A 57671-nucleotide genomic window follows, 5' to 3' on the forward strand; every position below is an offset into this window, starting at 1 on the left:
ACCTTGAGACGTCGGAGTTCCCCCGTCGGCTGCGGGAGATGCTGAGCGGTCGTCTCGAGCAGTACACCCAGATCCGTTTCCCGAAGAACGCTCACGTGTACAACTGCGGTGCCCGTGACGACTACATATACCTGGTCGAGAGCGGGCAGGTGAAGACTGTCACCTATTCGCGTGACGGCAAGAAGTGCCTGTTGTCCATCTATGCCGCCGGCGACGTGTTCGGCGAGCTGTGCCTGCTCTCGGCCGGCCGGGTCGAGACCGCCACGACGATGCGCACCGCGATGCTGCGGCGCATCCCGCTCGCCTCCTTCCGGGCCGCCCTGGGCGACCAGGAGCTGCTGGACACCTTCCTGCGATACCTCACCCTGCGGCTCGCCGAGCAGCAGCAGATCATCACCAATCTGGTCACGATGGACAGTGAGCGCCGGCTGGCGGCCGCGCTGCTGATCCTCGCCAACAAGCTCGGCAAGAGGCAGGCCCGCGGCATCCGCATCGAGCAGCGGATCACGCAGGAGGAACTGTCCGGAATGGTCGGCACGACCCGGTCGCGGGTGGGCTACTTCCTCAAGCGGTTCTGCGAGGCGGGCCTGGTCTACCGAACCCCGGACTCGTTCCTCGTGGTCGTCGAGCGCAACGTCGTCAACTATCTCGAAGCCACCCTCTGAGAGGCGCACCGTGGACGAGGACCTGAACGGCGAGCTCGTCCGCGAGCTTCGCGACACGCTCGGAACCATCCTGCGCCGGGACGTCGGCGACGACCGGACACCCCTGCGTGACCTGGGCCTGGACTCGCTGTCGGCGGCCCGGTTCATCCTCGAGATCCAGCTCGCCTACGGCGTCGAGCTGACCATGGTGGAGCTCGCCGACTGCGGCGGCGTCGCCGACCTGGCCGGCCGGGTGGGCCGGAACCGCGGCGCCGGGGGTGGCGGGCCGGCCGCCGACCCGGCCGCGGCCGAGCAGCCTTTTCCGCTGACCCCGCTGCAACGGGCCTACCTGGCCGGCAAGCACCCCGAGCTGAGCGACGACCCGGTCGGCTGCCATCTGTACCGGGAGTTCGAGGTGGCCGGGCTCGACGTCGACCGGCTGCGCGAGGCCTGGCGGGCGGTGCTCCGCCGGCACGCGATGCTGCGCGCCGGCGTCGAGGGGAACAGCCAGCGGATCCGGCCCGAGCTGCCGGAGTGGACCACACCTGTGCACGAGACCGGCGACTACGAGCGGGACGTCCGGTCGGCCCGCGAGCGGCTGTCGCATCGCGGGTTCACGGCCGGCGAGTGGCCGCTCTACGCCATCGAGGTCACCCGGGGACCCGAGCGGTCCACAGTCCACCTGTGCCTCGACGCGCTGCTGACCGACGGGCACGGGCTCGACCTGTTGCTCGAGCACTGGTGGCGGGCGTACACCGAGCCGGGAACGCCGCTGCCGGACCCCGGCCTGACCGCACGGGACTGCCTGGTCTGGCTGCACGAGCAGAGCGCCGGCCCCGCGTACGAGCGGGACCGGCGCTACTGGGCCGACCGCCTGGCCGGCCTGCCCGCCGCACCCCGCCTCGGCGATCCGGACCCGGCCGCCGCGGTCCCGGCCGGCCGGTGCCGGCCCCGGCGTTCGCTGGGCGCGCGCCTGAGCGCCGGTGAGTGGTCCGCGCTGCGGGAGCGCGCCGGCCGTCTCGGTGTCTCGCCGACCGCCCTGGTCCTGGCCGTGTTCGCCGAGGCGCTGGACCGGCAGGGGGCCGACGAGCCGTACTCGCTGGTGCTCACCACGAACCGCCGCAGCCGCCTGCCGGCCGCGGCCGAGGGCGTGATCGCGCCGTTCACCTCGACCAGCGTCCTGATCGTCGGCGACCTCGCCGCGACCGGCCTCGACGACGCCGCCCGCGCGGTGCACCGGCGACTGTGGGAGGACCTCGACCACGCCGGCGTCTCCGGCATCGAGGCGGTCCAGGCCGCCCGGCGCGGCCCCGGCCCGGCCCTGCCGGTGGTGTTCACGAGCCTGCTCGACGCCACCCGCACGGCGCCCGGCGGCGGCTTCGCCGACGCCGTCACGTTCGCGACCAGTCAGACCTCCGGGGTGGCGGTGGACTGCCAGGTCGAGGAGCGCGGTGGCGAGCTGGCGCTGCGCTGGGACATCACCGACGCGCTGCTGCCGGCCGGCGGCGGCGACGTCCTGTTCGCCACCTTCGTCAACCTGCTGGCCGCGGCGGCGGTCGACGATCCCGCGGCCGAGACCACGTGGCCGCTCAACGAGCTGCAGCAGGCGTACTTCGTGGCCCGGGTCCAGGGGCGCCACGAGTGGGACGGCTGCCAGGTCTACCACTCGTTCACGGTCGACGATCTGGACGTACGGCGGCTGGCGGCGGCCTGGACGGCCATGATCCACGCGTACGAGGCCCTGCGGTCGTCGGTCACCCCCGACGGCCGCCTGGTGGTGCGGGCGACCGCCCCGGCGAGCTGGCGTGTGCCCGTCCTCGACGATCCGGGCGCGGTCCGGGTCGAGCCGCTGGTGTCCCGGGCGTTCCCGCTGGGCCGCTGGCCGCAGTTCGACCTGCGGGTCACCCGCGGCGAGGGCGGCTCCGCCGTCGTCCACCTCACCATCGACCTCACCGTCTGCGACGGCCGCAGCGTGCACTTCCTGCTGCGCGAGCTGTTCCGCCTCTACGCCGACCCCGCCGCGCGACCGCTGCCCGCGGCGTCCTTCGCGCAGTACGCGGCCGAGCGTCCCGAGCCCGGGACGGCGGCCGAGCACTGGCGCGAGGTGGCCGCCGCCCTGCCGCCCGGTCCGCCGCTGCCGATGCCGGGCGCGGCGGGCGGCGACCCCCGCCGGGTCCGGCACGCCGGCGCCGTGCCCGGCTGGCGCGGGTTGCGCGAGCGCGGCGCGGCGGCCGGGATCGGGCCGGACGCGCTGCTGCTGGCCGCGCTCACCGGCGCGCTCGGCGAGGTCTTCGACGCGCCGTTCGCGGTGTCCCTGGTGCGCTGGACCGAGCCGACCCGGCGGTTCCGGCCGGCCGAGCGCACCGCGCTGAGCTGGATCGCCCACGCGCCCGAGCGGTCGCCGTGGGAACGCGCCGCGCACTATCAGAAGCAGCTCGACGCGGACGCGGCCGCGGACGCGGTGAGCGGGCTGGCCGCGCTGCGGCGGCTGGTGCTGCGCCGGCGCGGTGACGGCACGTTCGCCTTCCCGGTCGTGCACACCGGGCTCCTCGACCTGGCCGAGCAGCCGCTGCCGGCCGGTGTGACCGCCGGCCCGTGGCTGACCTGCACCCCGGACGTGTCGCTGGACTGCATCGCGATGGACGACGGCGACGGCGAGCTGAAGTGCTTCTGGGACGCCACGGCCGCCGACTTCGCCCCGGGCGTGGTCGATCGGGTGTTCGAGGCCTATCTGCGGCAGCTCCGCGAGCTGGCGGCGGCCGACGCGCCGCCGGACGAGCCGGACCCGCGCCGGCAGCTGATCCGGTGGAACGACACGGCCCGGCCGTTCACCGCCGACGGGCCGGTGCACCGGCGCTTCGAGGAGCAGGCCCGGCGGGACCCGGACGCGGTCGCGGTGCGCTGGCGGCACGGCACGATGACGTACGGGGAACTCAACCGGCGTGCCAACGCCGTCGCCCGGCAGCTCCGGCACGACGGCGTGCGGCCGGGCGCGGTGGTGGCGGTCAGCGTGCCCCGGGGGCCGGATCTCGCGGTCGCCGTCTACGGCATCCTCAAGGCCGGGGGCGCCTACCTGCCGGTCGAGCCCTACCTGCCGGCCGAACGGGTCGGCGCGATGCTCGGCGACGCCGCGGCGGTCGCGCTCCTCATCTCGGGCGACGGTCCAGCGTGGAGCCCGCCGCCCGGGTTGACGGTGCGCACGCTGCCGGACACCGACCCGGTGTCCGACGACGGCGATCCGCCGCCGCTGGCCGGGCCGGACGACATGGCGTACGTCATCTACACCTCCGGCAGCACCGGGCGGCCCAAGGGGGTGGTGGTCACTCACCGGCCGTTGCACAACCTGTTCGCCTGGTGCCGGCGCCGGTACGGGTTCGGCCCGGGCGACCTGGGCCTGTGCGTCACCTCGCTGGGTTTCGACCTCTCCGTGTTCGACCTGCTCGGGTTGCTCGGCGACGGCGCGGCCGTCTACGTCGCCGACGAGACCGAGCAGCGCGACCCGCAGCTGCTGGTGGACGCGATGCTGCGGGAGGGGGTCACCTTCTGGAACTCCGCGCCGACCTCGCTCGACCAGTTGGCGCCGCTGTTCCCGGCCCCCGGCACGGCCGGCGCCGACGCGCTGCGGCTGGTCTTCCTCAGCGGCGACTACACCCCGCTGAGTCTGCCGGACCGGGTGCGCGCCGCCTTTCCGCGGGCCCGGCTGGTCAGCCTGGGCGGGGCCACCGAGGCGACGGTGTGGAGCAACTACTTCGAGGTCGAGGAGGTCGACCCCGGCTGGCGGAGCATTCCGTACGGGCATCCCATCGACAACAGTCGCTACTACGTGCTCGACGAGCGGGGTGAGCCCTGCCCGCCGGGGGAGGCGGGCGACCTCTACATCGCGGGCGCGTGCCTGAGTCAGGGCTACGCCAACCGGCCCGACCTCACCGCGGAACGGTTCCCGCCGGATCCGTTCGCCGGGTTGTTCGGCGCCGCTGACGACGAGCGGATGTACCGCACGGGCGACCGAGCCGAGCGTCTCCCGGACGGGACCATCATCTTCCTGGGCCGGCTCGACAACCAGGTGAAGATCCGTGGCTTCCGGGTCGAGCTGGGCGAGATCGAGCACCGGCTGCGCGCGCACCCCGGCGTCGCCGACGTCGTGGTGACCGCCCGGCCCGACCACACCGGGGACCGCAAACTCGTCGCCTACGTCGTGCCGGCGGCCCGGCCCGCGCCCGGCGTGCCGGAGTTGCGCAAGCACGCCGCCGCGGCGCTGCCGGACTACATGGTGCCGAATTTCGTGGCGTTCGTGGACACCTTCCCGGCCACCGCGAACGGCAAGCTCGACCGCGCCGCCCTGCCCTGGCCGCTGCCGGCCGAGCCGGGGCCCGGCGAGGCGAGTGCCGACGGCCTGCGCGACGACCTGGTGGCGATCTTCGCCGAGCTGGTGGGTGCGGGGGCGATCGACCCGGACGCCGACCTGTGGGATCAGGGCGTCACGTCGTTCACGATGGTGCAGGTGTCGGCGGCGCTGCAGTCGCGCCACGGCCGGCGGGTGCCGGTCTCGGCGCTGCTGGCCGAACCCACGATCACCGGCCTGGCCCGCAGCCTGGCCGCTCCGCCGCCGGCCGCTCAGCCCGAGCCTGCGGCGTCGCCCGGGCCCGGGGTGGACTTCTTCGACCAGGCCGACCGGGATCGGTTCAAGGAGCGCGAACCGGGCCGGCGGGCACCGGCGCCGGCCGAGAACTCGCTCGCGCTGCCGGGCGAGCCGGCCGCCGCCGAGCTCTACCGGGAGCGGACCAGCCATCGGCAGTTCACCGGCGAGGCGGTGGAGCTCGCCGAGCTGGCCACGCTGCTCGGCCTGCTCCGCCCGATCCCCGACGGCGATCGGCTCCGATACCGCTATCCGTCGGCCGGCGACACCTACGCCGTGCAGGTCTATGTGCACGCCCGCTCGGTGACCGGGCTGGAACCGGGGGTCTATTACTACGACCCGCCCGAGCACACCCTGCGGCGGATCGGCGACGGGGCCGAGCTGAGCCGGTCGGCGCACTTCTTCTACAACCGGCCGCTGTTCGACGCCGCGGCCTTCGAGCTGCACCTGGTCGGACAGCGCCGCGGCATCGAGCCGCTCTACGGCGCCGACAGCGACCGTTTCCTGACGCTGGAGGCCGGCTACATCGGACAGCTGCTGATGGGCGAGCAGGCCTCGGCCGGCCTCGGCCTGTGCCCGATCGGCGCGATCGCCGAGGACCGGCTGCGCCCGGCGCTGCGGCTCGACGACGACCACCGGTTCCTCCAGGCGTTCTTCGGTGGCCGCCCGATCGCGGCCGTACGCGCCACGCCGGCCCCCGCCCAGCCGGCCCCGGCCGCGCCCGCCGCCCTCGACCTGGCCGTCGTCGGGCTGGCCGGCCGCTACCCCGGCGCCGACGACCTCGCCCAGCTCTGGGCCGGCCTGCTGGCCGGGCGGTCGGCGGCCGGGCCGATGCCCGGCGATCGCGCCGGCGCGCTCGGGCTCACCGGATCGCTGTCCCGCATCACCGGCGGTTTCCTGTCCGACATCGACACGTTCGACAGCCTGCGGTTCCGCGTCTCCCCGCTGGAGGCCGCCACCCTGGATCCGCAGGCCCGCCTCGTGCTCGAGACGGTGTGGCGATGTCTCGAGGACGCCGGGCACACCCCGGCCGGCCTGGCCGCACAGGGCCGGGTCGGTGTCTTCGTGGCCGGCATGTGGCCCGACCATCAGGTGGCCGCCGCGGAACGGTGGCGGGCCGGTGAACCGGCCACGACCTCCGGTATCGCCGCCGACCTGCCCAACCGGGTGTCGCACGCGTTCGGCTTCCGCGGCCCCAGCATCGCGGTGAACACCTCCTGCTCCTCGTCGCTGACCGCGCTGCACCTGGCGGCGCAGAGCCTCGCCCGCGGCGAGTGCGTGGCCGCGGTCGTCGCCGGCGTCAACCTGATCACCCACCCCTTCCACCTGGCCCTGCTGCGCGGGCTCGATCTGGTCGCCGCCGACGGCGCGACCGGCGAGGCGTACGACGCGGACACGACCGGCTGGCTGCCGGGCGAGGGGTGCGGGGCGCTGCTGCTGCGACCCGCCGGGCCGGCCGCCGCCGACGGCGACCCGGTGCGCGGCATCGTCGAGGCCACCTGGACCGGGCACGCCGGGCGGACCAGCCGCTTCGGCGCCCCGGACGCGGCCGAGCTCGCCGGCTCGCTGGCCCAGGCGCTGCGGTCGGCCGGGCTCACCGCGGCCGACCTGGACTACGTGGAGACGGCCGCGGCCGGGGCCGCCCTGGCCGACGCGGCCGAACTGGAGGCCCTCGGCCAGGTCGCCGCCGGCCGGGACCGGCCGCTGCCGATCGGCACGATCAAGCCCAACCTCGGCCACCTGGAGGCCGCCTCGGGACTGTCCCAGCTGACCAAGGTTCTCCTGCAGTTCGAGCACGGCGAGATCGCGCCGACCCGGCTCGCCCGGCGGCGCGGCCCGCTGGCCGACTGGGATCCGGCCGTGCTGACCGTGCCGGAGCGGCCGACGCCGTGGCCCCGGCGCGACTCCGGCGGGCCGCCCCGCGCGCTGGTGAACGCGCTCGGCGCGACCGGGTCGTATGGGCATGTCGTGCTGCGCGCGCCCGGAGGCGGGCGGTGACGGCCTGGCTCAGCGTCCCGCCGAGCGCCGCGGACGCGCCGGTGCGCCTGCTCTGCTTCGCCCACGCGGGCGGCGGCGCCGGATTCTTCCAGCCGTGGCGGCCGGTGCTCGCCCCGGAGGTGGCGGTCTGCCCGGTGGTGCTGCCGGGACGCGAGACCCGGGTGCGGGAGGAACCGTACCGGCGGGTCGAGGATCTCCTCGGCCCGCTCGTCGACGGTCTCGGCGGCCACCTCGACCGGCCGTACGCGATCCTCGGCCACAGCATGGGCGCCGTGCTCGCGTACGAGGTCGCCCGTCGCCTCACCGGGGCCGGCGCCGCGCCGCTCTGCCTGTTCGTCTCCGGCCGGCGCGCCCCGCGGACGCCCACCCGGCGCCCGGCCCTGCACCGCCTGCCGGAGGACGAGTTCCTGCGCGCGGTCGGCCTGCTCAACGGCACCCCACCCGAGGTGCTGGCGCAGGGCGACGTCATCAAGCTGTTCCTGCCGTCGTTGCGGGCCGACTTCGAGCTCAACGAGGTCTACGCGCCGCTGCCCGGCCCGCCGCTGGACTGTCCGGTGTCGGCGCTGACCGGTGACGCCGACCCCGAGGTGAACCTCGACGAGATCGCCGCCTGGCGGGAGACCACCCGCGGCGCGTTCACCCTGCGGGTGTTCCGCGGCGACCACTTCTATCTCAAGGGCGCGCCGCCCGAGGTGCTCGCCGCGATCCGCGCCGACCTGCGCCGGCTCGGGGCGGCCACCGCTCAAACCTGCGCAGACAGCGGGGCCCTACCGCCCGTACAAACGAATCGCGAGATCGCCCGACTGGAAGGGACCGTCCGATGACAGCGACGACCGCGGCCGCCACGCCCCGCGCCCAGGACCAGACTTCGCTGGCGCCGGAGAAGCTCCTGCATTCCGGCAACAGCGGGATGGTCATCTACCGGGTGGGGCAGCTGAACTACGAATTCGCCCGGGAGGGCCGCGGGTTCAGCGTCGACCTGCTGGGCTACATCAACGACAAGCAGCAGGGCGTGGCCACGACGTTCTGCTACGAGGAGGTCTTCGGCGTCAAGGACCGGCTGCACTGGCTGATCCACATGCGCTCGCCGAACGAGTACCAGAAGCTGCTCGAGATGGTCGACCACGACGAGGAGTTCCAGGGCATCTCGGTCGTCGACCGGCTTCCCGAGAAGGGGCACGGCAACTGGGAGAAGATCTTTCTCGAGAGCAGCATGTACGAGCGGATCCTCTGCCCCCAGCACGGTTTGCAGCACCATCACGACGAGCCGGACGATCCGCAGGAGGCGGCGAACTTCGTCACCTCGGCGCGGCACCAGACCGCGCAGCCGTTCGGCGACCAGCTCAACTCGTCGAACGCCGGTGCCATCGTGGTCCGTACGGCGACCGTGAAGTACGAGTTCCGCAAGGAGGGCCGGCTCTTCGCCTTCGACTGGCAGGAGCACGTCAACCGCGAGCTCGCCGGCGACGTCACGGTCCTGCTCTACGAGGAGACCTTCGGTCAGCAGGACCGGATCTACTCGCTGATCCACCTGCGCGACCTCGACGCCTACGGCGCGCTGGCCGAACTCGACCGCAGCCCGGCCACCGACGAGCGGATCTACCGCAAGCCGCGGGTGCACGAGTCGAAGGGCGGCGGCACATGGGAACGGCTGTTCGTGCCGGCCACCATCCACGACACCCTGCTCCTGCCGCAGCGGCCGTCAACGCCCGCCCGCGCCTGAGACGGCACCGGTGAGCACCGGCATCGAGGCCATCAACGCCTACGTGGGGCGGGCCTTCGTCGACGTCCGCGACCTGTTCACGGACCGGGGGCTGAGCATGTCCCGGTTCGACAACCTGATGATGACGCAGAAGTCGGTGAACCTGCCGTGCGAGGACCCGGTCACCAACGCGGTGAACGCGGCCCGCCCCCTGGTGGCCGGCCTCTCGCCGGCCGAGCTGGCCGGCATCGAGCTGCTCGTCGTCGGCACCGAGAGCGGGCTCGACTTCGGCAAGCCGATCAGCACATACGTGCACCATCACCTCGGTCTGCCCAGCCGGTGCCGCTCGTTCGAGGTGAAACACGCCTGCTACGGCGGCACCGCGGCCCTGCAGACGGCGGCGGCGCTGGTCGAGACCAGCCCGTCACCGTCGGCCCGGGCCCTGGTGGTGGCGGCCGACGCGCCCAGCAACGGTGCCCGGGGCACCTATTGGGAGCCGTCGGAGGGCGCCGGAGCGGTGGCCATGCTGGTCGGCCGCGACGCGCGGGTGCTGGCGCTGGACCCGGGCGCGAGCGGCTGGCACACGTACGAGGTGATGGACACCGCCCGGCCCGCCGTCGAGACCGACGTGGTCGACTCGGACCTGTCGCTGCTGGCCTACCTGAGCTGCCTGGAGAACTGCTTCGCGGCCTACTGCGACCGGGTGCCGGGCACGGACGTCGTCGGCACCTTCGACCATCTGGTGTTCCACACGCCGTTCGCCGGCATGGTCAAGGGCGCGCACCGGACGCTGCTGCGCAAGCTGCGCCGGCTGGACGCGGCCGGCATCGAGCGGGACTTCGCCGCGCGCATGGCCGCCTCCCTGCACTACGCGGCGCGGGTCGGCAACCTCTTCTCGGCCGCGATCTATCTCGCGCTCTGCTCGCTGCTCGAACAGGCCCCGAGCGACCGCACGCGGCGGATCGGCCTCTTCTCGTACGGATCGGGCTGCGCCTCGGAGTTCTTCAGCGGGGTCGTCCCGGCCGGCGCCCGCCCCGGACTGGACATCGGCGCCCAGCTCGACGACCGCCGGCGGCTGACCGTCGGCGAGTACGACAAGCTCACCGCCGGCAGCGACCAGCGCGCGTTCGGTGTGCGGGAGGCGGTCTTCGACGCGGCCGGCTACGGACCGGTCTTCGACTCGCACGTCGCCGGTCGCGGCCTGCTGGTGCTCGACCGGATTCGCGACTACCACAGGGAGTACCGGTGGGCCTGACCGAGCGGACGGCCACGCTGCGGACGGTCAGCATCGACCGCGGCGACGGCGCGAACAGCGTCGACGAGGCCATGGTGGCCCGCCTGCACGAGGCGCTCGACCGGGCGGAGGCCGACCCGGACTGCCGGATGCTGCTGATCACCTCGGGCGACGGGGTGTTCAGCACCGGCATGAACCTCGCCGCGGCCGCCTCGGGCGAGGCGCCGGAAGCGGCCGGCCGGGCGTTCTTCGACCTGATGCGGCGCTTCACCGGCGTGCCGCTGATGGTGGCCGCGCACGTCGACGGGCAGGTGGCCGGCGGCGGGGTCGGCCTGGTCGCGGCGTGCGACCTCGTCCTCGCCAGCGAACGCAGCACCTTCGCGCTGCCCGAGGCGCTGTGGGGGTTGCTGCCGTGCTGCGTGCTGCCGTTCCTCGTGCGCCGGATCGGCTTCCAGCGGGCGTACGCCATGACGCTGACCACGCGCCCGGTCCCGGCCGCCGACGCCGCGCGGTCCGGTCTGGCCGACGAGGTCGCGGCCGACCTGACCGGCCCGGTGCGCCGGCTCGCCTACCGCGCGGGCAAGCTGGACACCGCCACCGTGGCCGCCCTCAAGCGGTACGCCGGCGCCCTGTGGCCGGTCACCGCCGAGACGCGCGAGCTGGCCGTCGGCGAGCTGGGCCGGCTCATGGCCACGCCGGCCGTGCACGAGCGCCTCACCGCGTTCGCCGAGTCCGGCCGCCTGCCGTGGGACCGGTAGCCCGATGAGCCGCGCGTTCCTCTTCCCTGGCCAGGGCTCGCAGACGCCCGGGATGGGCGGCGACCTGTTCGCCGCGTACCCCGATCTGACCGGCGCCGCCGACGAGATCCTCGGCTACTCCGTGCGCGAGCTGTGCCGGGGCGAGGACGGCCGGCTGCACCGCACCGAGTTCGCCCAGCCGGCCCTGTTCGTGGTGAACGCCCTGGCCTATCGGCAGCGCCGGGAGCGCGGCGGCCCCGCGCCGGACGTGCTGGCCGGGCACAGCCTGGGCGAGTGGAGCGCGCTGTACGCGGCCGGCTGCGTCGACTTCGCCACCGGGCTGCGGCTGGTGCGCCGGCGCGGCGAGTTGATGGGCGCGGTCACCGGCGGCGGCATGCTGGCCGTGCTCGGTGTGCCCCGCGACCGGCTCCTCGCCGTCCTGGCCGAGGCCGGCCTCGACGACATCGACCTGGCCAACGACAACGTGCCCGGTCAGCTGGTGCTGGCCGGCCCCAAGGAGTCCACCCGGGCGGTCGTCGCGGCGCTCGCCGCGGCCGGCGCCGGAGGGCGGTGCGTGCCGCTCAACGTCAGCGTGGCCGCGCACTCCCGCTCTCTGGCCGGGCCGGCCGCGGAGTTCGCCGCGCTGTTGCGCGAGGTCGCGTTCGCCGAGCCGGCGCTGCCGGTGATCGCGAACGTGACCGCGCGGCCGCACCGTGTCGAGGAGCTTCCCGACCTGCTGAGCCGGCATCTGGTGAGCCCGGTGCGGTGGTGGGACACGCTGTGCCGGCTGGCCCGCGACGGGGTGGACGCGGTGGAGGAGATCGGGCCCGGCGAGGTGCTGACGAAGATGTGGAAGCGCGCCCGCGCCGACCTGCCCCCGCCCGATCCCGCCGCCCCGGCCCCGGCCACGCCCGCCCCCGGTTCGATCGCGCTGGGTAGCTCGTCGTTCCGGCAGGCCTACGGGGTGCGGCAGGCCTACGTGGCCGGTGGGCTCGGCTACGGGGTGACCGGGCCCGAGCTGGTACGCCGGATGACCGGCGCCGGCTGTCTCGCGTTCCTCGGCGCCGGCGGGCGCCGGCTCGACGAGGTCGAGGCCGACCTGTCCGAGCTGTCCGGCCTGGACGGACGGTGGGGAATCACCCTCCCCGCCGGTCCGGGCCAGGCCGGCCTGGTCGAGCTGGCGCTGCGGCACGGCGTACGGCACGCGGAGGCCGACGCGTACGCCGGAGTGACCGGCCCGCTGGTGCGGTGGCGGTTCGCCGGGCCGGACCGGCACCTGATGGTTCGGGTGTCCCGCGCCCGGCAGGCCGCCGACTTCCTCCGCCCACCGGCGCCCGGCCCGGCCGGCGACCCGGTGGGAGCGCCCGTGGCCACCGACCTGTGCGGGCCGATCACCCTGCTGACGGAGCTGCTGGCGATGCGGGACGAGGCCGCCGCCCGGCACGGCGGCGCCGAGCCCGTGCGCGTCGGGGTGACCGGCGGCATGGGCGATCCGCGCGCGGTCGCGGCCGCGTTCCTGATGGGCGCCGACTTCGTCGTCACCGGGCCGGTCAACCAATGCTGCCCGCAGGCCCGCACCTCGGACGTGGTCAAGGACATGCTGACCCGGGCCGGCGCCGACGACGCCCGGGACGCGCCCGCCGAGGAGCTCTTCGAGGTCGGCGGGCGGGCGACCGTGCTGGCCACCGGAACCCTGTTCCCGGCCCGGGCCGAGGCGCTCTACCGGGCCTACCGCGACCACCCCGGACTGGACCGGCTCGGCCCGGACGTGCGGCGCCGGTTCGAACGCGACCTGCTGGGACGGTCGCTGGACGCGGTGTGGGCCGAGGTGGCGCCGGCCGCGGACGGCGGGGACGACCCGCGCCGGCGGATGGCCGCGGTGTTCCGCTGGTACTTCGCCCGGGCCGCGCGACTCGCCGTGACCGGCGATCCCGGCGGGCGGATGAACTACCTCGTGCCCTTCGACGCCGAGGTGGCCGCGTTCAACCGGTCGGTGCGCGGCACCAGGCTGGAGCACTGGGCGGCGCGGACCCCGGACGCGATCGCCGAGCATCTTCTGGCCGGCGCGGGCCGCCTGCTCGGCCGTGCTCATTCCTGAGCAGGCAAGCGGCGCGGACGTCCCTAGCCTTCTGGCGAGAGCCGCTGAAACGGGGTGGAGTGCCGTGACCAGCATCGAACATGTTCTGTTGTCCGCCGCCAGCCGGGCGCGCCTGCACACGTACGCCGGCCGGCTGCGCGACCACCTGTCGGGCCCGGCCGCTCCGGCCTCGCTCGCGGACGTGGCGCACACCCTGCAGACCGGGCGTACGCCGATGGCCCACCGTCTCGCGGTGTCCGCCGCGGAGACGGCCGTGGTGGTCGAGGGACTCGACGCGTTCCTCGCCGGGCGGCCGCACCCGGCGGTGCGCACCGGGGTCGCGGAGGAGCCGGTGGCCGGCCCGGACCCGGCGAGCGCCGAGGGCGCGGTGACGGCCTGGCTGGGCGGGCAGGACGTGGACTGGCGGCAGTACCGCACGGAGCCGGCCCGGCGGGTGTCGCTGCCGACGTACCCGTGGTCGGACGCCGAGCCGCCCGCCCCGCGCCCTTCGGCACCCTCGGCATCCTCGGTCGCCGAGCGGTACCTCGTCGGCCTGTACGCCGAGGTCTCCGGAATCCCGGTCGCGCAGCTCACCCCGCACACGCCGTTGACCGATCTGGGGCTGAGCTCGTTCCTCGTCACCCGGCTCAACGCCCGGCTCGAACAGGATCTGGGCGAGACAGATCGGACGCTGTTCTTCGCGCACAGCGACCTCGCGGGAGTGGCCGCCGTGCTGGCCGGGCGATGGTCCTTCCCGGCGGCCGACGCGAACCCGGCGGAGGTTCTTTCGCCCGCTCCTATCGCCGCGCCCGCGCCCGCTCCTTCCGCCGGGCCGGACGACGGCGCCGTGGCGGTGATCGGGCTGGCCGGGCGCTACCCGCGGGCGGCCGGCCTCGACGAGTTCTGGGCCAACCTGGTCGCCGGGCGCGACTGCGTGTCCCGCATCCCGGCCGCCCGCACCCGGCCGGGCTGGCCCGCGGACGACATGTGGGGCGGCTTCCTCGACGAGGTCGATCGCTTCGACCCGCTGCTGTTCGGCATCACGCCGCGCGACGCCGACCTGATGGACCCGCAGGAACGGCTCTTCCTGGAGGTGGTCTGGGAAGCGATGGAGGACGCCGGTTACACCCGGGCCCGGCTGCGCGACCGGCACGGCTCGCGGGTGGCCGTCTACGCGGGCGCCATGCACAACGAATACCCGTACTTCGGCGTGGAGAGCTCCCGGCCCGGCCACCGCGTCGACTCCGGGGCCACACTCGGCGGCATCGCCAACCGGGTCTCCTTCTTCCTCGACCTGCACGGGCCGTCGCTGTCCGTCGACACCATGTGCTCGTCCTCGCTCACCGCCCTGCACCTCGCCGTCCGGGCGCTGCGCGCCGGCGAGTCCGAGGTGGCCATCGCCGGCGGGGTGAACCTGTCGCTGCACCCCAACAAGTTCGTGCAACAGCGGCGGATGCGGCTGGTCGCCTCCGACCACCGATGTCGCAGCTTCGGTGAGGGCGGCGACGGCTTCGTCTCGGCCGAGGGCGCCGGCGTCGTGCTGCTCAAACCGCTGGCGCGGGCGCTGGCCGACGGCGACCGCGTCCACGCGATCGTCCGGGGCAGCGCCGTCGTGCACGCCGGGCGCACCAACGGCTATCTGGTGCCCAACCCGGAGGCCCAGGGCGACATGGTGCGGCGGGCGCTGCGAGACGCGGAGGTCGATCCGGCCACGATCGGCTACATCGAGGCGCACGGGGCCGGCACCGCCCTGGGCGACCCGGTCGAGATCAACGGACTGCTCCGGGCCTTCGGCGAGGCCCGTCTCGCGCCCGGCACGGTGCCGATCGGCTCGGTCAAGTCGGTCATCGGGCACGTGGAGGCCGCCGCCGGTATCGCCGGCCTGACCAAGGTGATCCTTCAGATGCGCAACGGCCGGTACGCGCCGACCCTGCACGCCGAGCGGCTCAACCCCAACGTGGACTGGGCCTCGGTGCCGTTCCGGGTGCAGCGCGAAGCGGCGCCCTGGCCCTCCGGCGCCACGCCCCGGCGGGCCGCGATCAGCTCGTTCGGCGCGGGCGGCACCATCGCTCACGTCGTGGTCGAGGAGGCGCCGGCAGTCGCCGCGGCGCCGGCCGCCGTGCCCGGGCCGCGCCTGATCGTCCTCACCGCGTACGACGAGGAACGCCTGCACGAGGTGGTGGCCCGGCTCGTCGCCCACCTGCGCACGGCGCGACCCGCCCTGGCCGACGTGGCGTACACCCTGCAGGTGGGTCGCGAGCACCTGCGGGAGCGCCTCGCCCTGGTGGTGAACGACATCGACGAGCTGGGCGAGCGGCTGGCCGCGTATCTGGCCGGCCGGGCCGGTGACACGGTGGTGCGCGATCGGGCGCCCAGCGCCGGGCACGCGGAGAACGATCCGCCGGACGGGGCCGGGCCGGTCGAGCTGGCCCGGCACTGGGCGGCCGGAGGGCGCGTCGACTGGGCGGCGCTGCCGGGCGGCGGGCGCGTCATCGCGTTGCCGTCGTACCCGTTCGCCCGGATGCGCTGCTGGCTTCCCGGTGAGGACCCAGAGATTCCGCTGGACCCGGAGGTCCCGCTCTACTCGCGGGCCTGGCAGGCGGCCGGAACGATCGGTGAGCCGGCCACGATGGGGCCGGCGATCTGCGTCTTCTCGGCGCACAGCGAGGCGGTCGCCCGGGCGCTCGCCGCGCAGGGGCCCGTCGTCCTGGTGCGCGAGGGCGGGGAACTTCAGGACGGGATCGCCGGATTCGTGACCGAAAAGGACGCGGCCGCGCTCGCCGAGACGTTGCTCCGGGACAACCCGGCCATCGACGGCTGGCTCGACCTGGCCGACCTGTACCGGCCGGACGCGGAACGCGGACTGTGGAGCGCGCGGCTGGCCATGCTGCGCACGGTGGTGACGGCCCGGGCGCCGGGCGGCCTGCGGGCGTTGCAGGTCACCGACGGGCTGCGGGCCGGCGTCGAGCCCGGTGGGACGGAGCCGGGCCGGCTGGCCGGGGCCCGCGTCGCGGGGTTCCTGCGCGTCCTCGGCGCCGAGTACCGGTCGCTGCGGGCCGGGGTGCTCGACACGGACGTTTCGGCCGGGGATCCGCACCGGCTGGCCGGGCACATCTTGGCCGAGTGGGCGGCGCCGGAGCCGGAGGTGTGCCATCGGGGCGGGCAACGGTTCCGGCCGGTGCTGCGGCCGCTCGACGCGCCGTACGAGCCGCTGCGGGTGGATCCGGCGGCGGCGTACGTCGTCACCGGCGCCACCCGAGGGCTCGGCGCCCTGGTCACGAAGCTGCTGGCCGATCGGGGCGCGCGCCGGCTCGCGGTGCTCGGGTACCGGGGCGGGCCCGCGCTCGACCAGGCGGTGACCGACCTGGAGTGCCGCGGTGTGCGGGTCCTGCCGTACGCCGGCGCGCTGACCGACCGGGCGGCCCTGGGCGCGTTCCTCGACCGGGTCCGGGATGAGCTCGGCGCAATCGGCGGGATCGTGCACTGCGCCGGGCGCTCGGCGCCCGAGCCCACCGGGTTCGCCTATCAGGACCCCGCGGTCGTACGGGACGTGCTGGAACCCAAGGTGGACGGCCTGGAGGCGCTGCTCGAGCTGACCGCGGGCGATCGTCCGGCGTTCACGCTGCTCTTCTCCTCGGTGTGTGCCGCGGTGCCGTCGGTGGCCGGGGGAGTGACCGACTACGCGGCGGCCAACGCCTTCCTGGACCTGACCGCGGCCCAGCGCGCCGCCGACGGCGTGCGGTCGGTGAACTGGCCGCAGTGGCGCGAGAGCGGCGGCGGCCGCGACCGGCCCAACCCGTGCCTGCGGGTCGGCCTGGACACCTTGGACGACGAGGCCGGGCTGCGGGTCCTGGAGCGGGTCCTGGCCCGGCCGGCCGGCGGCGTGGTGCTGCCGGCGCCACCGCTGAACGGCGCCACGGTCGACCTGGACGCCCTGCTCACTCTCACCAGCTCACCGGCTGAGACCAGCGCGCCTCCGGTGGTTTCGGCGCCGCCATCCCTCGACCGGTCTCTCGCCTCGCCTGCCGCCTCGCCTCCCGCAACGCCCGCCGCTTCGCCCGCTGCGGAGCCGCCCGCATGGCTTCGGGAGCTCTTCGCGGACGCGCTGCGGCTGCCCGCCGCCGATCTGGACGACACAGCCGACTTCAGCGACCTCGGCGTGGAGTCCATCATGCTGGGCGAGCTGCTGCTGGCCATCGAGGCGCGGCTGGGCCGCTCCCTGGAACCGGCCGCCCTGCTCGACCACCCCACCCTGGCCCGGCTCAGCGCCCACCTCGGCGTGAACGAGACCCCGGCGCCGCCGCAGCCCGAGGCGCCGGCCCGGCCCGCGAGCCCCGCCGCCTCTCCGCCCGCGCCGCCGGACGGCCGGGTCGCGGTCATCGGCATGGCCTGCCGCTTCCCCGGCGCGCCCGATACCGACACGTTCTGGGACACCCTGATCGCCTCCCGCTGTGCCGTGGACGAGGTGCCGGCCTCCCGCTGGGACCATCGCCGGTTCTACCGCCCGCAACCCGGGCTCGGTCACAGCATCAGCAAGTGGGGCGGCTTCGTGACCGGCCTCGAGGACTTCGATCCGGCGTACTTCGGGCTCGGTGACGAGGAGGCCACCTGCCTCGATCCGGCCATCCGGATGTTCCTCGAGGGCACGGCCACCTGCCTGCGCGACGCCGGCTACTCCGACGAGGAGATCGGCGGCCGGGAGGTCGGCGTCTTCGTGGGCGCGCGGATGTCCGAGTACGGCCGGCGGGTCGGCGTGCGGCCGGGCGTCCTGCGCTCGGACCAGAACTTCATCGCCGCCCACGTGGCCCACCACTTCGACCTGCGCGGCCCCAACCTGGTGATCGACAGCGCGTGCTCCTCGTCGCTGGTCAGCGTGCAACTCGCCATCCGCAGCCTGCTGGCCGGCGAGTCAGCGATGGCGCTGGCCGGCGGTGTCGAGGTGCTCCTGGACGAGCAGCCCTATCTCGACCTGAGCGCGGCGCGGGCGCTGTCCCCGACGGGCCGGTGCTACGCCTTCGACGAGCGGGCCGACGGGTTCGTGCCGGGCGAGGGCTGCGGCGTGGTGCTGCTCAAGCCGCTGGAGCGGGCGATCGCCGACGGCGACCGCATCCACGCCGTCATCGAGGCCGTCGCGGTCAACAACGACGGTCGCACCATGGGGATGACGACGCCCAACCCGGCGGCGCAGGCGCGTGTGGTCCGCCGGGCCCTCGACCTGTCCGGCCGTTCCCCGGACGAGATCGGCATGGTGGAGGCGCACGGCACCGCCACGCTCATCGGCGACCCGATCGAGCTGCGGGCCCTCACCGACGTCTACGGCGCCGGCCCGGCGCGGGCCGGCGGATGCCCGATCGGCAGCGTCAAGTCCAACATCGGGCATCTGCTCAGCGCGGCCGGCATCGCCGGGCTGGCCAAGGTGATCCTGTCGGTGCGGCACGGCCAGATCCCGGCCACGCTGTTCTGCGAGACGCCGAACCCCCGGTTCGACTTCGCCCGCTCGCCCTTCACGCCGAACACCGCCCTGCGCCAGTGGCCGGAGCTGCCCGCCGCGCGGGTCGCGGCGCTGAGCTCGTTCGGGCTCGGCGGCACCAACGCCCACCTGATCGCCAGCGGCTTCGACCTCAAGCAGCGATACGGCCACCCGGATGCCCGCCGGCCGCTGCCACCGCCCCGGTTCGCCCGCCGCCGCCTCTGGCTCGACCCGCCCGGCAGCGCCCCCGCCGAGGAGCCGGAGCCGCTGCTGGCCTCGATCCTCGACCTGGACCTCTCCGGCGGCTCCCGCCCCGCCCTGCCGTTCGCACGCTGAGGAGCCTGAAAACCGATGGCCGAACTCGTTTCCCGTGCCGTTCTCACCAGCGACGACTTCATCATGCGCCACCACCGGGTGCATGACGTGCCGGTGCTGCCGGGTGTCACCTTCCTGGACATCGTCTTCCGGATGCTGCGCGCCGCGGGGCTGGACCACACCCGCGCGGTGGTCCGCGACGTGCTGTTCGCGGAGGCCGTCGCCATCGTGGACGGCCACGACCGGGAGATCCGGGTGACGATCGGCGATCCGGTGGACGGCGCGGCGCCGGTCACCGCGGCGAGCCGCTGGCTCCGCAACGGCGAGCCGGTGTCGGACTGGCACGAGAACGTCACGGCCGAGCTGACCTACCGCGACACCCCGGAACCGGACCCGATCGACCTCGGCGCGCTGCGGGCCGGGGCGGAGCGGGTCGGTTCCTTCGCCGATCTCTACGAGCGGGCCCGGCGCGAGCACATCGTGCACGGCCCACCCATGCGCTGCGCCGGGCCGCTGCATCACGGCGCCGGCTACCTGCTGGCCGAGCTGAGCCTGGAGGCGCCCGGCGACGGCCACGACGCCGCCTTCCACCTTCATCCGGCCAAGCTCGACGCGTCCACCCTGGCCGGCTTCGGCCTGACCACGCCCTCCGGCGAGCACCCCTTCATACCGATGTTCGTCCGTGAGTTCCGGGCTCCCCGGCCGCTCACCGGCGCCTGCTATGTCCACGTGCCGAGGCCGGAGGTGCTCGCACCCTCCGGCGACGTGATCACCAGCGACTACGGCATCTACGACGCGGACGGCCGGTTCCTGGCCGGCTTCACCGGCATCACGTGCAAGCGCATCCGCCATCCCGAGCTCATCACCCGCCTGCTCGCCGACGCGTCCACACCGCCGGTCACCGCGCCGGCCGCGCACAACGGGGCGGTACGCTCGGCCGGCGCCGGCGCCGGCGCCGGCGCCGACCTGGTGGCGCGGCTCCGCACGGCCGTCGGCGCCCTGCTCGACCGGCCCGCCGACGAGATCCGCACCGACGCCGGCTTCTACGAGATCGGCCTGGACTCGCTGGCCCTGCTCCGCCTGGGCCGTGACCTGGAGACCCTGACCGGGCGTCCGCTCTATCCCACGCTGCTGTTCGAGCACAGCACCATCGACGCCCTGGCGAGCTTCCTGGCCGCGAACTATCCGATCGACCTCACCGGCTCCACCCCTGAGGCCGAGCCCGCGCCTCCGGCCGAGCCCTCGTCTCAGGAAGAGCACCCGGCCCGGGACGAGCCCGCCCTTCCGGCGGCGGAGCCCCCGGCGGCGCAGTCGCCCACCCGGACGGTCGGCATGACGGATCGGTGGATCGCCGACGACGCGGGCCCCCGGCGGCCGGCGGCCGGGCTGATCACGCTGACCGTGGGCGGTGACGGTACGGACCTGGCCGACCGGGCGGCCGTCGCGGCCATGGCCGGCGACGCCGCGGTCACGGACGTCGCGGTCCGCATCCCGGCCGGTACCGACGTGACGACCGCCTGCCGGGCACTGTGGACAGTCGCGGTGGTGCTCGGCGGACGGCCCTCGGCGGCGCCGGCGCGCCTCACCGCGGTCTGCGACGAGCGGGGCATCGACCCGGTGCGAGCGGCGCTGGGCGCGCTGGCCCGGACCATGACGGCGGAGACGCCGGCGCTGCGCTGCCGGGTCGTCACGGGGCTGCCGGCCGCCGAGGCGGCGGCGGACGACTCGGACGAGGCCGAGGTACGCCACGTGGACGGCCATCGCCTCGTACGCCGGTGGGAGCCCGCGGCCCTCGCCGACCGTCCGGGGGCGCTGCTCCGGCGCGACGCCGCCTACCTCGTCACCGGCGGCGCCGGGGGGATCGGCGGGCGGCTCGTGGAGCATCTCGCCCGGCTCGGCGCCCGCGTGATGGTCGCCGGCCGCCGGCCCGCCGAGGCTGAGGAGGTCGAGCGTCTGCTGGGTCTCGGCTCCGGGGTCGGTTACGTCCGCGCCGACGTGGCCACCCGGGCCGGCGCCGATCGTGCGGCCGAGGCGGCCCGGGCGAAGTTCGGGCGGTTGGACGGGGTGCTGCACTGCGCGGGCGTACGCCGGGACGGTCTTTACTTCCGGAAGCCCGCCGACGACTTCGCCGCCGTGCTGGGACCGAAGGCGCTGGGCGCCGACCATCTCGACGAGGCGACCGCGGGCGACGGCCTGGACTTCTTCGTGGTCTTCTCGTCCCAGTCGGCCGCCGTGGCCAACCCGGGACAGTGCGACTACGCGGCGGCCAATGCCTACGCCGAGGCCGCGATGGAACGCCGGGCCGCCCGCGCCGACCGGCCGGGGGTCAGCCTCGCGATCGGGTGGCCCTACTGGGCCGAGGGTGGGATGCGGGCGCCGGCCGACGTCATCGAGCGCGGCGAGCGGGAGAGCGGCCGGACGCCGTTGCCCACGGCGGAAGGGCTGGCCCTGCTCGAACGGCTGCTGCCACCGGCGTACCCCCGAATGGTGATTCTGCATGGCCGGGGCGGCGCCTTGGAGAGCCTGTTGCCGCCCGTGCCGGCCCAGCCGGCGGTGGTCCGGGAACCGGAGGCGATCGCCGTGATCGGGCTGGCCGGGCGATATCCGCAAGCCGATGGGCTGGACGTGTTGTGGCGCAACCTGGTGCAAGGCCGCGACTCCATCGTCGAGGTTCCGGCGGAGCGCTGGGACCACGAGGCGGTGTACGACCCGGAGCCGGGCCGGGCCGGGCGTACGTACGGCAAATGGGGTGGGTTCCTCGACGGCGTCGACCACTTCGACCCGATCTTCTTCGGCATCTCCCGCCGCGAGGCCGAACGGATGGACCCCCAGGAACGGCTGTTCCTGATGACCTGTTGGCACGCGCTGGAGGACGCCGGCTATCCGCCGGGCACGCTGCGCGGCGAGACCGTCGGCGTCTTCGCCGGCGTGATGTGGAACCACTACCAGATGCTGGCCGAGGCCGACGGCGGTGTCGCACCCACCGCCCTGCACGCGGCGGTCGCCAATCGGGTCTCGTACACGCTCGACCTGACCGGCCCGAGCATCGCCATGGACACCGCCTGCTCGTCGTCGCTCACCGCGCTGCACCTGGCCGTGCGCAGCCTCCAGTCGGGCGAGTGCGGCATGGCCCTGGCCGGTGGCGTCAACGCCACCCTGCACCCGCAGAAATACCTGCAACTGGCCCAGGGCCGCTGGCTGTCCACCGACGGCCGGTGCCGGGCCTTCGGCCGCGACGGATCCGGCTACGTGCCGGGCGAGGGCGTGGGCGCGGTGCTGCTGAAGCCGCTCAGCCGAGCGATGCGGGACGGCGACCACGTGTACGGGGTCATCCGCGCGACCGCGGTGAACCACGGTGGCCGCACCGGAGGCGTCGTCGTGCCGGACCCGGCGTCGCAGGCCGCGGTGATCGCGAGCGCCGTCCGGCAGGCCGGGTGGGATCCCGCGACCGTCGGATATGTGGAGGCGCACGGCACGGGCACCTCGCTCGGTGACCCCATCGAGGTGGACGGGTTGCGCCGGGTCCTCGGTGGTGGACGGGACGGCGAACCGTGCCTGATCGGCTCGGTCAAGACGAACATCGGCCACCTGGAGAGCGCCGCCGGCATCGCCGGGCTCACCAAGGTGCTGTTGCAGCTGCGCCACCGCACGATCGTGCCGTCGCTGCACTCGGCCGAGCCGAACCCGCACATCGACTTCGGCGACGGTGCCTTCGCGGTGCCGCAGACCGCCGTGCCGTGGGAACGGAGGGCGGGGGCGCCACGGCGGGCCGGGGTGAGCGCGTTCGGGGCGGGCGGAACCAACGCCCACGTCCTGGTGGAGGAGTTCGAGGACGAGAGGCCGGCGACGAGCGGTCGCGGGCCATGGCTCTTCGTGCTCTCCGCACGGGACGAGGAGACCTTGCGGTCGTACGCCCGGAGGTTGTCCCGTCACCTGCGGGACCACGCCGCACCGGCGACCGAGGTCGGCGGGCCGGTGGCGGAGCGTCTGGCCGGACGGCTCGGCGTGCCGGTGGCCGCTTTGAACGCGGAGGATCTGCTCGGCGACCTCGGCCTGGATCCGGGCGAGCTGTGGGCCCTGGCGCCCGGCGCGGAACCGGGCGACACGGTGGCGGAGGCGGTCGCGAAGGCCGGTGGCGGCGATGCGAGGCTGGCCGACATCGCCTACACGCTTCAGACCGGGCGTACGTCGATGGAGCACCGAATCGCCTTCGTGGCCGAGACGGCCGAGGAGCTGACGGAGCAGTTGACCGGGTACGCCGAGGGCGGCGTGCCGGCGGTACAGGGCGAGCCGGTTCTGTCCCCGGACGAGTGTGCCGTGGCGTTCCGGGAGGGGCGGCTGGCCGAGGTGGGCGCGGCGTGGAGCGCCGGAGTGGACGTGCCGTGGGCGGCGTGCCATCCGGCGGGCGCCGGGCGGCCCCGGCGGGTGCCCCTGCCCGGGTACCCGTTCCGGGAGGAGCCGATCTGGCTCGGGCGCGGCCGGTCGACGTTCGCGCCGGCTATTTCCGCGCCGGCTGTTTCCGCGCCAGACGTCTCCGCGCCGGACGTCTCCGCGCCGGACGGGCCGGAGCTGGAGGTGCGGCGGCTCGACGGCGGGCTGCTGCTGGTCACCATGCGGGCTCCGACTTTCACCAGCGGGTTGCTCGCGGCGCTGCGGGAGACCTTCGACGAGGTCGCGGCGGACGACGACGTCCGTGCCGTGGTGCTCACCGGCGCCGGTTCCGTCTTCAGCATGGGCGGCACCGCCGAGGCACTGAGCACGCTCGCGGCCGGGGACGGGCAGTTCTCCGACGTTCCGTTCCTCTACGAGGGACTGTTGCGATGCCGGCAGCCGGTGGTCAGCGCCCTGCAGGGGCACGCGGCCGGTGGTGGGCTGGCGTTCGGGCTCTACGCCGACATCGTCGTCCTCGCCCGCGAAGCCGAATACCGCGCCAACTTCCTCACGTACGGGTTCACACCGGGCCTCGGCGCGACGTACATCCTGGAACGCCGGTTCGGCGCGGCCGCCGCGGCCGAGCTGATGCTCACCGGGCGGCCCATGCGGGGCGAGGAGCTGGCCCGCCGGGGTGCCGACGTGAACGTCGTGGCGGGCGACGATGTGTTGCGCACCGCCCTCGACCTGGCCCGCGCGGCCGCCGGGAAGCCGGCCGAGGCGGTGCGGGCGCTCAAGGCCGATCTGGCCGGGCGGGTCCTCGACCGTCTGCCCGAGGTGATCGGGCGGGAGCTGGCGATGCATCAGAAGGTGCTCGGCCCGGAGGCGGAGAAGCTGGTCCAGGACTACTTCGCCCGCCGGGGCGAAGGGCCGGCCCCGCAGCCCGAGCGGGCCGTCGTGACGGCCCGTCCGAGCGCACCGGTCGAGCCCGAAGTCACCGAGGTCGCCGCCGCGGCGGACGAGAAGGAGGTGGCGGCGGCGATCGAGGAGATCGTGGGCGGGGTGCTCTACCTGGACCGGCACGAGATCTCGCCGTCGGCCACCTTCGCCGATCTGGGCCTCGACTCGGTGAGCGCGGTCGAGGTGGTGGGACAGGTCAACCGCCGTTTCGGCACCGACCTGGACTCCGTGGCGGTCTACGACCACCCGACCGTGCCGGCCCTGGCGGCGGCCGTGGTCGCGGCCCTGACCCGGTCGGCCTCCCTGCATGCCTCGGCCGTCCGTCCGGCGGTGTCCCGGCGACGCGAGCCGACCACAGCGCCGGACGAGCCCGCCGATTCGCCGGCCGATTCGCCGGCCGATTCGCTCGCCGCTTCGCCGGCCGAATCGGCGGAGGACGCGGCCGTGGCGCAGGTCGGGCTTGCGCCGGGGCAGGTCGGTCTGGCGCCGCTGGGTCCCACCCGCGTGCCGCAAGCACGCGCTGAGGCCCCCGTCGGGGCCGAGCCAGCCGCTTCGCCTGTCGGGGTCGAGGGCGCCACTTCCGCCGATGTGGATGATCACCGCGCGGAGAGGCGGCTGGGCGCCGAGGTGGCGGTGATCGGCATGGCCGGGCGGTTTCCCGGCGCCGCCGACCTGAACGCGCTGTGGGCCAACCTCGCGGCCGGGCGCTGTGACATCGGTGAGGTGCCTCCGGAGCGGTGGGACCTGGAGCCGTACTTCGACGCCGATCGTCGCGCGGCGGGTAAAACGTACTCCCGCTGGGCGGCCCTGCTGCCGGACGTGGCGACCTTCGACGCGGCCTTCTTCCGGCTGTCGCCCCTCGACGCCGAGGCGATGGATCCCCAGCAACGGCTCTTCCTCGAGGAGGCCTGGCGGGCGCTGGAGGACGCCGGCTACGCGGGCGCCGCGCGGCCGCGCTCCTGTGGTGTCTTCGTCGGCTGCGGCGCCGGCGACTATCAGGATCTGCTGGCCGAAGCCGGGCTCGGCGACACCGGGCAGGCCTTCCTCGGTAACTCGCCGTCGATCCTCGCGGCCCGGATCTCGTACCTGCTCGACCTTTCCGGCCCGGCGGTGGCGGTGGACACGGCCTGCTCGTCGTCGCTGGTGGCGGTCGACCTGGCCACGGCCGCGCTGGCTCGCGGCGACTGCGACATCGCGCTGGCCGGCGGCGTCGCCGTGATGTCCACACCGAAGATGCAGGTGTGGACCAGCCGTACCGGCATGCTGTCGCCGACCGGGCGATGTCGGCCCTTCGACGACCGGGCCGACGGGATAGTCCTGGGCGAGGGCGCCGGGGTGGTGGTGCTCAAACCGCTGGAGCGGGCGCTCGCCGACGGCGACCACATCCACGGGGTGATCCGGGCCTGCGGGACCAACGGTGACGGCCGGACCAACGGGATCACCGCGCCCAGCGCCACCTCCCAGGCCGAGCTGATCTCCCGCGTCCACGCCCGGGCCGGCCTGCGGCCGGACGACATCGACTACGTCGAGACCCACGGTACGGGCACCGAGCTCGGCGATCCGATCGAGGTGAAGGCGCTGGCCGAGGTCTTCGGCCCGGCCGGGCGGCGACCGTGCCTGCTCGGCTCGGTCAAGGGCAACATCGGGCACACCACCATGGCGGCCGGCATCGCCGGGCTGCTCAAGGTGCTGCTGGCGCTGCGCCACCGCCAACTGCCACCGTCGGCCGGCTTCGACGTCCCGAACGCCCGCCTCGACCTCGACGCCACCCCCTTCGCGGTCGTGCGGGAACTGACCCCGTGGCGACCCGGGCCGTCCGGCCGGCGCACCGCGGCGGTCAGCAGCTTCGGCTTCAGCGGCACCAACTGCCACGTGGTGGTTTCCGAGCCACCGGCCCGCCCGCCGCGGCCCCGATCGGCGGAAGCGGCGCCGGTGCTCGTACCGGTCTCCGCCCGCACCGACCGGGACCTGCGCCGCCGGCTCGTCGAGCTGGAAACGGCGGTGACCGCCGACCTGTCACTGACCGACATCGCCTACACACTCGCCGTCGGCCGCCCACACCTGACGATCCGGCGTGCCGTGGTGGCAGCCGACCACGACGAGCTGCGGGCCGGCCTGCGGGCCGCCGCCGCGTCCCTGCCCGACAGCGCCCTGGCCAACAGCGCGGTGGCCGCCGAGGTGATGGGAGGCGACGCGGTGGCTGACGGCGCGGTGGCTGACGGCGCGGCCGGCTCCGGCGATCCGGCCGCCGACGTGCGGCTCGCCCGGGACGCCGGTGACGGCGACGTCCGCCGAGAGGCGCTGGAACGGCTGGCCGCCGCGTACACGGCGGGGCGGGACGTGAACTGGCCGGAGCTTCACGATGCCGGCCGTGCCCGCCGCGTGCCCCTGCCCGGCTATCCGTTCGCCGGCGACCGCCACTGGCCAACCCCCGCCCGCGAGTCCTCCGAGCCGCCGCGGGCAGAGGACGACGCGGGACCGGGGCTACTGATGCGGCGGATCGTCGTGACTCCGGACGACACACTGCTGGCCGGGCACACCGTCGCTGGACGGCCGATGCTGCCGGGTGCCGCGGCCCTCGAGCTCTTCCTGACCGCGGCGCGGGACGCGGGCCTGCCCGCTCCGGTCACGCTGCGGTCGGTGCGGTGGACGCGCCCGGCCCTGGTCACCGAACCGCTGGAGATGCGGCTGACGGCGACCCCCACGGCCGACGGACTCGCGCTCGCCTTGGGTGATGACGGCGGTGACTACGCGCGGGCCACGGCCGTCCCGGGCCGCCCCGAGCCGGAGCCGCTCGACCCGGCGGCCGTGTCACAGCGATGTCCGCAGGAACGACAGGCCGACGACCTCTACGCGGAGTTCGCCGCCGGCGGCGTCGACTACCAGGGCCGGTTCCGGGGCCTGGCGGCGGTGCGGTGGTCGGCGGGCGAGGCGCTGGGCGAGCTGGGCGATGGCGGAACCGCCGACACCGCGGCCACGCTGGACGTCGCCGTGCAGGCCGCCCTGCCGCTGGTCACGGGCAGCGCGGACGGCCCGCTGCTGCCGTTCGTGGCCGACGAGGTACGGATGTGGCGCCCGGCCACAGATGTCCGGCACAGCCACGTCGTCGACGACGGGACGGGACGCCTCACCGTGCTCCTGGCCGCCGCCGACGGCCGGCCCTGCGCGGCGATCGCCGGCCTCACGCTCCGCCCGGCCTCCCGGCCCGCCGGACCCGACCTCGGCGACATGCTGTACGTCCCGGAATGGGGCGAAGCCGCCCCGGCCGCCGAACCGGCGCCGGCCGAACGGGTGGCCGTGGTGGCCGACCCCGCCGACCCGTTCGCGCACGCCCTGCTGCGCGCCCACGGGGCCGTCCAGACGATGCTCATCGCGCCCCGCGACGCGGCGGTTCTGGCCACCGACCCCGAGCGGCCCTTCGACCGGGTCTACGTCGTGGCCGACAGCGCCGCGGACGAGCCGCACGAGCCCGCCGTCTCGTTCCTGCGCACCCTCCGGGCGCTCGACCGGCGCGAGCTGGCCCTCACCGTGGTGCTTCGCCGCGCCATCGGCCCGGGCGCCGACCCCCGGGCCGCGGCCGCGACCGCCGGTCTGACCGGTCTCGCCAGCGCCGTCGCGGCGGAGCGCCCACTGTGGAGGGTTTCCTGCGTCGACATCGGCGCCGCCTCGGACGACGACGCCGCCCGGGCCGTCGCCGCGGAAGGACCTGGCGTTGTCGTACGGCGCGACGGCCACCGCCTCGTACGCCGATTGACGCCCGCCCCGTCGCTGCCGGACCGGCCGTCGCCGTTGCGCACCGGGGGAACGTACGTGATCGTCGGCGGCGCCGGCGGCCTCGGGCTGACGCTCAGCCGCCGACTGGCCCAGCACTGTGCCGCTCGCCTGGTCTGGCTGGGGCGCCGCCGGATGGACGCGGAGATCCGGTCGGCCGCAGCCGAGGTCGCGGCCCTCGGCGGAGAAGTCCTCTATCTGACCGCGGACGTCGCCGACCCCGCGGCCCTGCGCGCCGCGCTGCGGACGGCGCGCGACCGGTTCGGCCCGCCGCACGGGGTGGTGCATTCGGCGCTGGTGCTGCGCGACCGCGTCGTCGCCGGGCTGACCGACGAGGAGCTCACCGAGACGCTGGCGCCCAAGGTGGCCGGTGTGCTGGCCCTGGCCGAGGCGGTGCGCGGCGAACAGCTCGACTTCCTCGCTCTGTTCTCCAGCGCGCTCGCCTTCGCCCCCGCGCCGGGGCAGGGCGCCTACGCCGCGGCCACCGCGGCGGAGGACGCCTTGGGCCTCGCGTTGCGTGCGGAGGGGCTGCCCGTCACGGTGGTCAACTGGGGCTTCTGGGACACGGTCGGCGCGGTCAGCACGCCGGAGCACCGGGCCCGGTTCGCCGAGCTGGGCATCGAGCCGATCGGGCCGGACGACGGGATGGCCGCGCTGGAACGGATCCTGGCCGCCCGGCTGCCGCAAGCACTCGTCGTACGCGGGAATCCAGAGGGTTTGCGCCGGCTCGGCGTCGCCTCGCCCGAGTCCGGTGTACGCCGGGCGATGGCCGACTATCTTCGCCTGGACGAGCTGGGTCGCCGTCTGCTGGCCGACCGGATGCGGGCCCTGCCGGGCATGCCGGCGCCGGGGGAGGACGTACCGGCCGAGGTCCTCGCCGACCGGGTCGGGGTGGCGCCGCAGCAGCGCCGGTTGTTCGGCGCCGTCCTCGAGATGCTGAGCCGTCCCGCCACGGGGTCCGGGCCCGGCCCGGAACTGGCGCCGCACCAGGACCTGCTGCGCCGATGCGTGGACGCCCTCCCGGACGTCCTCACCGGCGCCCGGCAGGGCGTCGAGGTGCTCTTCCCGGGCGGTTCGGCCGACCAGCTCGCCGGTATCTACCGCGGCGACCCGGGCGCCGACTTCCACCACCGGCTGCTCGCCGGCGAGGTGGTGGCGGCCGCCCGCGCGGCCGGACGGCCCGCCCGGATCCTGGAGATCGGCGCCGGCACCGGATCCAGCACCGGGTTCGTGCTGCGAGCGTGCGCCGACCTGGAGCCGCCGCCGGCGTTCACCTACACCGACGTGTCGCCGGCGTTCGTGCGGCACGGCGCCGAGACGTTCGGCTGGTACCCGGCGCTCGACACGGCCGTCTTCGACGTGGAGCGCGATCCCACCGCGCAGGGCCTGCCCGCCGGCGAGTTCGACGTGGTGCTGGCGACCAACGTGCTGCACGCCACGGCGGACCTGCGGGCCACCCTCCGGCACGCCCGGTCGCTGCTGCGCCCGGGCGGCGTGCTCCTGGTCAACGAGGTCACCCGCCGCTCCGACTTCCTCACCCTCACGTTCGGCTTGACCAGCGGATGGTGGCGCTTCCAGGACGGCGACCGGCGGCTGCCGCACGCCCCGCTGGTGAGCCCGGCCGGATGGCGCTCGACACTCGAGCAGTCCGGTCTCGCCGTCGGCGCGGTCCTCGGCGTACCGGATCTGGCGCCGGACCAGCTCCACCAGTGCGTCCTCGTCGCTCGCCGCCCGGTCACGCCGGAGGCGGAGGCGGCGGCGCCGGAGCCGCGCGACGTCCGCCGCTACGTCGCGGGGGTCTTCGCCGAGGTCCTCAAGTTCCGCGACGCCGCGCTCGACCCGCGGGCGACGTTCGACACCTTCGGCGTGGACTCGCTGGTCAGCCTGTCCATCATCGACCGGCTGGCCCGCGACCTCGGCGATCTGCCGGCGACCCTGCTGTTCGAGCACCAGACGATCGAGGAACTCGCCACCCATCTGACGGCCACTCGCCGCGAGCGCCTCGCCGCGACCCTGAACCCGCCGAACCCGAACGCGCAGGCTGCCCCGGCCGAGTCCGCGCCGGTGGTGACCCGGACGGAGCCGGTGGCGGCCAGGCCCGAACCGGTCGAGGAGGACGGGATCGCCGTCATCGGAGTCGCCGGGCGTTATCCGGGCGCGGCCGACCTGGACGGGTTCTGGGCCGAGCTGGCCGCCGGGGCGAGCGGCGTCACCGAGGTCCCGGCCGAGCGGTGGGACTGGCGCGAGCACTTCGACCCGCGGCGCGGCCGGCCGGGGCGCACCTACGGGCGGTGGGGCGCCTTCCTCGACGGGGTCGACCAGTTCGACCCGTCCTTCTTCTCGATCCTGCCCCGCGACGCGGCGGCCATCGATCCGCAGGAACGGCTCTTCCTCGAGACCTGCTGGACGCTGCTGGAGGACGCCGGATATCTCGGCCCGCACCGCCGCGAGCCGGCCACGGGCGTCTTCGCGGGCACGATGTACGACTCGTACGGGCGCATCGCGGCCGCCACCGGCTGGCCGGCCGGCCGCTTCACCGACGGCAACTCCTCGCGCTGGTCCGTGGCCAACCGGGTCTCGTACACCCTGGATCTGCGTGGCCCCAGCCTGGCCGTGGACTCGGCCTGCTCGTCGTCGCTGACCGCCGTGCATCTCGCGGCCGAGAGCCTGCGCCGCGGGGAATGCCGCATGGCCATCGCCGGCGGCGTCAACCTGGTTCTGCACCCGGCCCACCTGGTTTCGCTGAGCGCGCTGAACATGCTCTCGGCCGACGGCGCCTGCAAGGTGTTCGACGAGCGGGCCGACGGCTTCGTCCCCGGCGAGGGCGTGGGCGCGGTGCTGCTCAAGCCACTCGCCGACGCGCTGGCCGACGGCGACGAGGTGTGGGCGGTGCTGCGCGGCAGCCACGTCAACGCCGGCGGGCGTACGGCCGGTTACACCGTCCCCAACCCCAACGCCCAGGCCGAGCTGGTGGTGGAGGCGCTGCGCCGGTCCGGGGTGGACCCGCGGCGCCTGGGCTACGTGGAGGCGCACGGCACCGGGACGTCGCTGGGCGATCCGATCGAGGTGGCGGCGCTGAGCCGGGCCCTGCGGGAGGCCGGGGCGCCGGAACGGTGCGCGGTCGGTTCGGTGAAGGCCAACATCGGCCACCTCGAAGGGGCGGCCGGCATCGCGGGCCTCACCCGGGTGCTGCTGCAGATGCGGCACGGGCGGATCGCACCGTGCGCCAACCTCGAACGCGCGAACCCGAAGATCGACCTCGCCGGTTCGCCGCTGTTCCTCCCGGTCGAGCTGACCGACTGGCCCGAGGAAAGCCGGGTGGCGGGGGTCAGCTCGTTCGGTGCGGGCGGAGCCAACGCGCACCTGGTGCTCACCGCTCATTCCGGGCCACCGCGGCCCGGCCCGGCCGAGCCGGCACCGGCCGGCGGCCTGGTGCTGCTGTCCGCGCGAAGCGCCGATCAGCTGCGCCGCCGCGCGGGCGATCTGGCCCGGCACGTCGCCGAGCGCCCCGAGCTGTCGCTGCGCGACCTCGCCTACACGACGCAGATAGGCCCGGCCGAGATGACGCATCGGCTGGCCGTGCTCGCCACCGACGTCCAGGAGCTGGCGACCCTGCTGCGGGCGGCGGCCGACGGCGAGTCCCAACCCGGCGTGGTGACCGGCACCGCCGCTCCCACCGCCGACATCGACGAGGTCGTCCGGCCCGCCCCGCAATCGGGGGAGCACGAGCTCGCGGAGGCGGCCCGCCGCTGGGTCGACGGAGCCCCGGTGGACTGGCGCGGCCTGTGGCCGAACCCACGGCCGCGCCGGGTCCCGCTGCCGCCCTACCCCTTCGACCGCCGCCGCTTCTGGCTGCCCGATCCCACACCGGCCACTTCAGAGGCGGCAGATTCAGCCCTCACCGGATCCGCCCCAGCCCTGCCCGCGTCGGCCGGTCCTGCACCCGCAGAGCTCGCGCCGGCCTCTTCCGCGCCGGCCTCTTCCGCGCCGGCCACGCCCGCGCTGGTCGGTCCGGTGCCCGTCGAGCCCGCGCCGGCCCCTGCTTTCGGCTCGGCTCGTGAAGGGCTGGGCGCGATGTGGCCTTTGACCGGGCCCGCCGCCCTCGACCACCGGGTTGCCGGGGAACGCCGGGCCTCCGCGGCCGCGCTGCTCCAGATCGCCGCGGCGGCCGTCGGCGGGACGGACGGGCCGGTGCGGCTCACCGACGTGCGGTGGCGGTCGGTGGTCCGGCCTGACCGGGCCGGTGAACGGGTGCACGTCACGGTCGAGCCGGGGCCCGGCGGCGGTGCCGTCTTCCGGATGCGCGAGACGCCCGACGGGCCCGTTGCCGCCGAGGGACGTTCGGGCGAGCCGGCCGGCCCGGCGCCCCAGGGAGACCTCGCGGGCTGGCGGGCCGCCTGCCGGCGTCCGGTGGACGTGGCCCAGTGCTACGCCGGAATGCGATCCGCCGGGCTGGAACACGGCGCGGAGCTGCGGGTTCTGCACCAGGCCTGGACCGGCGAGGCGAGCGTGCTGGCCTGGCTGGCGCGGCCCGGCTCGGCGTTCGATGCGGCCTATGCCGACGACGTGGGCGGCGCGGCGTTCGACGCGGCGCTGATCGACGGCGCCATGCAGGCGCTGTCCTGCCTGGCCGCCGACGGTGCCCGGTTCCTACCGGTCGGCGTGGACGCGGTCACCGGCTACGCGCCCGTGCCGCCCGCCTGCTGGGCCTACGGCCGGGAAACCACGACGGGCGCGGATCGGCGCTTCGACCTGTGGCTCGCCGACGACGCCGGGCGGGTCGTCCTGACCATGACCGGCCTGCGGGTGGCGCCCACGGGCCCGGAGGTCCCCTCGGCCGTCCAGTTCCTGCGCCCGGTCTGGCAGGCGGAACCGGCGGGCCCGGCCGGAACACCGCCCGCCCGGGTTCTCGTCCTGGCCGACGGCCCGATCGGCGAAGCGGTCACCCGCCGAGTCGCCGCGCTGGGCGCCCAGGTAGTCCGTGCGGACGAGGACCCCGAGGCCGTCGTCCACTGGATCGCCCCGGACGCCCGGCCCGAGGAGTCGCTCGGCGCCGTCCTGTGGACCGCCGCGGCCATTGTGGACATGGCCCCGCTGCGGGTCGTGACCGGCTATGCCGCGTCGGACGGCGTCGTGCATTCCGGATCGGCCCTGCCCGCCATGGCGGACGGTGCCGCGCACCCCGGATCGACCCCGCACGCCGCGGCGGACGGCGCTGTGCACCCCGGATCGGCCCTGCCCGCTGCGCTGCGGACCCTGGCGCTGGAGCATTCCCGGTTCGGTGCCGCCGCGGTCACCGTGGGCCTCGACGCGGATGCCGAGACCGTCGCGGGGTGGCTGGTCGACGAGCTCGGCCGGACGCCCGCGGCCGGACCGGCCGAGGACCGGGTGGCCGAAGTCCGGCACCTCGGCGGGTTCCGGGAGCGCCGGGTACTGCAGCCGTTCGAGCCCGGGACGGCGTCGACCCTCGTACGCCCGGGCGGCATCTATCTCGTGACCGGTGGCGCCGGCGCTCTCGGCCGCCGGGTGGCCGTGCACCTGGCGGCCCAGGCGCCGGTGACCGTCGTGCTGGCCGGGCGTTCGCCCCGGGCCGGCGCCGAGGTGGCCGGCCTGGAGTACCGGCAGGCCGACCTCACCGACGCCGGCGAGGTGCGCGCCCTGGTCGAGGGGATCCGGCGTGACCACGGGCCGCTGAACGGCGTCGTGCACGCCGCCGGGGTGCACCGGGACGCTCTGGTCACCCGCAAGGACCGCGGCGATCTGACCGCGGTGCTGGGGCCGAAGGTGCTGGGCGCCGTCCATCTCGATGAGGCCACCGCGAACGACCGGCTGGATTTCGTCGTCTACTTCTCGTCGATCGCAGCGCGGATGGGCAACGCGGGGCAGGCGGATTACGCGTACGCCAATGCCTATCTCGACGAATACGCGGCGGCAAGGCAGGCGCGGGGTTCCGGCCGTACGGTGTCGATCTGCTGGCCGCTGTGGGCGGAGGGCGCCATGTCGGTCGACGACGCCACCCGCCGGGTGCTGGCCCGCAGGTTCGGCAGCGTGCCGCTGGACACCGCGAGCGGCCTTCGCGCGTTCGACCGGGCTCTCGCGTCGGCCGAACCGTGCGTCGTGGTCGACAGCGTGGCCGCACCCGCGCCCGCCCCGAAGCCGGTGCCGCCGCGGGCCGCCCCGGCGCCCGTCCCCGTCGGCGACATCGAGGCCGAGCTGCGCCGGATAGCCGCCGGTTTCCTGCTGGTGGAGGAGCGGGACGTCGACCTCGACGCCGATCTCATGGACGCCGGCTTCGACTCGATCTCGCTCACCGAGCTGGTCAACAAGGTCAACGACCGGTACGGCCTCGACCTGCTGCCGACGATCCTGTTCGAATGCGGCACGCTGCGCCGCTTCGCCACCCAGCTGGCCGAGGAGCACGCACCCACCGCTTCCGCCGAGCCGCCGGAGCCGACCACCCCGGCCGAGCCGACCGCACCGGCCGAGCCGACCGCACCGGCCGAGCCGACCGCACCGGCCGAGCCGACCGCACTGGCCGAGCCGACCGCGCTGGCCGAGCCGGTCGAGCCGGTGGAAGCCACCACACCGGCCGAGCCGGTGGCACCGGTGGAGCCGAGCGCGCCGGCCGATATTCGGGTGTCCACGCCGGTCGCGATGGTCGGCATGGCCGGCATGCTCGCGAGCGCGCCCGACCTCGACGAGCTCTGGCGCCGCCTGGCCGAAGGCGCCGACCTGGTCGGGCCGGTTCCGGCCGACCGCGCCGACCTGCGCGCCGACCCGGCCACCGCGCAGGCGCGAGGCGGTTTCCTGGCCGACGTGCGCGGTTTCGACGCCGCCCTGTTCGGCATCTCCCCGCGCGAGGCGGCCCTCATGGACCCGCAGCAGCGGCTCTTCCTGCAGACCGTCTGGCGCTGTGTGGAGGACGCCGGGTACGCCCCGGCCGACCTCGCCGGCACCGAGACCGGCCTGTTCGCCGGGGTGTCCGCGTGCGACTACGACGATTTGCTGCGCGACCACGGCGTCCCGGTCGAGGCCCATACCGCCAGCGGCATCGCGCACTGCATCCTCGCCAACCGGGTCTCGCACCTGCTCGACCTGCGCGGGCCGAGCGAGGCCGTGGACACCGCCTGTTCCAGCGCCCTGGTGGCGTTGCACCGGGCCGTACGCGCCGTGCAGACCGGCGAGTGCGAGGCGGCCGTCGCCGGCGGCGTGAACGTGCTGCTCAGCCCGGGCCTTTTCGTGGCGTTCGGTAAGTCCGGCATGCTCAGCGCGGACGGCCGCTGCAAGACCTTCGACAGCGCCGCCGACGGGTACGTGCGTGGTGAGGGCGTGGGCGCCGTCCTGCTCAAGCCGCTCGACCGAGCGCGGGCCGACGGCGATCACATCTACGCGGTGATCCGCGGCAGCGCGGTCAACCACGGCGGCCACGCCACCTCGCTGACCGCGCCGAACCCGGTGGCGCAGGCTCGGGTGATCGAGGCGGCGCACCGCAGCGGCGGCATCGACCCGGCCACCGTCTCCTACATCGAGACGCACGGCACCGGCACCCGGCTCGGTGACCCCATCGAGATCGAGGGGCTCAAGCGGGCGTACGCCGATCTCGGCGCCCCGCCGGCGCCGGACGGCCGCCCCTGGGTGGCCCTCGGCGCGCTCAAGGCCAACATCGGGCACCTGGAGCCGGCGGCGGGCATCGCGGGCGTGCTCAAGGTGCTGCTCTGCATGCGGCACGGGCAGCTGCCGCCGATCGCCCACCTGGAGCAGCCCAACCCGTATCTGCGGCTGGACGGCACCCCGTTCCGGCTGAACCGCGAGCTGACGCCGTGGGCCGGCCGCCCGGCCGGCGACGGCACGACGGTCCGGCGCGCGGGGGTGAGCTCGTTCGGCTTCGGTGGCACCAACGCGCACGTCGTCCTCGAGGCCGTCGAGGACGACCCGGCCGAGCCCTGTCCGGCCGGCCCGCACGTGGTGCCGCTGTCCGCTCCGGCCGAGGTGGCCCTTGTGGAGTACGCCGGACGCCTGGCCGATCACCTGGCCGGGCTGCCGGCGGAGCAGTTCCCGCGGGCGGCGTACACCTTGCAGGTGGGCCGCCAGCCACTCGGGCACCGTCTCGCCTTCGCGGCGGCCGACCGCGACGAGGCCGTGCGCGTCCTGCGCGCGGTGGCCGAGGGCGCCGCACCGGACGGCGTGCATCGGGCCGTCGCCGAGCGGGACGCCCCGTCCCTGCCGTCCGGCGCCGCGCCGGGCGACCTGACAGCCGGCTGGGTGAGGGGCCGTTCCGTGGCGTGGGCCGACCGCTGGCCGGCCGGCATGCGCCGCCTCGCGGGCCTGCCCAGCTTCCCGTTCGCGGCCACACCGCACTGGTTCGCCGACCCGCCGCCCGCACCCCGTCCCGACGACCCGGAGGCGACCATGCAGGACGCCGCACCCCTCCCGCCGACTCCCACACCCACCCCGACCCCGGTCCCGGCCTCGCCCCGCGAGCGACTCGAGCCGGCGGCGGCCCGCCCGAGAGTCCGGCTGGCTCCGGCCCGTCCGGATGCGGGGACCGAGCCGGTCCGGGTGACCGCAGACCCGGAGACAGCCGACCCCGTCCCGGCGCAGGGGAATGGATACGAGCCCGGCCCCGTCCCGGCGCAAAGGAATGGGCGCGAGCCTGGCCCTGTCCGGGCGCAAGGGAGCGGACACGAGCCCGGTCCCGCCCCGACGCGGGAGAACGGACACGGGCCCGGCGCCATGCAGACGAACGGGCAGGCGAACAAAAGCACGAACGGAAGCAGGAACGGAAGCGGGAACGTGAAGGCGGCCGCCGGCATCATCCGGGACCGGCTCGCGGAGATCCTCGGTGCCTCGCCGGACGATCTGAGCGCCACCCAGCCCTTCGCCGACCTCGGCCTCGACTCGATCTTCCGGATGGAGTTGGTGCGCCAGCTGAACACCGCGCTCGGCGTCGACCTCACGGGCCCCGACCTCTACGAGCACGACACCGTCGAGTCCCTGGCCGAGTTCGTCGACGGCGCGGCCACAGTCCAGCCCGCTGCCCCCGAGCCGACCGAGGATCTCACCGCCGATCTCGTCGCGCTGGCCACCGAGCTGACCGGGCGACCGTTCCCGCCCGCCCTGGGTTTCACCGACGCCGGATTCACCTCGTTCGACATGCTTCGCATGATCAGCGTGCTCGAGCGGCGTTTCGGCCCCCTGCCCAAGACCTTGCTCTTCGACCACCCGAGCATCGAGCTCCTCGCCGCCGACCTGGCCGGCCGTTCCCCGGCCAACACCGCCGCGCCGCTCAGCGCCGCGCGGCCGGCCGGCGGTGCAGTCCCGGCGTCAGCCACGACCGCCGCTGATGGCGAGCCGATCGTGGTCCGCAAACGCGCCCTCGCCGGCCATCCCGAGATCGCCGAGATCATCCGTGAGCTGGAGGCCGCGTACGGCAAGGAGGGTGGCCTCGCCGGCCGTGACATCGCCCCTCTCGCCCTTCTCGGCAGCGCCCGGCGCGGCTACTTCCACGTCTCGATCCGCGACGACGTGCTGTTCGCGTGGAGCTACGTCGGACCGGCCGACTATTTCGAGGAGCTGGCCGCCGAGCTCATGCGCTACTCCCGCGCCCGCGGCCTGCGCCCGAACTTCCTGTCCATGCTGCATCTGGAGACGATCGCCGGTGAGCCGGTCACGGCCACGCCGTTCGGCGCGGTGCAGCGGCTGGAGGACATCCAGGGTTTCAAGCTGAGCGGCGGCCGGATGTCGCGGCTGCGCTACATGGTGCGGCACTTCGAGAGGGAGGCGCCATGCCGCGTCGTGGAGTGCCGCTCCGGTGACGACCCCGAGGTCGACCGCGCCGTCGCCGAGATGCTGGACCGCTGGACCGAGAACAAGACGATGGTCAATCCGTACGTCCACATCGTGCGCGAGGAGATCCGGGCCGGCCGCCTCGACGAGCGGCACCGGCTCTTCCTCACCTATTCCGGCGAGGAGCTCGCGAACGCCGTCATCATCACCCGCATCCCGTCGGAGAACGGCTTCCTGCTGGATCTGGAGTTCTATCCGCGTCGGGCCCGGCTCGGCGGGCTGGAGACGGCGATCGTGCGGATCCTGGAGAAGCTCGCCGCCGAGGGCTGCGAGATGTTCAGTTTCGGCGCCAGCTTCGGCGTGGCGATCACCTCGTCGCCCAATGCCGCCCCGGAGGTGGAGCGGGGCCTGGCCGAGCTGCGGTCGGCGAACATCTTCGGCGAGGGCAACTTCCAGTTCAAGAACAAGTTCCGCCCCACGAACCTGCCGATCTACCTGTGCCAGCCGGCCGGCGACGACCGCACCCCGGTGGCCGACGTCATTCTCATGATCGCGAGCCCGCCCACCGAGGAAGCTGAGGAGAGGGCTGCCGGGAACACCGTCCTGGCCGCGCACGGGTACAACCCGCTCGCCGTCCCGCACGACCGCGTCCCGCTCGACCTGCTCACCGACTCGTGGGCCGAGCTGGACGGGCCAGCGGTGCGGCAGCGCGCCGCCCGCCTGGCCGACCTGGCCGCCGCCCGCGCCGGGGACGAGGTGACGGCGGCCTGGCTGCCGCCCGGCCGGAGCCTGCTCACCGGCTCGGGCCGCGCCGCCGAGGCGCTGCTGTGCCGGTCCTGGCCGGGCCGCCGCGGCACGGTGTTGCACAACGGCCTGTTCCCCACCTGGTTCTCGGCGTTCGCGGAGCACGGCTTCACCCCGGTGCCGCTGGGCGCCGACCCGGCCGGCCGGCTCGGCGAGACGGGCGACGTCGCCTTCGTGGCGATCGAGTTGAGCACCAACGCGGCCGGCGGCGTGCCGGTCGCGCTGGAGACCCTGGCCGAGATCCGCGAACGTGGCGTGCCGCTCGTGCTCGACGCCACGCGCCTGCTGGAGAACGCCGCTTTCCTCGCCGAGGACGACCTGTGGGCGACCGCCGGCCGGCTGCTGGCCCAGGCCGACGCCGCGACGATCAGCCTGCCCAAGGACTTCGGGGTCACCGCGGGCGGCCTGCTGTTCACGCGCGACGAGGACCTGGCCCGGGCCGCCCGGGCCGAGCAGGCGGACCGCGGGCGCGACCTGCCGCTGGCCGCCCGCAAGGTGGCCGCCGCGGCCCTGGACGACGTCGACGAGGTCGCCGCCCTGGTCCGCACCCGGATGGCCGCCGTGGCCGCGCTCGGCCGGGCGCTGCGCGACGCCGGCCTGCCGGTGCGGGAGCCGTTCGGCGGCCACTGCGTCCTTCTCGACCTGGCGCGGCTGCCGGGCGCCGATCGGCTGGCCCACCCGACGGCGTCGTACCTGGCCTGGATCTTCGACGAGACCGGCATCCGCGGGGGCCCGCACCTGGGCGACACCCCGGAGCTGCGGCGCTGTGTGCGTTTCGCGGTGCCGCTGGGCCTCGGCGTCGACGAGGCGGCGGACGCCGGCGACCGGCTGGCGCGGCTGCTGACCTCGGGCGGCATGCCGGGAGACCTCGTGTCGGCGCGGCCGGTGGGCGCACCGCCCGGCAACCCGACCACGGAGGTCTACCACCCGGCCGCCGCCGTGCCGGACGACGTGGCCGAGGCGCTGCGCGCGGAGCACCGTGCGGCCGACGACAACGCCGCGGTGCTCGAGGAGGCGAACCCGGCCGTACGCCGGATGGCCGTCCCGGCGCCGGACGGCGGCCAGATCGAGGCTTTCGTGGCCGGCGCCGGGCCGACGCTTGTGCTGATGCCCCCGTTCAACATCGGCGCCGGTGTCTTCCGGGAGCAGTTCGCCGGGCTGTCCGACCGCTACCGGGTGGTGAGCGTGCACCATCCCGGCCTGGGCCGGTCGACCGGCGCCGGCGACCTGACCCTGGACGGCGTGGCCCAGCTGGTCCGCCGGGTGCTCGACGAGCTCGGCGGCGCCGGGCCGGTGCACGTGGCCGGCGCGTCCTTCGGCGGGCTCAACGCCCTGGCCTACGTGCTGCGCTACCCGCGGGACGTCGCCTCCCTGACGCTGATCGGCAGCTCGTACAAGATCGGTAATCGGGTGGGTGAGATCAACCGGCTCTCGGTGGTGGTGCGAGAGGACCTCGACGCCGTGCTGGCCGGCGCGCCCGATTCGCCGGTCGGGCCGCGGCGGGCCGAGATCGAGCGGCTGCTGCTGCGCTGCGAGAGCATGGACCCGCAGACCGGGTTGCGCTATCTGGACGTCTTCGCGGCCCGGCCGGACCTGCTGGCGCGGCTCGGTGATGTCAGCGTGCCCACCCTGATCATTCAGGGGCGGCACGACACGGTGATCCCGTTGAAGACCGCGCATCTGTTGCACGGCGCGGTGCCCGACGCGCGCTACGTCGAGCTGCCCGACGCGGGCCATTTCCCCACTCTCACCCACGCCGGCCGGGTCAACGAGCTGATCGCCGGCTTCCTGGGCGGCGACCGATGAGCGCCACGGTGCTGGCCGCCCGCCCGGGCCTGCGGCTGGTCGACGGTACGCCCGGCCAGGTGGCCCGCACCGAGCTGGTGACACCGGGCATGTGCGGGCCGAACGCGCTCTTCTTCGGCGCGATCGGCGACTGGACCTGGGACGCGGTGAGCGCCGCGTGCGGCACCAACGTCTACGACGCCCGGGTGGCCGGCGGCGCGCCGACCTATCTGTCCTTCTACTACTTCCACCTGCTCGGCACCGACCGGCTGCACCCGCTGCGGGTCACGTTCGGCGACCGCCTGCGGGTCGAGTCCGGCGTCTTCCGGCTGGCCAGCGAGTCGGTGCTGACGCTGCACCGGATCCGCTACGACGACGGCGCGCCGGACCGTCCGGTCGAGGCCGGCGAGCCCTTCACCGAGCCCGTCGAGGGGTGTCTGTACGCGGTGAACGTCAACCGCTGGATCGTGCGCGGCCGGCCGGACAGCAACCGCGGGCTGGCCCGGGGCGTACCGGCCGACTTCGTCACCGACGACCTGCCGCGGCTGCCGGCCGACTGGCCGCCCCGGCTCGCCTACACGCGGGCCCGGCGCGCCGGCGTGTTCGATCACGACCCGCCGGCCGGTCCGGGGGAGCCGGAGCGCTTCGCCGCCGACTATCCGGTCGAGGCGAGCCGTGACCTCAACGGCGTCGGCCTGCTCTACTTCGCGTCGTACTTCTCCATCGTGGACTGGGCCCTGCTGCGGCTGTGGCGCCGGCTCGGCCGCGACGACCGGTCGTTCGCCCGCCGGGTCGTGACCGACCAGCGCATCTGTTACCTCGGCAACGCCGACGCGGACGCGGTGGTGCGGGTCGAGCTGGCTCTGCGGCGCAGCGGCCCGGACGAGGTCGTCGACGTGTCGCTGACCGACCGGGCCAGCGGTGACCCGCTGGCGATCGCGGCGCTGCGCATGCGGCCGGGCGGCCCGCTGTGACCCGGGCCGACGTGACCGGTCACCTGGTCGCCGCGGTCGCCGAGGTCCTTCCCGGCGTGCCGGTCGAGCTCATCGGCGGCGACCGGCACCTGCGCGACCTCGGCGCCGACTCGGTGGAGCGCGTCGAGATCATCGTGGCCGTGCTGGACCGGCTCGGCCTCGACGAGCCGCTGTCCAGCTTCACCGACCTGCCCCACGTCGAGGCCATGGTGGATTTCCTGTGCGAGAGGAGCAGCCGATGACCGCGCCGGTCGGCGTCGAGGCGATGAACGTGTACTGCGGGGTCGCGCAGATCCCGGTGCCCGCCCTGTTCGCCGGGCGGGGGCTCGACCCCGCCCGGCTGGACAACCTGATGATGCGGCAGCGCTCGGTGGCGCTGCCGTGCGAGGACCCGGTCACCAACGCGGTGAACGCGGCCCGCCCGCTGCTCGACCGGCTGGGGCCGGAGACGGTGTCCCGGATCGAGCTGCTGGTCACCTCCACCGAGTCCGGGCTCGACCTGAGCAAGTCCGTGGCCTCGTACGTGCACGAGTTCCTCGGGCTCAGCCGCGCCTGCCGGGTGCTCGAGGTCAAGCAGGCCTGCTACGCCGCGACCGGGGCGCTGCAACTCGCCGCCGGGCACATCGCCTCGGGTTTCTCCCCGGGGGCCAAGGCGCTCGTCATCGGCACCGACATCTCCCTGGTCGACGAGGACGCCGCGTACGCCGAGCCGGCCATGGGCAACGGCGCGGTCGCCCTGCTCGTCGGCGACCGGCCCGAGGTGCTCACCCTCGACCCGGGCGCCTTCGGGCTGTACAGCTACGAGACGCTGGACTCGGCCCGGCCCGGCCCCACCTTCGACATCGCCGACGCCGACCGGTCGCTCTACGCCTATCTCGACTGTCTGAGCCACAGCTTCCGCGACTACCGGTCGCGGGTGGAGACCGCCGACTACGCCACGACGTTCGACCTGCTGGCCATGCACACCCCGTTCGCCGGCATGGTGCGGGCCGGGCACCGCAAGATGATGCGCGAGTTCGCCGGCACGCTGCCGGCCGCGGCGACTGACGACTTCGAGCGCCGGGTGGCGCCGTCGCTGGTCTATCCGGCGGCGGTGGGCAACATGTGCTCCGGCTCGGTCTATCTGGCCCTGGCCAGCCTCGTCGACCACGCCGACGTCTCGGCCGGGGCGCGGGTCGGCCTTTTCTCGTACGGGTCGGGATGCTCGTCCGAGTTCTTCAGCGGCCTGGTCGACGCTCGTTCGGCCCGGGCCGTCGGCGCCGCCGGCATCGCCGGGCACCTCGCGGCCCGCGCCGAGCTGAGCTTCGACGAGTACGCCGGCCTGCTCCCCGCCACCCGGCGCAGCCTGCTTCCGGAACGCGACGTGGTGCTGGAGCCGGAGCGCCACGCCGGCCTGCTGGCCCGGTACGGCGACCGCCGCGACCTGCTGATCCGCACCGGCACCAAGGAACACCATCGCACGTACGAGTGGGCCGTCGCCGGTTCCCGGTGATCCGGCCCGGTGAGGAGAGAGCACATGGACGACACCGAGGTCTTCGCCGCGGTCCGGGCCGGCATCGCCGAGGTGCTGCCCGAGGTACGGCCGGACGAGGTCGACATCGACGGGACGCTCACCGACCTCGGCGCCAACAGCATCGACCGCGCCGAGATCGTCACGCTGGCCATGCAACGGCTTGGTGTCACCGTGCCGGTCGCCGAGTTCCGCGACGTGCACGACCTGCGATCGCTGGTCGATCTGCTGGCCAAGCATGCCTGAGCCGGTCGTCGTCACCGGGCTGGGCATCGTCAGCCCGGTCGGCGTCGGCGTGCCGGCGTTCGCGGCGGCGCTGCGGGCCGGGGCCACGGGCTTCCGGGCGGTGCCGGACGAGGCCGGCGGCACCCGGTTCGCCGCGCCGCTGACCGGCTTCGACCTGGCCGCCGCCCTCGCGGCGGCCACGCCCGGCGTCCGCCGGGAGGCGCTGCGGGCGGCCCGGCGCTCGCCGCTGCCGGTGCAGGCCGGCGTGGCCGCCGCCGTGGAGGCCTGGCAGCACGCCGGTCTGGCCGGCGGCGCGGTGCCGGCGGACCGTGTCGGGCTGATCGTGGGCGGGCACAACCTCACCGGCGGCTACGCGTTCGAGCACCACCCGGTCTACCTACGGCAACCCGTCTATCTCCCGGCCCGGTACGCCTTGCAGGTGCAGGACACCGACCATGTCGCCACGATCAGCCAGGCCCTGGGCGTCACCGGCGAGGGGCACACCGTGGGCGCCTCGTCGGCCAGCGGGAACCTCGCGCTCATCCAGGCGGCCCGGCTGATCGCCGCTGGCGCGGTGGACGCCTGCCTCGCCGTGGGCGCGCTGGCCCGGCCGGCGCCGCCGGAGCGCGCCGCGCTGGCCAACCTGGGCGTGCTGGCGCCGCCCGCCGAGCCGGCCTGTCACCCGTTCGACCGGCGCCGGGCCGGCCTGGTGCCCGGCGAGGCGGCCGCGTGCCTGGTGCTGGAGCCGGCCGGGGCGGCCCGGCGGCGCGGCGCCACCCCGCTGGCCGAGCTGGCCGGGGTGGCCACCGGGCTGGACGCCACCAGCCTCAGCACGCCCAGCCCGGCCGGCGAGGAACGGGTGATGCGGCAGGCGCTCGCCCGGGCCGGCGTCGCGCCTTCCGCCGTGGACTACGTCAATGCGCACGGCACCGCCACGCCCGCCGGTGACGACGCCGAGCTGGCCGCGCTCGCGGCGGTCTTCGGCCCGGCGCGGCCCTGGATCAACTCCACCAAAGGGCTGGTCGGTCATTGCCTGAGCGCGGCCGGCGCGGTGGAGGCGATCGCCACCGTGGTGCAGCTGCGTGCGGGCTTCGTGCACGCGAACCCGGGCCTGCGCCGGCCGGCGGCGCCCGGGCACCGCCTCGTCGGCGCCACCGCGGTGCCGGCGCCGATCGAGGTGGCCCTGTCCACCAGTTTCGGGTTCGGTGGCTTCAACACCGCGGTTGTGCTGCGCCGCGGCTGAGCGCTCAGCGGTCGACCATCTCGAAGCCGACCGCCAGCCGGTCGCCGAAGCGCTTGCCGGTCTGCGTGTAGAGGCCGACCAGCGGCGCGCGCACCGAGGTGTCGCCGTAGCCCAGCCCTCGCAGATATTCGCGGTGCGCCTCGAGCGAGGCCACCGCCGCGTCGACGCTCCCGGTCACGTCCACCGCGTGCGTCGCCCGCGGCGACGAGTGCATGGCCACGTATTTCACGCCGGCCCACGGGCCGGGGCCGGCGTCGGGGAACACCCACCGGTTGGCGGCGTCGCCCACCGCGTCCAGCAACGCCCGGCCGGTGTTGCGGTGGTCCGGCGTGTTCCACTTGCCGGTGAAGGTCTCGTCGCGGTGGTTGTAGCCGACGATCAGTTCGGGCCGGTGCCGGCGGATCGCCGCGGCGATGTCGCGGCGCAGGGCGGTCCCGTGCTCGACGAGCCCGTCGGGGTGGTCGAGGAACTCGACCTCCTTGACGCCCACGAGGCCCGCGCCGGCGCGCTGCTCGGCCTCGCGCACCGCGGCCGCCTCGGCCGGTGGCATCCCGTCGATGCCGGCCTCGCCACGGGTGACGAGGAGGTAGACGACGGTCTTGCCGGCGGCGGTCCAGGCGGCCACCGCGCCCGCGCCGCCGAACTCCATGTCATCCGGGTGCGCCACCACGCACAGCGCTCGGGTCCAGTCTTCCGGGAGGGGTGTGAGCTTGTCGGTCATGCCGTCACCCTGCCGCCGGCCGGCCGCGGCCCGATAGTGAAAAGTGAGCACCTCAGGCCGAGACGATCCGTTCCGCCTCGTGCGGCGACACCTGGCGGAAGTATCGGCCGTCGGGCAGCCGCACCACGTTGGCCGCGAACCGGCAGCCGCCGACGTGGCCGGTGGCCCAGACCCGGCCCGGCGCCACGTCGCGCAGCACCGCGGCGACGCGCCGCCCGCGGAACGAGCACAGCCGGTCCATGCGCGTGTCGGTGCAGACCAGATAGATCGGCTCGGGGATCACCGCGGCCGCCTCCAGCGGGCGCCCGGCGGCGAGACCGTCCAGGATCGCCGCGCTCAGCTCGCCGGGGGATCCCAGCGCGACCCGCTCGACGAACCGGCGCGGGCCGGCCGAGTAGGCGAGGTAGCAGGTGCCGTCGGGGTCCGCGCGGCGTTCGGGCTCGGTCCGGCGGATCAGATTGAGCCGCAGCCCGCGGGCCGCGGCGGCGCGTTGCAGCGGCAGCACCGCGGCCAGGTCCACCCGGGCCCGCGGCCAGGAGCCGAGGTGTTCCAGCAGGATCCAGCCCACCGGGGTGCCGGCCGGCACGATCGGGGGAGCGCCCCGGCGGTCCGCCCGCCGCGGGTTCACCGCAGGCTCCCGGCGGCGGCCCAGCGGGACCGCAGCTCGCGCTTGAGCACCTTGCCGAGGATGCCGTGTGGCAGTTCGCCGACGATGTCGAGCCGGTCGGGCCGGTCCGGCTCGGGCAGCCGGTCGGCCAGCACGGAGCGGAGCTCCCGCTCGGGCACCGGCCGCCGCAGCACCGCCGCCACCGCCACGAGCGGCCCGTCCGGCCCGGGGATGCCGAAGGCCGCCGCCTCCAGCACGTCCGGGTGCCAGTACAACGCGTTCTCGACGTCCAGTGTGGACACGACGTGGCCGTCGCGGACGACCGCGTCGGCCATCCGGTCGACGACGTGCAACTGGCCGTCCTCGTCCAGCCGGCCCAGGTCGCCCATCCAGGTCCAGCCGTCCCGGAACGTCCGCGCGGTCGCGGCCGGGTCACCGTGGTAGGCGCGCGCCGGGGCCGGGCATCGGAGCCGGATCTGGCCGACCTCACCGGTGGGCGCCGGCTCACCCGCCGGCCCGGCGATGCTGACCTCGCAGCCTGGCCGTGGGGTGCCCACCGACCCGGCCCGCGGCCCCTCGAACAGCCCCGCGTCGCGGTGCGCCGACCACGGTGGGAGGGGCCGGTTGGCGAACGCCGGTGCGGCCTCGGTCGACCCGTAGCCGACCACCTGGCCGGCCTCCGGCAACGCTCGCGCCAATGCCGCCAGCACCGCCGGCGGCACCCCGGTCGAGCCGAGCATGACGAACCGCAGCCGGCCCAGGTCGTGCCGCTCGGCCAGCCCGTCGCGGGCCAGCCGCGCGGCCACCGCGGGCGGCAGGATCGCCGCGGCGGCGCCGCTGGCGGCCACGGCCGCGGCCACCGCACCGGCGTCCAGGCGGGTGGGCACGTGCACCGGCGTGCCCGAGCCGAGGGCCACCATCAGCGCGCTGTGCCCGGCGTTGGTCGCGGCCGGTACGCCGGCCAGGATGCCGTCGACGGCGCCGAACAGCTGACCCCGTACCCGGCCTTGCCCGTACGTGAGGTTGCCGTGGGTCACCGCGACCGGCTTGGGCTCTCCGGTGGTGCCCGAGGTGTAGAGGATCTCGGCGAGGTCGCCGGGGCGCACGGCGGGCAGCCGGGCCGGCGGACCGGCACGGCTGGTGAGCGCCACGGTGGACGTCCAGCCGGCCGCCGGTTCGGCGCCCGCCCGCTCGCCGGTGAGCACGCCGCGGATGTCGCAGGCGGCGATCCGGCGGCGGCGCTCCGCGGCGGGCAACCGCTCGGACATCGCCACCCCGGCCGCCCCGGCCAGGTGGACGCCGAGGGTCGCCACCGCGTAGTCGGCCCAGTCGCCGTCACCGAAGACCAGCCCGACCCGGTCGCCCCGGCGCACACCACGGCGGACCAGCCCCGCGGCCAGGGCGGTGGAGAGCCGCATCCACTCCGCGACGGTGAGCACGGGCTCGCCGTCGACGATCAGGGCGGGGCGGTCGTCCTCCGCGGCGGCCCGCCGGGCCAGATCGGGCGTCGTATCTCCGGCGTCCTCGGCCATGGTCCCGTCCTTCCGCACGATCGTCGCGACCGTTCCAGGTTGTCGGCGAGGCGGGACGGGCCGCTGCTCAGTTGTGAGCAGGCAGCTGATCGGCGCGTCGCTAGCGTGACCAGCGCACGAGCGGAGGAAGTGACCACGCGGGAGGAAAGACGATGAGCACGCAGGAGACAGGCGCCTACCAGGTCACCGGCTGGGACGAGAAGCCGTACGACGAGATCGAGGGCGGCGCCAAGCTGACCAAGGCGAGCATCACCAACACGTTCACCGGGGTGATCGAGGGGGCCGGCGCCGCCGAGTACCTGATGGCCTACCCGAGCGAGACGTACGCCGAGTTCGCCGGCGTGCAGCGGATCGACGGCGCCGTCGGCGGCCGCAGCGGCAGCTTCCTGCTGCGCACCACCGGCGTCTTCGAGGGCGGTGTGGCCAAGGGGGAGTGGTCGGTCATCCCGGGCTCGGGTACCGGCGACCTGAAGGGCCTGAGCGGCACGGGCGGATACACCTCCGGCGAAGGCGGCGCCGCCGACGTCACGTTCGCGTACGACCTCGCCTGATCACCGGAACACCTGAGAGGAGACACCGACATGGTGGAACGCGCCGACGTCGTCGTCGTGGGCGGCGGGCAGAGCGGCCTGGTCGCCGGGCACTACCTGGCCCAGGCCGGCATCCCGCACGTCATCCTCGACGCGGGCGAACGCGTCGGCGAGTCGTGGCGCCAGCGGTGGGACGCGCTGCGGCTGTTCACCGTCGCCCAGTACTGCGCCCTGCCCGGCCTGCGGTTCCCGGGCCGGCAGGGCCGCTTTCCGACCAAGGACGAGATGGCCGACTACGTCGAGGAGTACGCCCGCCACTGGCGTCTGCCGGTGCGGCTGAACACGAAGGTCACCTCGCTGTCCGCCACCGACGACGGATACCGCCTGGAGACCTCGACCGGCCCGTACGAGGCCCGTCAGGTCATCGTCGCGACCGGGGCGTACCGCGAGCCGTACGTGCCACCGCTCGCGGCGGGCCTCGACGAGGGCGTGTTCCAGGTGCACACCGGCCGCTACCACAACCCGTCGCAGGTGCCGGGCAGCTCGGTGCTGGTCGTGGGCGCGGCCAACTCGGGCGCGCAGATCGCCACCGACCTGTCCCGCACCCACCGGGTCACCCTGTCGCAGGGCTCGCCGCTGCCCCACGTGCCGTGCAAGTTCCTGTTCAAGGGCCTGCACTGGTGGGGCGACAAGTTCGGGCTGATCAAGAAGCCGCTGATCGGTGAGCGGGACCGGCTGCACAAGAAGACCATTCTGATCGGCAAGAGCCTCAAGCAGCTCGCCCGCAAGCACGACCTGCGGCTCGTCGGCCGCACGGTGGCCATGGACGGCCGGGTGGCCCGCTTCGAGGACGGCGGGCAGGACGAGCCGGACGCGGTCGTCTGGGCCACCGGCTTCCGCGCCAGCTACCCGTGGATCAAGGTGCCGATCCTGGACGAGGCCGGCATGCCGCGCCAGGACCGCGGCGTCAGCGCGGCGCCCGGGCTCTACTTCCTGGGCATGCAGTGCCAGTACACGTACGGCTCCGCCCTGATCTGGTGGGTGAAGGAGGATGCGCACTATCTGGTCGAGCAGATCCGCGCGGTGCGCTCGGGCAGCCGCTCAGCCGGCCAGCTCGCATAGCTTGGCCACGGTCTTCCAGTTGCGGGTGGTGGCGCGCACGCCGAGCTTTTTCTCGATGAAGGAGTTGTTCAGCTTGGTGCGGCCGTAGCCGTTCGGGCAGTGCAGGAACACCTCACGCCCGCGCAGCTGGAATTCCGCGGTCTCTCCGTCGGGGCGGGTCAGCGCGTCGCGGTGCTTCGCGTCCGGCTTCTCGGCCAGGAAGGTGACGTGCAGTTTCGTGTGGTCGGACTCATCGTCGAGATAGGGGTTCGCGTCGAGCACCGCGGACATCTCCGCGACCGTGCGCAGCAGCACGGTCGGCGACACGCCGAGATCGGCCGCGACCTTCTTCTCCAGCTCGGCGGCGATCTGCGCGGCCTTGCCGCCGGCGGTGAAGACGATGTTGCCGGTCTGCAGATAGGTCTTGACGTCCTCGTGGCCGAGGTCGGCGAAGACCTTGCGCAGCCCGTCCATGCTCACGCGCGTGTTGCCCGCCACGTTGATGCCCCGCAGCAGCGCCACATAAGTCGCCATCGCCCGGCCCCCTTTCCGGGCCGACCATATCGGCGGGCCGGGCACGTGTCCAACATGGTCACCCTGCGCAGTGTTGAGCAGACCCCCGGGCGGGTCACCGGCAGGCTCCCGATATGACCGCCCATGCCGCCACCCCGTTCGCGATCGAGTCGCCGTTCGTGCGGCGCGCCCGGCGCCAGGCGCCCCGGGTCCGGCTGATCTGCTTCCCGTACGCCGGCGCCGGCGCGTCGGTCTACGCCGACTGGCCGCGCGGGCTGCCGCCGGAGATCGAGGTGCTGGCCGTGCAGCTGCCCGGCCGGCAGGACCGCCGCCACGAGCCCGCGTTCACCCGGATGCGCCCGCTCATCGAGACCCTCGCCCAGGTGCTGCGTCCGTACGTCGCCTCGGTGCCGTTCGCCTTGTTCGGGCACAGCGGCGGGGCGATGGTCGGCTTCGAGCTGGCGCGCACCCTCCGGCGCCGTCTCGGTGCCGAGCCGGCGTGGCTGTTCCTCTCCGGCCACGCCGCTCCGGACCTGCCGCGCCGCGCCGCGCCGATACACACCCTGCCGCCCGGCGAGTTCACCGCGCAGCTGCGCGACCTCGACGGCACGCCGCCCGAGGTGCTCGGCGACGACCACCTCATGGAACTGCTCGAACCGACCCTGCGGGCCGACTTCACCCTGCTCGAGACGCACCGCTTCGCCCCCGGCGAGCCGCTCTCCTGCCCGGTGACCGGATATGCCGGGGAGTCCGACCGCGAGGCCGGCCCGGCCGACGTCGCGGCCTGGGCCGCCCACACCACCGGCGAGTTCACGCTGCGCACCTTCCCCGGCGGCCACTTCTTCCTGACCGATGCCCGCGAGGCGATCCTCGAGGACATCGCCGGCAACCTGCTCCCGCGCTGAGCGCACCCCACCCCCGTCCCCGAGGAGGTCACCGTGACCACCACCGCCCGGAAGAGTCTGCAATCGGCCATCCTGGCCGAGCTGACCGATGGGGCGCGGGCCGTGCCCGGCGTCGCCGACGTCGCCGTCCTGCTGCGCACCGACGCCGCCCGGTCCGTACCCTCCGCCGACGCCCGCCCGCCGGTGGACGAGCCGCCGGCCGTCGCCGGCGACCGCCCGCCCGCCGTCCTGCTCGGTGGGCCGCTCACCTTCGATCCCGGCGACCCGGCCACCCTCGGCGACTCGCTCCGGTCCGCCGCGGCGACCGCGCCCGGCAAGGGTTTCGTCTACCTGGCCGCCGACGACACCGAGGACCGGCAGACCTATCCGCGCCTGCTGGCCGACGCCGGGCGGGTCCTGGCCGGTCTGCGGGCGGCCGGCGTCCGCGCCGGGGACACGCTGATCCTGCAGATCGAACGGCCGCGGCCCTTCATGACGGCGCTGTTCGCCTGCGTGCTCGGCGGCTTCGTGCCCACACCGATCGGCACCTCGGCCCGCTACACCGAGGAGAACGCCGCCACCCGCCGCGTCCGCGGGGTGTGGGAGAACCTGGGCCGCCCGCTGGTGCTCGCCGACGACGAGGTCGAGGCGCGGCTCGCCGCCGCTCGCCTCGACTGGGGCGACGGCGACCTGCGGGTGGCGACCGTCGATCGGCTGGGTGCGGGCCGGGAGCCGGACACCGACTGGCATCCGGCCCGGCCCGGCGATGTGGCGCTGCACCTGCTCACCTCGGGCAGCACCGGCGTGCCCAAGTGCATCCAGCTGCGGCACCGGGAGCTGATGGCCGCCCAGCGCGCCTCGGCGCAGGCCAACGGCCTGGACGGCGACGACGTGACGCTGAACTGGATGCCGCTCGACCACGCGGGCGGGCTGGTCATGTTCGTGCTGCGCAGCGTCTTCCTGCGCTGTGACCACGTGCAGGCCCCGGCCGAGGCTTTCCTGGCCGCCCCGCTGCGCTGGCTGGACTGGGCCCACCGCTACCGGGCCACCATCACCTGGTCGGCCAACTTCGCGTTCAACCTGGTGGTGGAGCGGGCGGCCGAGGCCGCCGGGCGCGAGTGGGACCTGTCGCGGCTCAAGCACGTCGCCAGCGCCGGTGAGGCGGTGGTGCCGCAGACCGCGCACCGCTTCCTGCGGCTGCTGGCACCGTACGGCCTGGCCGCGACCGCGCTGCGGCCGTGCTTCGGCATGTCCGAGGCCTGCACCGGTATCACCTTCGGCCGGCTCGACGCCGGCGACCCGGCGTACGGCACCGTCACCGTGGACAAGCGATTCCTGCACGACGACGTACGCCCGGTGCCGTCGTCCGATCCCGAGGCGCTCACGCTGGCCGGTCTCGGCGGCCCGATGCCGGGCGTCGACATCCGGATCGCCGACCGCGACGACCGCGTGGTTGCGCAGGGCCGGATCGGCCGGCTCCAGCTGCGCGGCGCGACCATCATGGCGGGTTACCGGGCCGACGCCGCGGCCGACGCGGCCGCGTTCACCGATGACGGCTGGTTCACCACCGGCGACCTCGGCTTCATCTGGGCCGGGCACCTGGTGCTGACCGGCCGGGAGAAGGACATCATCATCGTGCGCGGCGCCAACTACCTCAACCACGACATCGAGACCATCGTGGAGAGCGTGCCCGGCACCTCGCCGACCTGGGTGGCCGCCTGCGGCGACGCCGACCCGGCCAGCGGCACCGACCGCGTCGTGATCTTCTTCGTGCCCGAGTCGGACGACCCCGCCGAGCAGGCCCGGACCGCCCGGGACATCCGCACCACGCTGGCCCGCGACCTCGGCCTGTGGCCCGACCCGGTGGTGCCGGTGCCGCAGGACGCCTTCCCGCGTACCCGCAGCGGAAAGATCCAGCGGGCCCGGCTGCTCGAGGCGCTGCACGCCGGTGACTTCGACGTGGCGCTCTACGAGATGACCTCGGCGACGGCGCCCGCGCCGACCGTGCCGCCGAAGTTCTTCACCCGGGTGTGGGTGCGCGACGCGGCGGCGCCGGTCACCGAGCCGCCGGCCGGCCCGTGGCTCGCCTTCGTCCCCGGCGACGAGCTCGCGGCCCGGGTGGCCGCCGCCGCGACGGGGCCGCTGACCACCGTGCGGCCCGGCGACCGCTTCGCCCGCACCGGGCCGGGCGCCTTCACGATCCGGCCCGGTGTGCCGGACGACTACGCGCGGCTGCTGGCCGAGGCCTATCCCGGCGAGCCGGGGCCGGCCATGGTCGTGCACGCGTGGTGTGCCGGCGCACCGGCCGCCGACTTCGGCGAGGCGCTCGCCCTGGCCGCGCCGTCCGTGCGGGCGCTGCTCGCGGTGCTGCCCGAGGATTCCACCGGGCAGGTGCTGGTGCTGACCCGCGGCGCGCTCTGGACCGGTCCGGGCGACACCGTGTCGCCGGCGGTCGCCACCCTCCCGGGTCTGGTGCGCTCCGCGGCGGCCGAGGCGTACGCCCCGGCCGTGCGCCTGGTCGACCTGGCCGAGGTCACGGCCGGGGCCGTGCGGCGGGAGGCCGGAACGGCCGGCGGTGAGCCGGTCGTGGCGGTGCGCGGCGACCGGCGGCTGGTGGCGCAGTTGCGCGGGGTGCCGTCGGACGAGCTGGTCGGCGCGCCCCGGTTGCGGGCCGGTGGTCTCTATCTGGTCACCGGCGGTCTCGGCGGTATCGGGACGGAGCTGTGCCGTTACCTGCTCGCGGCCTATCAGGCCCGGCTGCTGGTGGTCGGCCGCACCCCGGCCGACGAGGTCGCCGAGCGGGTGGCGGACCTGGCCGAGCTCGGCGAGGTCGCGTACGTGCCGGCCGACGTGGCCGACCGGGAGGCGCTCGCGGCCGCGGTGCGCGGTGCCGAGCACCGCTGGGACACGACCCTGGCCGGCGTGCTGCACCTGGCCGGCGAGCGGCCCGGGGCGGGGCTGACGGTGTGGCGCGAGTCGGCCGACGGTCTGGCCCACACCTATCGGGCCAAAGTGCACGGCACGCGCGCCCTGGCCGCGATCCTCGAGGACCGGCCCGACGCCCCGCTCGTGCTGTTCTCCTCGGTCGACGGGGCACTCGGCGGGCCGGTGGCCGACTCGTCGGCCGCGGCCTTCCTCGACGGCTTCGCCGACCACTGGGGACGCGAGCGCGGCCGGCCGGTGCACTGCCTGGCCTGGGCGCCGTGGGGCGCGAACGGCATCGCCGCCGAGCACGGCCTGGCCGCGTTCCTGGCCGCCCTCGCCGGTGACCAGACCTCCCTGCTGATCGGGCTGGAGCGCACCGAGACCGCCACCGCCGACCCGGACCGGTTCGAGGTGGTGCTCGCCTACGCCGCCCCCGGCCCGATCGAGGAGGAGGACCTGCGGGCCACCGTGGCGGACGGGCTCGACGGCGTCACGCTCTCCGTCGTCCGGGTGCCGGCCATCCCGTACGACGAGCACGGCGACCCGGACGAGCGGCGGCTCTGGTCGGTCGTCACCGCCGCCACCCAGGCCCGGCACCGGCCGTACGAGCACCCGCGCACCGACCTGGAACGCGCGCTGGCCGCGGTCTGGGCGGAGGTGCTGGGCCAGCCGGTCGTCGGCCGCGGCGACGACTTCTTCGAGCTGGGCGGCACCTCGATGCACGCGGCACAGCTGATCGAGCGGACGAACGCCCAGTTCTCCGCCCGCCTCGGAACCCATCACCTCTACGAGTACCCGACGGTCGGCCGGCTCGCCGACGTTCTGAAGCAGGAGGGATCGACATGCTGACCGACACCACACCGGCGTTGTCGTCGCAGCAGGACGCGTTGCTGCGGTGGACCGAGGCGGCCCGGCGGCGCGGCATCGGCCGGCGGCCCTTCAACGCGCCGGCCGCCTATCGCATCGAGGGTCCGCTGGACGTCGAGGCGCTCCGCCGCGCCCTGCTGCAGACCGTCTGGCACCAGCCCACGCTGCGCACCTCCTACCACCCCGACGGCGACGGCTGGCGGGTCCGGGTCGCCGCCCACCCGCCGCTCGGCCTGCGGGTGGTGGACCTGCGCGGCGCCCGCGACCTCGACCGGCGCCTGCACGAGGCGCTGGTGGCCGACACCGAGACGGTATTCCCGCTCGACGCACCGGCCCGGCTGCGGGCCGTGCTCTACCGGGTCGACGACGAAGCGCACGTGCTCAGCCTGGCCATGGACCACTTGGTCGCCGACATGGACTCGCTCACCGTCCTGGTGACCGAGATCGGCCGGCGGTACGGCCGGGCCGCCGAGATGGCGCCGCCCGACGACGACCCGTCCGCGGACTTCTTCACCTTCGCCCGCCGTGAGTCGGCCGGCCTGCGGGGCGCGGCGCTCGAGGCGGAGCTGGGTTTCTGGCGGTCCGCCCTGGGCCCGGCCGGCCCGCTGGTCGACGTGCCGCTGCCGTTCGGCAACGACCGGCCGGCCGGTCCGCCCCGGGCCGCCGTGTGCGGCGGCGTGCTGCCGGCCGACCTGCTGGAGCGACTCGACCGGGCCTGCCGCCAGACCCGCGGCACCCGGTTCCGGCTGGTGCTGGCGGCGATCGCGGTGGTGCTGCACCAGCTGGGGGCGGGCGAGGCGATCGCGGTCCGCTCGCCGGACGGCAACCGCGACGAGTTCGGCACCGACGCGGTGATCGGCTGGTTCTCCAACCTGGTCGTCTACCGCACCGACCTGTCCGGCGACCCGACGCTCGACGAGCTGCTCGACCGGATCCGCGAGACGGCGGCCGGCGTCCAGGCGCACAAGCGGCTCACCCACTACGACCTCATGCGCGAGCTGCGGCCGGGGGAGTACGGCAAGCCCCGCACCGGCACCTGGGTGGTGCTCAACCACATCCGGCGGGCCGAGCTCGACCTGCCCGGCCTGAGCTGCCGCCATTGCGGGGTACGGCCCGCGTCGGTGCCGCCGCTCATGGTCGAGGTGGAGCTGGAGGACCACCGGGACGGCTCCGAGCTGTCGGTGCTCTACGACGCCAACCGCTACCCGGCCGCCGCCGTCGAGGACCTGTCGAACCGCATCCGGCGGATGCTGGGCCAGTTCGCCGGCGACCGTGGCCGGCGGCTGTCCGAGCTGCCGGCCTGACGTCCGCGACGGCGCCCCTCAGCGGGCGCCGTCGCGCCGTACCACGCTCAGCGACACGCTGCGCAGCTTCTCGCAGGTCTCCTCGAACTCGCGGTCCGGTGTGGAGGCCGAGACGATGCCCGCGCCGGCCCGCAGCCAGGCTTCGCCGTCGTGCTCGAACACCGCGCGCAGCACCACGGCCACGTCCATCGAGCCGTCCGAGCCGAGCACCACCACGCCGCCGCCGTAGAGATCGCGCGGCCGGTCCTCGAGCGCGGTGATGCGCTCGAACGCCGGTGCCTTCGGGATTCCCGAGACGGTCACCGCCGGGAAGAGCACGGCCAGCGCGTCCCAGCCGTCACGACCGGGGGCCAGGCGGCCGGTCACCGTGGAGGCCAGATGCTGCACGGTGCCGCGCGGCCGCACGGACATGAACTCGTCGACCCGGACCGTGCCGTCCGCGCACACCGTCGCCATCTCCTCGCACGCCAGCTTCACCGAGGTGGCGTGCTCGTAGATCTCCTTCGGGTCGGCCTCCAGCTGGGTGCGCCGGTCACGGTCGGCGCTTTCCCCTTCGCCGTACGCCCGGGTGCCGGCCAGCGGCTGCGTGCTGAGCCGCCCGTCGGCCGTGACGGTGGCCACCGTTTCCGGGCTGAACCCGGCCGCGCGCCAGCCACCGAGCCGCAGCAGGAAGGACCGGGCCGGCGAGTTGCGCAGTCGCCCGCCCAGGTAGGTCGCGAGGAAGTCCACCGGGAACCCGATCGGCACGAAGCGGGACAGGACCGCCTTGCGCAGCGCGCCGTCGCGGATGTCGTCCACCACCCGGGCGACCCGCTTGCGGTAGTCGGCGCCACCGTCGGTGGACAGCTCGACCGCGGCCGGCGGCCGGCACCGCACCGGGCCCGACTGGGCCACCAGCTCCCGCACCAGGCCCAGCACCGGCTCGTCCAGGCTGCGCACGATCACCGCCGACGCCGACACCTCGATCTCGGTGCGCGGCACCACCAGATGCGCCAGCGTCCGATCGCCGTCCGGAAAGGGTTCCGGCAGCGCCAGCTCGAAGCAGAGAAAGCCGTACGCCCGCCAGGCCGGCGCCGGAAGACCCGCGAACGCCTCCCGCAGCGCGGCCCACGGATCGTCCCGCCAGACGGCGCTGGTCTCCGTGCCGGCCCAGCGCCGCACCAGCCGGCCCGGCCGCAGGATCACCTCGCCGATCGGGTCCCCGGCCAGCGACCACCGCCCGTCCCGTTCGTAGAGCACGAAATCGGTGAACGGCTCGGCCGCGAGCACGGCCTGCGCCACACCCAGCGGGTCGAAGTCGCCCGGAATCCTCAGCTCGTGATAGCCGTCGTTCACCCGGCGCTCCGTTCTGCGATCGCGGCGGCCATCAGGGCGCCGACGGTTTCGGGGTCGTGGCGGGCGGTGTCGTACTCGCAGGACAGCTCACCGGGGTCGGGGCGGTAGAGCACCCGTACGTCGGCCGACGGCCCGAGCTCGTGACGGGTCAGCCACGCCACCTCGGTCGTGGCCGCGCCGAGCACGATCGGCGGCACCGGCGGGGCGATGCGCACCACCAGACAGGGCGGACCGGGCGGGCCGGGCGGCCGGCCCTGACCGAGCGCCGCGCGCAGGGCCGAGGCCGCGAGCCGGGCCACGTCCTCGCGGTCGCCGCTCGGGCACGGCGCCCAGACCGGCGTCAGCGCCGCGTACGGGCCGACCCCGGCCGGCCCGGCCAGGTCGCGCCGGGGGTGCTCGACGAGCAGGCTGGGCAGCACCTCCCCGCTCACCTGGTGGATCGCCATCAGCAGATCCGTGACAAGCTCCTCGACGGACAGCGAGCGGGGGGCCCGGGTCGTGCGCCACCGCCCCGGACCCGCCGCGCCGGAGGGTGGCGGGATCTTCAGCCGCGGCTGTGGGCCCACCCACGGCCGGTCGCCGGCCCGCTCCCGCTCCGCCGCCGCCAGCGCCGTGAAGTCGGAGACCGGCCCGGACAGCCCGTCCGGGTCGTCGCCGGCGGCAAGGCGGCGGTGCACTGTGGCCAGGTCGGCCAGCAGGGCCGGAATCGACGCGGCGTCGCACACGGTGTCGTCGACGGCCAGGCCGAGCAGGTGAGCGGCGCCGTCGCGGACCAGCATGGCCCGGATCAGCGGGGGCGAGGCCAGTTCGAACGGCGCGCACAGGTCGGCGTGTGCCCGGGCGGCCGCGGCCAGCGAGTCGGTGGCATCCACGACGGTGAGCGGGCATTCGACCTCGCGGGGCAGCGCCAGCTCGGCGGTCAGCGGCGCGAGCACGCCGGGGAAGAAGGTGAGCAGGGCCGTGTGCCGGCGGATGGTCCAGGTGAGCGCCTCGGCCAGCAGGCCGGCGTCGAGCTCTCCCCGGATGCGCACGCCCACCGTCCACAGAGCGGTGCCGAGGCCGTCGCCGTCCCACGCCCGCCGTACGCGTTCGCCCTGCCACGGGCCGGTG

Annotated in this window: 25 protein-coding genes (1 of these 25 running past the window's edge); 19 read left to right on the forward strand and 6 right to left on the reverse strand. The window is 75.0% G+C overall.

All coding sequences use genetic code 11. The annotated features are described in order from the left end of the window. Window positions 1-38: 38 nt before the first annotated feature. The 14 genes from CRP55_RS07570 (at window position 39) to CRP55_RS07635 (ending at window position 44242) form a co-directional block, all read left to right on the forward strand. The gene (locus CRP55_RS07570; RefSeq protein ID WP_097318949.1) at window positions 39-665 is read left to right on the forward strand and encodes a Crp/Fnr family transcriptional regulator; all 627 of its coding nucleotides are present in this window, start codon (window positions 39-41) and stop codon (window positions 663-665) included. 10 nt (window positions 666-675) lie between these two features. Continuing rightward, window positions 676-7278, forward strand: coding sequence for a non-ribosomal peptide synthetase (locus tag CRP55_RS07575; protein ID WP_097318950.1), 6603 nt, complete (start codon window positions 676-678; stop codon window positions 7276-7278). Further along, entirely contained in the window at window positions 7275-8102 is an 828-nt protein-coding gene (locus CRP55_RS07580; RefSeq protein ID WP_097318951.1) for a thioesterase II family protein, read from the forward strand. Before CRP55_RS07575 ends, CRP55_RS07580 begins: the two co-directional genes overlap by 4 nt. Continuing rightward, the gene (locus tag CRP55_RS07585) at window positions 8099-9001 is read left to right on the forward strand and encodes a DUF6039 family protein (RefSeq protein ID WP_097318952.1); all 903 of its coding nucleotides are present in this window, start codon (window positions 8099-8101) and stop codon (window positions 8999-9001) included. Before CRP55_RS07580 ends, CRP55_RS07585 begins: the two co-directional genes overlap by 4 nt. 10 nt (window positions 9002-9011) lie before the next feature. Beyond that, the gene (locus CRP55_RS07590) at window positions 9012-10235 is read left to right on the forward strand and encodes a hydroxymethylglutaryl-CoA synthase family protein (RefSeq protein ID WP_097318953.1); all 1224 of its coding nucleotides are present in this window, start codon (window positions 9012-9014) and stop codon (window positions 10233-10235) included. Continuing rightward, complete coding sequence (locus tag CRP55_RS07595; RefSeq protein WP_097318954.1) at window positions 10226-10972, forward strand: enoyl-CoA hydratase-related protein; 747 nt, start codon at window positions 10226-10228, stop codon at window positions 10970-10972. The genes CRP55_RS07590 and CRP55_RS07595 overlap by 10 nt, the downstream gene beginning before the upstream one ends. 4 nt (window positions 10973-10976) lie before the next feature. Further along, a complete protein-coding gene (gene fabD / locus CRP55_RS07600) occupies window positions 10977-13049 on the forward strand; it encodes an ACP S-malonyltransferase (RefSeq protein WP_097318955.1) in 2073 nt (690 codons plus the stop codon). A gap of 64 nt (window positions 13050-13113) precedes the next feature. Then, complete coding sequence (locus CRP55_RS07605) at window positions 13114-18834, forward strand: SDR family NAD(P)-dependent oxidoreductase (RefSeq protein ID WP_097318956.1); 5721 nt, start codon at window positions 13114-13116, stop codon at window positions 18832-18834. Window positions 18835-18849: 15 nt separating this feature from the next. Continuing rightward, on the forward strand, window positions 18850-40311 hold the full coding sequence (locus CRP55_RS07610; RefSeq protein WP_097318957.1) for an SDR family NAD(P)-dependent oxidoreductase: 21462 nt from the start codon (window positions 18850-18852) through the stop codon (window positions 40309-40311). Then, window positions 40308-41264, forward strand: coding sequence for an LnmK family bifunctional acyltransferase/decarboxylase (locus CRP55_RS07615; protein ID WP_097318958.1), 957 nt, complete (start codon window positions 40308-40310; stop codon window positions 41262-41264). The genes CRP55_RS07610 and CRP55_RS07615 overlap by 4 nt, the downstream gene beginning before the upstream one ends. Continuing rightward, window positions 41261-41506 (forward strand): acyl carrier protein, encoded by a 246-nt coding sequence (locus CRP55_RS07620; RefSeq protein WP_097318959.1) that lies wholly within the window; start codon window positions 41261-41263, stop codon window positions 41504-41506. The genes CRP55_RS07615 and CRP55_RS07620 overlap by 4 nt, the downstream gene beginning before the upstream one ends. Continuing rightward, a complete protein-coding gene (locus CRP55_RS07625; protein ID WP_097318960.1) occupies window positions 41503-42756 on the forward strand; it encodes a hydroxymethylglutaryl-CoA synthase family protein in 1254 nt (417 codons plus the stop codon). The genes CRP55_RS07620 and CRP55_RS07625 overlap by 4 nt, the downstream gene beginning before the upstream one ends. Before the next feature lie 24 nt (window positions 42757-42780). After that, window positions 42781-43020: a phosphopantetheine-binding protein gene (locus CRP55_RS07630; protein ID WP_097318961.1), complete on the forward strand. Its 240-nt coding sequence runs from the start codon at window positions 42781-42783 to the stop codon at window positions 43018-43020. Continuing rightward, window positions 43013-44242, forward strand: a complete 1230-nt coding sequence (locus CRP55_RS07635) for a beta-ketoacyl synthase N-terminal-like domain-containing protein (protein ID WP_097318962.1) — start codon at window positions 43013-43015, stop codon at window positions 44240-44242. The genes CRP55_RS07630 and CRP55_RS07635 overlap by 8 nt, the downstream gene beginning before the upstream one ends. A 4-nt stretch (window positions 44243-44246) precedes the next feature. Here CRP55_RS07635 and CRP55_RS07640 read toward each other — a convergent pair whose 3' ends face one another. From CRP55_RS07640 to CRP55_RS07650, 3 genes are read right to left on the reverse strand one after another with little or no spacing between them, the layout of a single operon-like run. Further along, the gene (locus tag CRP55_RS07640; RefSeq protein WP_097319227.1) at window positions 44247-44963 is read right to left on the reverse strand and encodes a PIG-L deacetylase family protein; all 717 of its coding nucleotides are present in this window, start codon (window positions 44961-44963) and stop codon (window positions 44247-44249) included. 52 nt (window positions 44964-45015) lie between these two features. Further along, the gene (locus CRP55_RS55575) at window positions 45016-45591 is read right to left on the reverse strand and encodes a sucrase ferredoxin (protein WP_097318963.1); all 576 of its coding nucleotides are present in this window, start codon (window positions 45589-45591) and stop codon (window positions 45016-45018) included. Continuing rightward, a complete protein-coding gene (locus tag CRP55_RS07650) occupies window positions 45588-47102 on the reverse strand; it encodes a class I adenylate-forming enzyme family protein (RefSeq protein WP_097318964.1) in 1515 nt (504 codons plus the stop codon). Before CRP55_RS07650 ends, CRP55_RS55575 begins: the two co-directional genes overlap by 4 nt. A gap of 152 nt (window positions 47103-47254) precedes the next feature. Here CRP55_RS07650 and CRP55_RS07655 point away from each other — a divergent pair, with 152 nt between their 5' ends. Both CRP55_RS07655 and CRP55_RS07660 read left to right on the forward strand, forming a co-directional pair. After that, on the forward strand, window positions 47255-47653 hold the full coding sequence (locus CRP55_RS07655) for a DUF3224 domain-containing protein (protein ID WP_097318965.1): 399 nt from the start codon (window positions 47255-47257) through the stop codon (window positions 47651-47653). Between the two features lie 30 nt (window positions 47654-47683). Beyond that, on the forward strand, window positions 47684-48754 hold the full coding sequence (locus CRP55_RS07660) for a flavin-containing monooxygenase (RefSeq protein ID WP_097318966.1): 1071 nt from the start codon (window positions 47684-47686) through the stop codon (window positions 48752-48754). Here the strand turns inward: CRP55_RS07660 and CRP55_RS07665 are convergent. Further along, window positions 48734-49267, reverse strand: coding sequence for a DUF1697 domain-containing protein (locus CRP55_RS07665; protein WP_097318967.1), 534 nt, complete (start codon window positions 49265-49267; stop codon window positions 48734-48736). The two genes, CRP55_RS07660 and CRP55_RS07665, sit on opposite strands and share 21 nt — an antisense overlap. Before the next feature lie 113 nt (window positions 49268-49380). Between CRP55_RS07665 and CRP55_RS07670 the strand changes: the two genes are divergently transcribed. Genes CRP55_RS07670 through CRP55_RS07680 form a run of 3 tightly spaced genes read left to right on the forward strand, consistent with a single transcriptional unit; the run spans window position 49381 to window position 55226 of the window. After that, window positions 49381-50151, forward strand: a complete 771-nt coding sequence (locus CRP55_RS07670; protein WP_097318968.1) for a thioesterase II family protein — start codon at window positions 49381-49383, stop codon at window positions 50149-50151. A gap of 33 nt (window positions 50152-50184) precedes the next feature. After that, complete coding sequence (locus CRP55_RS07675; RefSeq protein WP_097318969.1) at window positions 50185-53904, forward strand: SDR family NAD(P)-dependent oxidoreductase; 3720 nt, start codon at window positions 50185-50187, stop codon at window positions 53902-53904. Next, entirely contained in the window at window positions 53898-55226 is a 1329-nt protein-coding gene (locus tag CRP55_RS07680; RefSeq protein ID WP_097318970.1) for a condensation domain-containing protein, read from the forward strand. Before CRP55_RS07675 ends, CRP55_RS07680 begins: the two co-directional genes overlap by 7 nt. 18 nt (window positions 55227-55244) lie before the next feature. Here CRP55_RS07680 and CRP55_RS07685 read toward each other — a convergent pair whose 3' ends face one another. Together CRP55_RS07685 and CRP55_RS07690 are read right to left on the reverse strand one after the other, a co-directional pair. Further along, window positions 55245-56561 carry a salicylate synthase gene (locus tag CRP55_RS07685; RefSeq protein ID WP_218854181.1) on the reverse strand — a complete coding sequence of 439 codons (1317 nt, stop codon included), beginning with the start codon at window positions 56559-56561 and terminating at the stop codon, window positions 55245-55247. Beyond that, window positions 56558-57671, reverse strand: partial view of a phosphopantetheine-binding protein gene (locus tag CRP55_RS07690; protein WP_097318971.1) — the 3' portion only. 305 nt of this gene lie beyond the right edge of the window; the window shows 1114 of its 1419 coding nt (coding positions 306-1419); its start codon lies beyond the right edge, outside the window; its stop codon occupies window positions 56558-56560. Before CRP55_RS07690 ends, CRP55_RS07685 begins: the two co-directional genes overlap by 4 nt.

The organism is Paractinoplanes atraurantiacus, assembly GCF_900215205.1.
Classification (GTDB): Bacteria; Actinomycetota; Actinomycetes; order Mycobacteriales; family Micromonosporaceae; genus Actinoplanes; species Actinoplanes atraurantiacus.

Coding starts and splice junctions, on each gene's coding strand:
- CRP55_RS07610 (WP_097318957.1), top strand. CDS start 18,850: ATGGCCGAACTCGTTTCCCGTGCCGTTCTCACCAGCGACGACTTCATC.
- CRP55_RS07640 (WP_097319227.1), bottom strand. CDS start 44,963: ATGACCGACAAGCTCACACCCCTCCCGGAAGACTGGACCCGAGCGCTG.
- CRP55_RS07680 (WP_097318970.1), top strand. CDS start 53,898: ATGCTGACCGACACCACACCGGCGTTGTCGTCGCAGCAGGACGCGTTG.
- CRP55_RS07615 (WP_097318958.1), top strand. CDS start 40,308: ATGAGCGCCACGGTGCTGGCCGCCCGCCCGGGCCTGCGGCTGGTCGAC.
- CRP55_RS07585 (WP_097318952.1), top strand. CDS start 8,099: ATGACAGCGACGACCGCGGCCGCCACGCCCCGCGCCCAGGACCAGACT.
- CRP55_RS07660 (WP_097318966.1), top strand. CDS start 47,684: ATGGTGGAACGCGCCGACGTCGTCGTCGTGGGCGGCGGGCAGAGCGGC.
- CRP55_RS07630 (WP_097318961.1), top strand. CDS start 42,781: ATGGACGACACCGAGGTCTTCGCCGCGGTCCGGGCCGGCATCGCCGAG.
- fabD (WP_097318955.1), top strand. CDS start 10,977: ATGAGCCGCGCGTTCCTCTTCCCTGGCCAGGGCTCGCAGACGCCCGGG.
- CRP55_RS07570 (WP_097318949.1), top strand. CDS start 39: ATGCTGAGCGGTCGTCTCGAGCAGTACACCCAGATCCGTTTCCCGAAG.
- CRP55_RS07625 (WP_097318960.1), top strand. CDS start 41,503: ATGACCGCGCCGGTCGGCGTCGAGGCGATGAACGTGTACTGCGGGGTC.
- CRP55_RS07665 (WP_097318967.1), bottom strand. CDS start 49,267: ATGGCGACTTATGTGGCGCTGCTGCGGGGCATCAACGTGGCGGGCAAC.
- CRP55_RS07655 (WP_097318965.1), top strand. CDS start 47,255: ATGAGCACGCAGGAGACAGGCGCCTACCAGGTCACCGGCTGGGACGAG.
- CRP55_RS07635 (WP_097318962.1), top strand. CDS start 43,013: ATGCCTGAGCCGGTCGTCGTCACCGGGCTGGGCATCGTCAGCCCGGTC.
- CRP55_RS07670 (WP_097318968.1), top strand. CDS start 49,381: ATGACCGCCCATGCCGCCACCCCGTTCGCGATCGAGTCGCCGTTCGTG.
- CRP55_RS07650 (WP_097318964.1), bottom strand. CDS start 47,102: ATGGCCGAGGACGCCGGAGATACGACGCCCGATCTGGCCCGGCGGGCC.